Here is a 40,854-nt window from a genome sequence, read left to right as displayed (position 1 = left end):
GTTGCTGACCTGCGTTCCGACCTGGGTGCGGTACAGAACCGTTTCAACTCTACCATCACCAACCTGGGTAACACCGTCAACAACCTGTCTGAAGCCCGTAGCCGTATCGAAGATGCTGACTACGCGACCGAAGTGTCCAACATGTCTCGCGCAAACATTCTGCAACAGGCGGGTACTTCTGTTCTGGCGCAGGCAAACCAGACCACGCAGAACGTCCTGTCTCTGCTGCGTTAATTTACACTTATCGCACAAACCCCGCTCAGGCGGGGTTTTTTCGTTTAGAATAATACTTTTAGGATTAAATGGATGTTCTGGCAATGAATGATATTTCTTACGGTCGAGTAGCAGAGATGTGGCCGCGTGACTATTCAATGCTCGCTCGTCGGATACAGTATCTGCGTTTTAATGATTGCCTGGTAAAACTGGTTAGCTGCAATGGGCAATCGATCATTGGTTACATCTCAAAATTCAATCCGAATGAGAACTTAATTCTGGCGTCAGATATTCCCAAAGGAAGCAACAGGATCGAAGTAAAACTTGAGTCTCTTGCCTCTCTTGAGGAACTAAACGATAACTCTGATATTTGTACTGCGTTAGTGATGACCGGGACATTCAATACCCAGCCAAATGAACCAACAAAGCAGGATTTCTTTTCGATATGCAATAAGTGTTTCAAGCAAGGGGTAGGCATCAGGGTTTATATGCTTGATGGCAGAATTATTGTAGGTGATACCACGGGTGTTAATGCTTGCCATGTTGGAATTAAAATACCTGAAGGCAACCATATGCAAATCATGTTTGATTGGGTTAGTAGGATCACTTCATCAGATTATGTTGAATAGGGCTCAGGTAGTCACGCACAGTGGATCTTCACGACTGTAAATGCTTCACCATTGGGGTCTGAGGGCTAACGGTAACCTTTTGAATGTTCAGATAATAAAAAAATGAATTAATGGTGAAATAATCCTTTAACTTGTTGATTGCTATCGATAACACGCATGATTTAAAATCCCTCGGCGTTCGCGCTGTGTGGGTTCAAGTCCCACTCCGGGTACCATGGGAAAGAACAGAATAATCAAAGCAATAAGCAGTGTCGTGAAACCACCTACGGGTGGTTTTTTTGTGCCTGAAACGGACTGACAGCTTATAGCTTGCGTCGCAATACCCGGCAGTAAAGCAAAACCGCCAAAACGCCCAATTCACCAATATGATTTGCCCATTCGCTTATCGGCGAATAGGCGTGCTCAGCATAAACCCTCCGCGGGCCGGGTTGTTCATGAACCCATCACGGGCGGGGTTATCGTTGTGGTTCTGAAAACCGCTCATTATGAGGGGATCGTTAATGCCATCCTGAATCGTAAAGGGTCTGTGGAGCCGGCTACGGGCTCTGAGCGTAAACGCAAAATCATCCGCTCCGCCAATCACGATAACGCCATTACCGGCAGCTAACGCAGCACTCAACTCTTGCTCTCTTTGAGCCTGACTTTGCAATGTGCCTGCTGCAACTGATGAAGACGCCGACAGCAGTAGCGCAAGGACGGCGCATGAAAATACCCGTGGCAGTTTCATGATAAATACTCATAAATAATGTGGCTATTAAAGTATAGCGTTTGATGACGCTCTTATCCGGGCGGTAAACAACCATTTTCTGGCGGCTGAGGCGGTGATTCTGGGAGGCCTGGCCGTGTAATTAAGCACTATAATAAAAACAGCTCACAGGTGATTATGCCTGTTCGTAGCACAGGCAGGTGCCGCAGATTTTTCACCCCATAGGGGAGAGAAGGCGATGGCTGACTATCAGTTTTCCACAGTCTGGCGGGTTGAGGCTTCACTGCAGGATGTCTGGGATGTTTTCTCCCACCCGGCTCAGTGGCCAGAATGGTGGAGAAGCCTTGAGCGTGTTGTTGAGATTAAAAAAGGCGATATACAGGGAGTCGGAGCGTTGCATCGTTACACCTGGAAGGGTGTGCTTCCGTATCGTCTAACCTTTGATATCAGTGTATTAAATATTTTGCAGTACTCTCTTCTTGAAGGTGCTGCCAGCGGCGAGGTTGAAGGGCGCGGGGTATGGTCTTTTATTGATACCGGTAGGGAGACTATTGTCAGGTACGACTGGAATGTACGAACTACGATTCGCTGGATGAATATACTTGCCCCACTGGCGGCACCGGTATTTCGCTGGAACCACGATACGGTAATGCGCGAGGGGGCGAAGGGATTAGCCCGTAAACTTGGCACCCATGTGTATATATTTTGATTCAGAGCCTATCCCATTAGGGCTATTTTGCTTGCCATTTCGCCGCTGGCAGTGCTCAAACTGTTTGCGCCAATAACGCTTGCTGGGATAGGTTCTTCGTCCTCTGCTCTCAGGGGCCGTTTTGTCCCTGAAAGTTAAAAATCCCGCCGTTGCTAACCTTAATCGCCCTGGAATAGGCACACAGTGCTGGATCGTTCGCCACGATACCACCATCGACCAGGACATTCTTTTGCGGCAATGGGGGAAGTGAGTAAATACGCGCTGCTTCGAAATACATCGGTGCTGCGGAGGTACCTGCATTTAAATATAGACAGGTTTTTGGCGGTGTTTCCTTAATAAAGATGAGGGATCTTCATGCCGCCATTACTGTACTTTCGCGCCGGTAAGTGGCTTAATGGCGGCCACGTAGTTTCTTATTTCATTCACAGTTAACAGGTCTGTTATTGATGAATAACCTCCATCGACTCGCCTTTTTTTGTCAGCGTCTGTCTGCTGTGATGATCGCCTGCGGTTTTTTATTCAGCCGTCGCTCAACTCTCATAACATGGACAGACAGCAATGCAACGTCGACAATTTCTCAAAAATAGCGTTTTCCTTTCCGCCGCCGGTATAGTCGGCCCTTCGATTGTTAGCTGCACGGTCCAGGCTGCTGAGCCTGCAACCGTGCCGGTGGCACGTCGGCGCTTTGTGCTATCGCAAACGTATAAGCTCAACCCACCAAAGGGGTCGAGTGGCGTCGTGAAGTTGTGGATACCTTTGCCGGTCGATACCGCATTCCAGCAAATGACAAATCTTGCTTTTAGCGGCAATTACAAACAAGCGTACGTCACAACCAACAATGTCTATGGCGCGAAAACGTTGTTTGCCAGTTGGCCCGACTCGCAGGGAGAACTGCTGATTAAGGTTGATCTCGATATTGAGACAGCCGATTGGGAGCCCCTGCAGCATGACGCGTTAAAAAACTGGCAAGCACCGGAACAGATTACTTACCCGCTGGATGTAAAACCGTATCTGCTGCCAACAACGCACACTCCGATTGATGGGCTGGTCCTGGAAACGGCGCGTAAAATTACCGGTAATGAACAAGACCCGCTGAAAAAAGCTCGCCTGATTTACGAGTGGGTGAGCAGTCATATGGAGCGCGATAATGACGTTATCGGCTGCGGAACCGGGGATGTAGCGGAGATTTTGAAAAGCGGGAAGCTCAAGGGCAAATGCACCGACATGAGCTCTGTTTTTGTCGCCCTGGCCCGAGCCAGCGGCATTCCTGCACGTGAATTGTTCGGGATTCGTCTGGGGAAAGCAAACAAGCTGGAGCGCTACTCAACAAGTGCATTTGGTAAAGCCGACAGTGCAGGTGTTGCTGATGTTAGCGGGGGGCAGCACTGCCGTGCGGAGTTCTACCTGGCGGGTTACGGCTGGTTACCGTGCGATCCGGCCGATGTGACCAAAATGCGTCTTGCGGAGAAAAAAACGCATCAGGATGTGGACGTCCAGGCGGTGAATACCTATCTGTTTGGCAACTGGGAAATGAACTGGGTTGGCTTCAACTATGGTCGTGACTTTGAACTGTACCCGGCTACAGAGCAGGGCGCGATGAACAACTTTGGTTATCCTTATGCTGAAGTGGACGGTGACCCCATCAATTTCTATGACCCGAAAGCGTTCTCTTACCGCTATGTCGCAACAGAACAACGCTAAAGGGGCGGGATTGACCCTGCTGACGGCCGCCGCGGCTGCCGTCACGGCTGGCTTATGTTGCGTCGGACCACTGCTGTATCTGCTGTTTGGTATTTCGGCGGCGAGCTTTGCCGTGTTCACTCAGTTTGAGTTTCTGCGCATTCCCCTGATGTTGCTGTCCTTAGGGCTATTGTTGCGTGTTTTCTGGCGGCTCTACTTTTCTAAAAAACTATGGTGTTCCGGATGGCTGTCCCTGAAGCAAGCGCGCGTTCTTTACTGGTGTGCGTTGGCGCTGATTCTGCCGGTGTTGTTTTACCCCACGATCGTGGCCTGGTTTTATGAGGTGTTTGAGTGAAGATTATTACGTTAATCGCATGTTTACTGTTGCCATTGTGGACTCAGGCTGCCAATCAGAAAGTGGTGCTGGATATCCAAAATATGACCTGCTCGTTATGTGTCATTTCGGTCAACCAGGCGCTACGTGAAACGGATGGGGTGATTAAAGCCAAATCTTCGCTCAAAACCCGGCAGGCAGAAGCTATCGTCCCCGAGGGATTTTCTACCGATACGCTCCTTAACGCGGTGGCGAAAACGGGGTATACCGCAACGTTGAACCGTATTGAGCCACAATAAACCACCTTCGGGTGGTTTTGTTCTGTTTTCCGCGTATGATGCCCGGCGGCTGATGCTCCCTTTTGTGCGTTAACTACCGGAATTCCCCTCGTTTCCTGTTAACCTGAATTGACGGTACCTGTAAGCCGCTCATGCCCATTTGGATCTGATATCCCACCAGCTATGTAAGATAATCACAGGCAAGAATTTTTACTAAGGAAAAGCGTTATGAAAACGGGACCACTAAACGAGAGCGAACTGGAATGGCTGGATGATGTACTGACTAAGTACAATACGGACAAGTCTATTCTGGATGTGTCAGAGCTGGATGGCTTACTGACGGCGGTGCTCAGCTCACCGTATGAGATCGAGCCAGAGCAGTGGCTGGTCGCTATCTGGGGCGGTGCACAGTATGTTCCGCGCTGGTCCTCCGAAAAAGAAATGGCGCGTTTCATGAATCTTGCGTTCCAGCATATGGCGGATACGGCCGATCGTCTGGATGAGTTCCCGGAGCAGTTTGAACCGCTGTTCGGCCTGCGTGAAATTGAAGAGCATGAGCTGACTATCGTAGAAGAGTGGTGCTTTGGCTATATGCGAGGCGTCGCGTTGTCGGATTGGTCAACGCTACCTGATTCGCTGAAGCCCGCTCTCGATGCGATTGCGCTACACGGGACAGAAGAAAACTTCGAGGTGGTAGAGAAACTGACGCCAGAGGCATTTGAAGAGAGCGTGGATGCCATTCGTCTGGCGGCGCTGGATCTGCACGCTTATTGGATGGCGCATCCGCAGGAAGCACCGGTTAACGTCCCGGTAAAAGTTGATGCCAAAGTGGGGCGCAACGACCCATGCCCGTGCGGCAGTGGTAAAAAATATAAACAGTGCTGCCTGCATTAAGAGAGAGGGGCGTAAGCCCCTTTTACTTTACAGAGTCAATAGCAGGCCTGATAAGCGAAGCGCCATCAGGCAAAATCTCCGTTAACCCACTTCAGGCAGCAGCCCTGCGGCAATAGAAAACTGCACGGCTATCACCACGATGCCGCAAATAAAGACCAGCGCCAGCGCTGGCGTGCCACCTACTACACGGTAGTTTGCCTGCGGGTTGTGCTTTCTGCTCCGCCAGGCCAGCATGGAGGGGATCAACAGAGCCAAAACGGCCAGGGCAACGCCTGCATATCCCAGCGCCATGACAAAACCTCGCGGATAGAAAAGAGCAAATGCCAGCGGTGGCAGGAACGTCACGACGCCCGTTTGCATCCTGCCGGCCACAGTATTACGCCGCTGAAAGAGATCGGCCAGGTAATCAAATAACCCCAGTGCGACACCGAGGAAAGAGGTGGCCAGTGCGAGGTCGGCAAACAGATGCACGGCCAGTTCGACGTGCGGCGAAGCCACGACTTCACGTAATGCCTGTAACAAACCGTTTAAGCCAGCGTGATTGGCTAAGAGCCCCATAAACGTTGACGAGTTAATGCTACCGAGCGTGGCCAGTTGCCAGAAAATATAGGCCACTAACGGGATGGCGCTACCGCTGATAAACACCCAGCGCAGTTTACGGATGTTGCCGTTCATGTAGCTGACGATGCTGGGTACGCTACCGTGAAAACCAAATGAGGTAAAAATAACCGGGATCGCGGAGAGCGCCAGGCCTTGTTGAAGCGGCAGGGTAAGCAGGTTCACCTTATGAATATGCGGCATCAACAGCGCGAGCATTGCCACCAGGAAGATGATTTTGGCGCTGAACAACAGACGATTGAATAAATCAACCAGTGAGGTCCCGACGCATACCACGCCACCGGCAACAAAGGTGAACAGCAATACGCCTGTGGTGGGCGAGATGCTGGTTCCGGTCCAGTCGCTGATGCTGGAGGCCAATAGCTCGCCTGCACCACTGATGTAGGCGGCGGTCAGGGCATACATCAAGAACATCATGCTAAAGCCCGTTACCCACTGCCCGTATCGGCCAAGATAGCGTTTTGCCAGCGTGCCAAGCCCGGTGTCTGCCGGTACATGCTGGTACACCTCAAGCAGCAACAGCGCGGTGTAGCACATCAGGGCCCATAACCCAACCAACAACACCAGCGTGACGCTAAACCCCACGCCTGCCGCCGCCAGCGGCATTGCCAACATACCGGCACCAATCGTGGTTCCCGCCACGATAAAAATACTACCCAGGGTTCTGTTTTTCACGCTTTCCTCTGTCCCAGAGATAATCAACGGTTATATCTGCGGCGCAGGTTAAGGCATAACGCTATTTTCGTCAAATCACCGTTACAAGTGCTGTATATTAATGTTTACGGATGCTCGGAGATTAAGATGTATTGAAAATGATATTTATCTGCGCTCTGCCCGCATAAACCTGCGTTAGCGCAAAGCAGCGTTGTACGGTTCACATTAGGCTACGGGCTTTATTGAGGAGGTAGTATGGAATCTATTCACGGTCACGAAGTGCTCAACATGATGATTGAATCTGGTGAGCAGTATTCACATGCCAGCCTTGAGGCGGCGATTACCGCGCGGTTTGGTGAGCAGGCACGTTTTCACACCTGTTCAGCAGAAGGCATGACGGCGGGCGAGCTGGTCGCGTTTTTAGCGGCGAAGGGGAAGTTTATTGCCAAAGAAGACGGCTTCTCTACGCATGAAAGCAAGATCTGCCGCCACTAAGATTCTCGAATAACGGTGGCAAACTGCCACCGTTACCCAACAACATTAATTCTGTGTATCAAGGGTTGCCAGTTCTTTATCGATGAAATAAAGACCTTCGCCACTTTTACCGGCCAGCGATAACTTATCGATGACGGATTTAAATAATTTCTCTTCTTCGTGCTGCTCAGCAACATACCATTGCAGGAAATTAAAGGTCGGATAATCCTGGTGGGTCATTGCCGCATGCGCCAGTTCATTAATTTTCTGCGTGATCAATTGTTCGTGCTCATAGGTTACACGGAACAGTTCATCCAGGGACGCATATTCTGCAAATGGTGAAGAAACGGTATTAATACGCGGCAGGCTGCCGGTATCCGTCAGGTAATCGAACAGACGCTGCATATGCGTCATTTCTTCCTGGGCGTGGCGACGCAGAAACGCGGCGGCACCTTCGAAGCTGTGATAGCTGCACCACGCACTCATCTGTTGGTAGAGCAGGGACGAATATAATTCAAGATTCATTTGCTCATTCAGTTTGTCGATCATTTCTGTTTTCAGCATGGTTCTGCTCCACGAACGTTATTATATATTGACGTGGCGCCACTATAATTTGTTATTTAATTATTTGCAAAAGGTAAAATAATAAATTTATTTATTAAAAATGCGAATGGGAATAAAACGCATTAACGCTATTAAATTGATGATATAAATAAAAATAGAATAGATGACCAGCAGATGTGCTGGTCGGAATGATTAATAATAGAAAGTGGAATTTTGTGGTACGGCAACACCGTGGCACTGCCAGGACTGCGTGATTTTGGTATTCAAACACAAAGATCCGGCATAAACGCTGCAGGTCGCAACCGGCTGGCCAAATCCGACTGCACTGGCATAACCCATGCGCTGACATGCTTTTGTCGCCGTACCCTGGGCGACGTAGTCGTCGGTACGTGCTGTTTGTAGCATGGCCTGGTTGTAAGTCAGACGAACCACGCCGGTAATGTTGCTGGCTTCGCTGACCTGAGCCTGCTTAGTGATAGTGCATCCCGTCAGCATGAGCGGTAAGAGGGCAAGAATAAAGGTCTTCATGAAATCGCTCTGAAAAATCGGTGATACGCTATCCTGACATACATCACGGCTAATCAATGGCCTGAATAGCCAGAAGATCACCTGCGATTAATCACAACGACACCCTGTGTATGAGTCAATTCTGAAGGCTGGCGTAAAAACCGTGAGCATCTCGATATTTTATGAAACTTAATTTCATAAAATTTGAAAGCTGATTTGCTAAATAGTAATGTGACTGAAATGTCATGACTTACGGCGGGCCCCCCGCGGCGCATTCAGGAGAGTACACAATGAAAATTGCATTGATGATGGAAAACAGCCAGGCAAGCAAAAACGCGATCATTCACCATGAACTTAAGTCTGTCGCGGATGAAAAAGGTTTTCCTGTGTTCAACGTCGGGATGAGCGACGAAAACGATCACCATCTGACTTACATCCATTTGGGCATCATGGCCAGCATTCTGCTCAATTCAAAAGCAGTTGATTTCGTTGTAACGGGCTGCGGTACGGGTCAGGGAGCCATGATGTCACTGAATATTCACCCCGGTGTGGTGTGCGGCTACTGCCTTGATCCCGCGGATGCGTTCCTGTTTGCGCAGATCAACAACGGTAATGCGCTCTCGCTGGCCTTTGCGAAAGGGTTTGGCTGGGGGGCTGAACTGAACGTCCGGTATATGTTTGAAAAAGCGTTTACCGGTCGTAATGGTGAAGGTTATCCACCGGAGCGTAAAGACCCGCAGGTGCGTAATGCGGGGATTTTGAACCAGGTAAAAGCAGCAGTAGTAAAAGAAAATTATCTTGATACCCTGCGCGCTATCGATCCTGAACTGGTGAAAACCGCCGTTTCAGGTCCACGTTTCCAGCAGTGTTTCTTTGAAAACTGCCAGGACAAAGCGATCAAAGCCTTTGTCCGTGAAGTTATTGGCTAAAACCGGTTGGCCTGATAGCGTGAACTATCGGGCTTATCGACGCTTATTTGACACTGCGCTTCCCGCATCGCGGGTAAGTCGCAGGGTATCAACCATTCCTATCAGGCAAATCATGGCGATAGCGACGAATGCCAGCCGGAAACTGATGCCGGGTATTGCCCCCAGAGACAACCATTCACTCACTTGATCCCCGATACGGATCCCGATAGCCGCCAACGAAATCCCCAGTCCAACAGCCAGTTGCGTCGCGGTACTAAACAGCGTATTGGCATAGCTCATCTGCGATGCAGGAACATCCGCAAATGCCAACGTGCTGACACCGGTAAACTGAATTGAGCGAAAAACGCCGCCCAGATACAGCACCAGTAAAATTACCCATACGGGGGTTTGCGGCGTGATCAGCGCACAGGCCAATAGCGCCAGCACGTTAAGCGCGCCGTTTATCAGCAGCAGCTTTTTAAAGCCTAACCAGCGTATTAACGGCGTAGTCGCGGGTTTAATCGTCAGGTTGCCAACAAACACGGCCAACACCAGCGAACCAGCATGAAAAGCATTCATGCCAAATCCAACCTGAAACATCAGTGGCAACAGAAAGGGTACCGCGCTGATAGAGGCACGAAACAGCGAGCCTCCGTACATCGTGACACGAAATGTAGGCACGCGCATGGCATCCAGACGAATCATCGGCCACGCGGATTGGCGAAAATGGCGCAGGGCATACAGGAACGTGGCTATTCCAAGCGCCAGTAGTCCCGCGGTTAACCAGCCCTGTGGTTGTTGGGTTCCCAGCAGTTCCATCGCATATACCAGACTGACCATCGCGACCGATGTGGCAATAAAGCCGGGAAAATCGAATGGGCGACGCTCGTCATCATGAATATCCGGGATAAAACGCAGCGCCAGCGCTATCGCCAGCAACCCCAGCGGCACATTAATAAAGAAGATCCAGCGCCAGTTGGCATAACTGGTAATAAATCCGCCCAAGGGCGGGCCAATAATCGGGGCCACTAAGGCAGGCCAGGTCAGGGTGGCGATCGCGGTGATCAACTGATGTTTAGGCGTGGTACGCAGAACGGCGAGGCGGCCGACCGGCACCATCAGTGCCCCTCCGACACCCTGAAAAATGCGCATTGCTACAAAGCTATCAATGCTGGTGGCGAGCCCGCATAAGACTGAGGCGAAGGTAAAGATCGCCAGTGCCAGGGTAAACACTTTTCGGGCACCAAAACGATCGGCAATCCAGCCACTGGCAGGGATGAGAACCGCCAGCGTAATCAGATAAGCACTGATGCCGATGTTCAGATCAACGGCCTGCACGCCGAAACTTTTGCCATATCGGGCAGGGCCGTCGCAATCACCGTGCCATCGATGAACTCCATAAAGAAGGCCCCGGCGACCAGTAGTGCAGCCGGAGAAAGACCCCGTTTATTATCAACCGCTAAATGTTCACTCATGTTGTGCTTGCCATCTCAAACGAAATTAACTGGATCTGTTTTTTTATTTTCAGCGCGGCTGTACTGCTTTCGCCGCTACCGTTTCGAGCGCTGAATGGGTACTATGACGACCTTTCTATAAGGAGCTCACTATGTCCCAAACACTGAATGCCGATCAGGAACTGCTCTCGGACGTTGTTGCCTGCCAGTTGGTTATCAAGCAAATCCTGGATGTTATTGATGTTATTGCCCCGGTAGAGGTTCGGGAAAAAATGTCCAGTCAACTGAAAAGCATCGACTTTTCCAGCCATCCCGCGGGCGCTGATCCCGTTACGATGCGCGCAATTCAAAAAGCGGTTGCGTTAATCGAACTGAAATTCACCCCGCAGAATGAGTCTCACTAAAATAAACCGTTGTTTCAGGTTTTAGAAAGGTTTTTTTGCGCCTCTCAGAACGGGAGGCGCAGATGTGTTGCGATCGGATATCAGTGATGTTGGTAGTTTACGACGTTTAGCAGATGCTTATCCGTTTGCGCCATACACAGTCCAGCACGTTTAGCGCTACGAACTTCATCAAGAATCGTTTGTAACAACACGCCATCCTGCTGCTGTTCTTTTTCCAGATCATGAAGAAAATCAGCGGTTGAGGCGTCGTTCAACGCTTCTGCTTCATCCGTCAGACGCGACAGCGTACGGGAACGCTGCTGATAATCTTCCAGCGTTTTCTGAAACAGTTCTTCAAGGGATGTTAGGTCATCACCGGGAATATCGATGGCCTTGACGATGGGGTTAGCCCCTGCGCTTTTCATAAAATTAAACATACGCATCATTTGCGTCACGTTACCCTGCGCCTGAGTGCGCAGAAACGTCGCGGTGCCTGTCAGGCTGTGTTCATAGCACCATTCACTAAGGTGGAGGTAGAGATTCGATGCGTAAAACTCAAGGTTCATTTGCGTGTTGAGTTTGTGAACAATTCCAACTGCAGCCATATCAATATCCTTATTTCCAGAAAGGAGAAGTACGTCACCAACGCCAGTGCAACGGGCTGCCGTTGCACTTCACATCTACGTACGAGTAATACTGTTAGCAGAATAAATCCGTTCCGCCGGTCCTTTAGGTGATCACGAATTATATTCGCTTCCGATCGTGAATCAGCATAGCGCGTGCCAGGCATCAAGAAAATCCTTAAAACCATCTATTTATGTTTTTTTACATATTGACATAAAAATATGCTTAGTCATGCCATTTTGGTATATAAGTGAAGTGAATGTAATCAACTGATTTATAATGAATTTATACAAAATAAAGATAATGAAATGCAGTTTCAAGTCTCAAAATTAAATTTCATGGCGCGGTATTCTATGACGTCTGGTGATTATCACTGTTGGTTTTGATGGGAATTTCCCGGAGAAGTGATGTGTCCGGAAATTATCTAGAACCTAATTTCTTGCGCCAGAACATTTTTAAATAAATTTAACGGCATGATTTATTCGGCATTTGTTGTTGGATATCGGTGGATTAATCGAGGAGTTGTATATGAAAAAGGTGGCGGTGTTACTGGCACCCGGTTTTGAAGAGGCTGAAGCCATTGTGACTATTGATATTCTATGTCGCCTGCAAATTGAGGTTGAGACGCTGGCCTGCGCAGAGTCTCGTGCGGTGGTGAGCTATCATGACGTACCAATGGTGGCCGACAGTACGCTGGAGACCCGTCGGGATACCTTCTACGATGCGATCGTGTTGCCAGGGGGACCACAGGGTAGCGTAAATCTTGCCGCCAGTGCTGCAGTTGTCCAGTTTGTCTCTCGCCATGACGATGCAGGAAAACTGATTTGCCCGGTTTGTTCGGCAGCCGCACGAGTGCTGGCGGGTAATGGGTTGCTGAAAGGACGGCGCTACGTGTGTTCAGGTGAGCTGTGGCAAACCATCACCGACGGCGAGTATGTCGACGCGCCTGTTGTTGAAGATGGCAATCTTATCAGTGGCAAAGGACTGGGCCATATTTTTGATTTTGCGTTTACGCTTTCTGCACGTCTGTTAGAAGACGATATTCCTGTTCGCGATCACGCTGACCATATTTATTACCCCTGGTAATCACTGGACTCCCGGATGTTTCGATATTCGGGAACAAGGATTCACTGGCTGAGGTTATGGATTAATTTGCTATTTCTTATTTTTCCTATTCTGAAAATTGTGTTTTTTTATGTCATTTCCCGCTGAATTTATGTACGCAACTACTGTAATTCTAGGGTGTGATGCCGCTCTCTTATGGAGAATCAATTTCCCGCTAAAAATACTCTCAGCACTGGCATTGATCTTATCAATAAAAGGTAATGCCTTGTTTTATGTCCGAATTACAAAAAATCGTTTGATTTTACCCTACATAAAAGAACGTTAAAGCTGGAGTTAACCATGCACAAATTCACTAAAGCGCTGGCGGCCATCGGTCTGGCTGCCATTATGTCACAATCCGCTATCGCTGAATCCATGAAGCTCGGTTTCCTGGTTAAACAACCGGAAGAGCCCTGGTTCCAGACAGAGTGGAAGTTTGCTGATAAAGCCGGTAAAGACCTTGGGTTTGAAGTGATTAAAATTGCCGTTCCAGACGGCGAGAAAACCCTGAATGCTATCGACAGCCTGGCGGCAAGCGGTGCAAAAGGATTTGTAATTTGTACGCCGGACCCAAAACTCGGGCCTGCCATTATGGCAAAGGCGCGTGGCTATGACATGAAAGTCATCGCGGTTGACGATCAGTTCGCCAATGCGAAAGGTAAGCCAATGGATACCGTGCCATTGGTGATGATGGCAGCAACCAAAATTGGTGAACGCCAGGGCCAGGAACTGTACAAAGAGATGCAGAAACGTGGCTGGGATGTGAAATCTTCTGCTGTAATGGCGATTACCGCCAACGAACTGGATACCGCGCGCCGCCGTACCTCGGGTTCGATGGAAGCGCTTAAAGCTGCAGGCTTCCCGGAAAAACAGATCTACCAGGTCCCAACCAAATCTAATGATATCCCTGGCGCATTCGACGCCGCAAACTCCATGCTGGTTCAACATCCTGAAGTTAAACACTGGCTGATTGTCGGGATGAACGACAACACCGTGCTGGGTGGCGTGCGCGCTACCGAAGGACAGGGGTTTAAAGCAGCAAACGTGATTGGTATCGGTATTAACGGTGTTGATGCCATTAGCGAACTCTCCAAAGGGGAAGCCACCGGATTCTACGGTTCACTGCTGCCTAGCCCGGACGTTCACGGTTATAAATCCAGCGAAATGCTCTACAACTGGGTCACCAAAGGCGCAGAACCGCCGGCGTTTACTGAAGTTACCGATGTGGTGTTGATTACTCGCGACAACTTCAAAGAAGAACTGGCGAAAAAAGGCTTAGGCGGCAAATAACGCAACTGCCGTAAAACGATCTTATCCGGCCTACAAATAATGCCCTGAGTAGGCCGGATAAGGCTACGCCGCCATCCGGCAACCGTTTAGATCCACGGAGACGTTATGCAACAGTCTACCCCCTATCTCTCATTTCGCGGTATCGGCAAAACCTTCCCTGGCGTAAAAGCGCTAACGGATATTAGTTTCGACTGCTATGCCGGTCAGGTGCATGCACTGATGGGTGAAAATGGCGCCGGGAAATCAACATTATTAAAAATTCTCAGCGGTAACTACGCGCCAACCACGGGATCTATAGCGATCCGCGGACAGGAGGTTTCGTTTGCGGACACCACCACTGCGCTGAATGTCGGTGTCGCCATTATTTACCAGGAATTGCATTTGGTGCCGGAAATGACCGTCGCTGAGAACATTTATTTAGGTCAGCTTCCACATAAGGGTGGGGTTGTGAACCGCTCGTTGTTGAACTACGAGGCGGGGCTGCAGTTAAAGCATCTGGGAATGGATATCGATCCTGATATTCCGTTGAAATATCTCTCCATCGGTCAGTGGCAAATGGTGGAAATTGCTAAGGCGCTGGCGCGTAATGCCAAGATTATCGCTTTTGATGAACCCACCAGCTCTCTTTCTGCCAGGGAGATTGACAATCTGTTTCGCGTAATTCGTGAGCTACGCAATGAGGGCCGCATCATTCTGTACGTTTCGCACCGCATGGAGGAGATTTTCGCCCTCAGCGATGCCATAACGGTGTTTAAGGATGGCCAGTACGTCAAAACGTTTACGGACATGCAGCAGGTTGATCACGACGCACTGGTACAGGCGATGGTGGGGCGTGATCTTGGTGACATCTATGGCTGGAAAGCCAGACCTTATGGCGCGGAGCGTCTGCGTTTGCATGAGGTAAAAGCGCCAGGCGTGCGCACCCCGATCAGCTTATCGGTGCGTAGCGGCGAAATCGTCGGACTGTTCGGCCTGGTGGGTGCCGGACGTAGCGAACTAATGAAAGGTCTGTTCGGCGGAACGCGCATCACACAAGGCCAGGTGTTTATTGACGAACAAGCGATAGATATCCGCAAACCCAGTCACGCCATTGAAGCAGGCATGATGCTGTGTCCGGAGGATCGCAAAGCTGAAGGGATCATCCCGGTCCATTCGGTACGCAACAACATCAATATTAGTGCGCGCCGTAAACATGTCACGGGGGGATGTCTGATCAACAACGGCTGGGAAGAGACCAATGCTGACCATCATATCCGTTCACTCAACATTAAAACGCCGGGTGCAGAGCAACTGATCATGAACCTCTCTGGCGGTAATCAGCAAAAGGCCATTCTGGGGCGTTGGTTATCGGAAGAGATGAAAGTGATTTTGCTGGATGAGCCCACTCGCGGCATTGATGTTGGTGCGAAGCATGAAATTTATAACGTGATTTATGCCCTGGCTGCGCGCGGTGTTGCCGTGCTGTTTGCCTCCAGTGACCTGCCGGAAGTTCTTGGTGTCGCCGACCGCATTGTGGTGATGAGAGAAGGTGAGATCGCAGGTGAATTACTTCATGAACAGGCGGATGAACGCCAGGCGTTGAGCCTTGCTATGCCTAAAGTCAGCCAGGCTGTCGCCTGAATAAGGAGAGTATGATGTCTTCCGTTTCTACATCGGGTTCAGGCGCTGCGAAGTCGGCGCTAAATCTTGGCCGAATTTGGGATCAGTACGGGATGCTGGTGGTGTTTGCCGTGTTGTTCCTGGTTTGCGCTATTTTTGTGCCAAACTTTGCGACTTTCATCAACATGAAGGGGCTGGGACTGGCGGTATCGATGTCGGGTATGGTTGCGTGCGGGATGCTATTTTGCCTGGCATCCGGCGATTTTGACCTCTCGGTAGCGTCCGTTATTGCCTGCGCAGGGGTGACGACGGCAGTGGTCATTAATATGACCGAAAGCCTGTGGATTGGCGTGGCGGCAGGGTTGTTGCTCGGCGTACTGTGCGGTCTGGTGAATGGTTTCGTGATTGCACGCTTAAAAATTAACGCGTTGATCACGACGCTCGCCACCATGCAAATTGTTCGCGGTCTGGCCTACATTATCTCCGACGGTAAAGCGGTGGGTATCGAAGACGAGCGCTTCTTTACGCTTGGCTATGCCAACTGGTTAGGACTGCCGGCGCCGATCTGGTTAACCGTGGGCTGCTTTATTATTTTTGGCCTGCTGTTGAATAAAACCACGTTTGGTCGTAATACGCTGGCGATTGGGGGCAATGAAGAAGCGGCTCGTCTGGCTGGGGTGCCGGTCGTTCGCACTAAGATTATTATCTTCATTCTCTCCGGTCTGGTATCCGCCGTGGCGGGGATTATCCTGGCATCACGTATGACCAGCGGCCAGCCAATGACCTCTATCGGTTATGAGCTGATCGTGATTTCTGCCTGTGTGTTGGGCGGCGTTTCGCTCAAAGGCGGCATCGGAAAAATCTCATATGTCGTCGCAGGGGTGTTAATTCTGGGGACGGTCGAGAACGCGATGAACTTGCTGAATATCTCTCCATTCGCACAGTATGTGGTGCGAGGTTTGATCCTGCTGGCGGCGGTGATCTTCGACCGTTACAAACAAAAAGCTAAGCGTACTGTTTGATGATTTAAATCCCAACTTTTTAGTCTAGCTTCGACATATCGCCAGCCGCTACCCGGCTGGCGATTGTTTTTCTAAATGGCGAGCACGGTCACACTGTCTATACTTATACCCGTCATACATCCTATATACGGCGCGATCCGCGCGGCGTACAGACCATGACGAGGAGGAGAATCGGGTGACAGCATCGCGAACCTTACCCCCTGAGCATCCCACAAACTGTGCTTATTTTTTCGATCTCGACGGAACACTGGCTGAAATAAAACCGCATCCTGACCAGGTTGTTGTTCCACAGACAATTCTGCAGTTATTACATCGCCTGGCCACGCAAAATGCGGGTGCTCTGGCATTGATTTCAGGGCGCTCAATGGCCGAGCTTGACGCACTCACCACCCCTTATCGTTTCCCGCTCGCCGGGGTTCATGGGGCAGAACGCCGTGACATCAATGGTCAAACCCATATTGTGCATCTGCCTGCGGCGGTCGAGCGCGAAGCGGGGGCGTTATTGCATGCGGCGCTGGCGACGTTACCGGGGACCACGCTTGAAACAAAAGGCATGGCTTTCGCTCTGCACTACCGGCAGGCGCCTGAGCATGAGGCCGCGCTGCTGGCGCTGGCTGAACGTATTACCCACATCTGGCCACAATTGGCATTGCAGCCCGGGAAGTGTGTTGTGGAAATCAAATCACAGGACACCAATAAAGGAGACGCAATTGCGGCATTTATGCAGGAAGCGCCATTTGTCGGACGGACCCCTGTTTTTGTTGGTGATGACCTGACCGATGAAACAGGTTTTACCGTGGTCAATCGCGCTGGCGGTATCTCGGTAAAAGTGGGAAGCGGGGAGACTCAGGCGGCATGGCGTCTGGCTGCTGTCAGGGACGTCTGGCATTGGCTGGAACACATCAACTGTCCGCAGCAGGAACAAGACGCAACGAATGACAGGAGAGGTGGCTATGAGTCGTTTAGTCGTAGTATCTAACCGCATTGCCTCACCGGATGACAAAGGCAGCGCTGGCGGTCTTGCGGTAGGTGTGCTGGGCGCACTGAAGGCGGCTGGCGGCCTGTGGTTCGGCTGGAGCGGTGATACTGGTAATGAGGATCAACCGTTAAAAAAGGTTACCCGTGGCAACATCACCTGGGCATCGTTCAATCTGAGTGAACAGGATTACGAAGAGTATTACTGCCAGTTTTCCAATGCCGTGTTATGGCCTGCGTTCCATTATCGACTGGACCTGGTACAGTTTCAGCGTAGTGCCTGGGAAGGCTACCAGCGGGTGAATGCTTTACTGGTTGATAAGCTGCTGCCACTGCTTAGCGATGACGATATCATCTGGGTTCACGATTATCACTTGTTACCCTTTGCCTGCGAGCTACGCAAACGTGGTGTGAATAATCGCATCGGTTTTTTTCTGCATATTCCTTTTCCGACACCCGAAATTTTCAATGCGTTGCCGCCACATCAGGCGTTGCTTGAGCAACTGTGCGACTTTGATTTATTGGGTTTTCAAACAGACAACGATCGCCAGGCCTTTCTTGACTGTCTGACGGCGCAAACTCAGGTAACTACGCCCCGCGAGAAACAGCATCTGGCCTGGGGAAAAGCGTTCCGCACGGAGGTTTATCCTATTGGTATTGCACCTGAGGAGATTGCACGGCAAGCATCAGGACCGCTACCGCCGAAACTGGCGCAGTTAAAAGCAGAACTTAAAAATGTGAAAAATATCTTCTCTGTTGAGCGACTGGATTACTCCAAAGGCCTGCCGGAGCGCTTTCAGGCCTACGAGGCGCTGTTGGAACAGTTTCCTCAGCATCACGGTAAGATTCGTTATACGCAGATAGCACCGACCTCGCGTGAGGAGGTACAGGCTTATCAGGATATTCGTCACCAGTTAGAGACCGAGGCCGGGCGGATCAATGGTAAATACGGGCAACTGGGCTGGACGCCGCTGTACTACCTGAATCAGTATTTTGACCGTAAGTTACTGATGAAGGTCTTCCGTTACTCTGATGTTGGACTGGTGACGCCACTGCGCGATGGCATGAATCTGGTGGCAAAGGAGTTTGTCGCCGCACAGGACCCTGCCAACCCTGGCGTCCTGGTGCTCTCGCAGTTTGCCGGGGCTGCGAATGAGCTGACTTCTGCACTCATCGTAAACCCTTATGATCGGGATGCTGTCGCGGGCGCATTAAACCAGGCTCTGACGATGCCGCTTGCCGAGCGCATTTCCCGTCATGCGGCAATGCTGCAGACTATTGTTAAAAATGATATCAACAACTGGCAGGCGAGATTCATTTGCGATCTGAAGAACGTCGCATCGTGTCATACGGAAAACCTGTCGTCTGACCCGCAAACAGCCTGCAGCAAACTGGCGTGATTAATCGCCGGCAAGTGGCACCAGCAACACATCAACCTGGCTTGCGCTGACCACGCTTTTCGCTGAGCAGGAGGCTCGCGAAAAGAAACTGTGGTTATGGTTGCCATAAATCACCAGATCAACCGCGTGTTTGCGGCATACATCCAGAATGTGTTCGTTCAATGTCCCATAGGTAATAAACGTGTGCGCAATGGGGTACTGCGCTTCTTTGCTTAACTGATCGATAAAGTTATGGGTCTCTTCTTGCATGACTTCCCGCAGATCTTCCAGCATTGGGGCAGCAAACTGGTTATACAGTTCGGGATCTGAAACCAGGGTTATCAGACTAATGCGGGCGTTGACAGGGCGAGCGATGGAAACAGCCTTTGCTAACAGCTGGTGGCTTTCGGGGGTGGCGGCAACAGCGACAAGAATGTGCGCATAGCTCATAACTCGCTCCTTTTGTTCATGAATTATGAGAGAACTCTTCAGTTTTAACCGTATACCACCATACTGCTACGTTTCGTATGGTAATTGTGTGAATGTCATCATGATTATTCATTAATTATTCTTATAAATAGAATAATCACTTCATATAAGCTGTAAATCTGTTCGGATGATTTAAGTTAAACTCATCTCTAATAAAAACAATTTGTTAATAAAAAGTACACATCAATTAACATTTAAACGGTTATCACAGTCCGGTATTAATTAATCAGTCTTAATATTTAAGTCTTTGTTTATAAAGAGTTTAATTGAAATGTCATTTCTTATTAAATCTGTGATCCAGCTCGCTATTTCAGCGCGTGATATTAACGTGCGTAAACAGAATACTATTCGCTTTTATTGCAAGATTATTCGTATGGCTGGAATCGAAAAAGATAACGGCGGTTTAAAAAATAGCCAAAATAAAAGCTGTGCTGATGGATTTATGTTAAGTGTTTAGCTTGATTATGTGATCTGCGTCACATATTCTTTAAATTCGCAGCATGGCTACGTTGTATGTGTAACGGGTGGCGGGTAGAGTTGCGTCGAATTAGGAAAAATCTTAGACATTTGTAAGAAATGATGTGAGCTTGTAAGGGACGCGGCATTCTAAGAAAGGAATGTTTAGACAACGCGTAAGCACCATCACGTTGCTATGTATTTGACCTTTTGCTTTTTTTTTACCGGGCCTTCCCGGCGACATCACGGGGTGCGGTTCTGCCGCATGAAAATAATGTTGGTTATTATGGATGCAAATAATGCATACATCCGAGTTGCTGAAACACATTTATGACATCAATTTGTCGTATTTATTGCTAGCACAGCGTTTGATCGTTCAGGACAAAGCGTCTGCAATGTTCCGCTTGGGTATCAGCGAGGAAATGGCGGATACATTGGCAACATTAACACTTCCTCAAATGGTCAAATTGGCTGAAACCAATCAACTGGTATGCCATTTCCGTTTCGACGATCATCAGACTGTAACGCGTTTGACGCAAGATTCCCGCGTTGACGATCTTCAGCAAATTCATACCGGTATTATGCTTTCAACACGCCTGCTTAACGACATCGATGACGCAGCGCGTAAGAAAAGGGCTTGATGATGAGCGAAAAAAGCATTGTTCAGGAAGCGCGTGATATCCAGTTAGCGATGGAATTAATCACATTGGGCGCCCGTTTGCAAATGCTGGAAAGCGAAACGCAATTAAGCCGTGGCCGACTCATCAAGCTGTACAAAGAATTACGCGGTAGTCCTCCGCCAAAAGGGATGCTTCCGTTTTCCACCGACTGGTTTATGACGTGGGAACAAAATATTCATGCATCGATGTTTTGTAATGCATGGCAATTTCTGCTTAAAACCGGTTTGTGCAGCGGCGTGGATGCCGTGATTAAAGCGTATCGGTTATACCTTGAGCAGTGCCCGCAGCCAGAAGAAGGGCCATTGTTGGCGCTTACTCGTGCGTGGACCTTGGTCCGTTTTGTTGACAGTGGTTTGCTTGAATTGTCCGCCTGTAACTGCTGCGGCGGAAATTTTATTACCCACGCGCACCAACCCGCAGGCAGCTTTGCCTGCAGTTTATGTCAGCCGCCATCGCGAGCCGTAAAAAGACGTAAACTTTCCCAGAATGCTGCCGATATTATTCCACAACTGCTGGATGAACAGATCGAACAGGCTGTTTAACTGAAACGGTGTGGATAAACACTCCAGCAGCGGTAAGCGATTACCGCTGCTTTTTTTTGTCCTGACCGTGAGTTAACTGCCCGACTGCGCATCCTGTCATAGTCAATTGCGAAAGGATGATGTCGTGCTTATCTTATTAGGTTACCTGGTTGTTATTGGTACAGTTTTCGGCGGTTACATGATGACCGGCGGACACCTTGGGGCACTCTATCAACCGGCTGAGCTGGTGATTATCGGTGGCGCGGGTATTGGGGCATTCATCGTCGGCAATAACGGGAAAGCCATCAAAGGGACGATGAAAGCGATCCCGATGCTTTTTCGTCGTTCAAAATACACCAAAGCGATGTATATGGATCTGCTGGCGCTGCTGTATCGCCTGATGGCCAAGTCACGTCAGCAGGGCATGTTCTCGCTGGAACGCGATATCGAAAATCCAAAAGAGAGTGAAATTTTCGCCAGCTATCCGCGTATTCTTGCGGATGCGGTGATGCTTGATTTTATTGTCGATTATCTGCGTCTGATTATCAGCGGCAACATGAATACGTTTGAAATTGAAGCGCTGATGGACGAAGAGATTGAGACGCATGAAAGTGAGGCCGAAGTTCCGGCTAACAGCCTTGCGATGGTCGGTGATTCATTACCGGCGTTCGGCATTGTGGCGGCGGTCATGGGGGTTGTCCATGCGCTGGCTTCTGCCGATCGTCCGGCGGCTGAGCTGGGTTCGCTGATTGCGCATGCGATGGTAGGGACATTCCTCGGTATTTTACTGGCCTATGGATTTATTTCCCCACTCGCCAGCGTCCTGCGACAGAAAAGCGCTGAAACAACCAAGATGATGCAGTGCGTGAAGATAACTCTGCTCTCCAATCTGAATGGCTACGCGCCACCGATTGCGGTCGAGTTTGGTCGTAAGACGCTGTATTCCAGCGAGCGTCCTTCGTTTATCGAACTGGAAGAGCATGTTCGTGCGGTGAGGAATCCAGCAGCGCAGCAGACGACCGAGGACGCATGAAAAATCAGGCCCATCCCATTATCGTCGTAAAGCGACGCAAACATAAAAATCACGGTGGTGGGGCGCATGGTTCGTGGAAAATTGCCTACGCCGATTTTATGACCGCGATGATGGCCTTCTTTCTGGTGATGTGGCTTATTTCCATCTCCAGCCCTAAAGAACTGATTCAAATTGCCGAATATTTCCGTACTCCGCTGGCCACTGCGGTGACGGGCGGAAATCGGATCTCGAACAGCCAAAGCCCAATTCCTGGTGGGGGTGATGATTACACCCAGCAGCAGGGGGAAGTGAACAAGCAGCCCAACATAGATGATCTGAGAAAGCGTATGGAGCAAAGCCGCCTGAGCAAACTTCGCGGCGATCTCGATCAACTGATTGAATCCGATCCTAAGCTGCGTGCACTACGCCCACATCTGAAAATTGATTTGGTCCAGGAAGGGCTGCGGATACAGATTATCGACAGTCAGAACCGCCCGATGTTTAAAACCGGAAGCGCAGAGGTTGAACCTTACATGCGTGATATTTTGCGGGCGATTGCGCCGGTGCTGAACGGGATCCCAAACCGTATCAGTCTTTCTGGTCACACGGATGATTATCCCTATGCCAACGGCGAGAAGGGATATAGCAACTGGGAACTGTCTGCCGACCGCGCCAATGCATCGCGTCGCGAGCTGGTCAGCGGCGGACTGGATGATGGAAAAGTATTACGGGTGGTAGGTATGGCCGCCACGATGCGTCTGAGCGATCGCGGTCCCGAGGACGCCATCAACCGCCGTATAAGCCTGCTGGTTCTGAATAAGCAGGCCGAAGAGGCCATTTTGCATGAAAACGCTGAAAGCCAGAATGAGCCGGTAAGTGTCTTACAACAGCCGGTGGCGCTGCCGCCGGCAAGCGTTCCCACATCGCCACCAGCCAATCCGAGGTGATAGCGTGAGCATGGATATTAGCGATTTTTATCAGACATTTTTTGATGAAGCTGACGAACTGTTGGCTGACATGGAGCAACACCTGCTGGATTTGGTGCCTGAAGCCCCGGACTCCGAACAGCTGAATGCCATTTTTCGTGCAGCGCACTCGATTAAAGGCGGGGCGGGCACTTTCGGCTTTACCATTTTGCAGGAAACGACCCATCTGATGGAAAACCTGCTGGATGAAGCGCGGCGTGGCGAGATGCAGCTCAATGCCGACATTATCAACCTGTTTTTGGAAACGAAAGATATTATGCAGGAACAGCTCGACGCCTATAAAAACTCAGAGGAGCCGGATGCCGCCAGCTTTGAGTACATTTGTAATGCGTTACGACAGTTAGCGCTCGAAGCAAAAGGTGAAACCGCGCCCGCGGTGGTCAATAGCGCCAAACTGAGCGTTGTTGATAGCACGGCGATACCAGACGAGGTGGTTGCACAAGCCGCCCCTGTCGCTGAAGAGATCAAAAAGCGCATCATTCTCTCGCGTCTGAAAGCCAGTGAAGTCGATTTACTGGAAGAGGAACTGGGGAATCTGGCGACCTTAAGCGATGTGGTTAAAGGTGCCGATACGCTGTCGGCAACGATCGACGGTAGCCTCGCTGAAGATGACATTATTGCTGTGCTCTGTTTCGTCATTGAAGCGGATCAGATTGAGTTCGAAACCATCACTGCCGCGCCGACTGCTGCAGAAACGCCAGCCGTCGCAGATGTTGTCGAACCACAGCCGCTGCCGGTTGCTGCACCTGCGCCGGTGGCCAAAGCGACCGCCAACGAAGCGCCGCATGGACGAGCAGAGCGTGAGAAACCTGCCCGTGCCAGCGAATCAACCAGTATCCGCGTGGCGGTTGAGAAGGTCGATCAGCTGATTAACCTGGTGGGTGAACTGGTCATCACACAGTCAATGCTGGCTCAGCGTTCGAACGAACTGGATCCGGTAAATCATGGCGATCTCATCACCAGCATGGGGCAGTTACAACGTAACGCCCGCGATCTGCAGGAATCGGTGATGTCGATTCGTATGATGCCGATGGAATATGTTTTTAGCCGCTTCCCGCGTCTGGTGCGCGATCTGGCGGGTAAATTGGGTAAACAGGTTGAACTAACCCAGGTCGGTAGCTCCACCGAACTGGATAAGAGCCTGATCGAACGCATTATCGATCCGTTGACGCACCTGGTGCGTAACAGCCTCGATCACGGTATTGAATTGCCGGAAAAACGCATCGAATCCGGGAAAAGTCCAATTGGTAATCTGACACTTTCTGCCGAACACCAGGGCGGGAATATTTGTATCGAAGTGACCGACGATGGCGCGGGTCTGAACCGCGAGCGTATCCTGGCGAAGGCTATTTCCCAGGGGATGCCAATCCACGAAAACATGAGCGATGACGAAGTCGGCATGCTGATCTTCGCCCCGGGATTCTCGACCGCCGAGCAGGTGACGGATGTTTCCGGGCGTGGTGTCGGTATGGACGTGGTGAAGCGAAATATCCAGGAGATGGGCGGGCACGTTGAGATCCAGTCGAAACAGGGCCAGGGCACAACCATCCGTATCTTGCTGCCGCTGACGCTGGCTATCCTTGATGGCATGTCCGTTCGTGTAGCCGATGAAGTGTTTATTCTGCCGTTGAATGCGGTGATGGAATCTCTGCAACCTCGGGAAGAAGATCTCCATCCGCTGGCCGGGGGAGAGCGCGTTCTGGAAGTGCGTGGTGAGTATTTACCGTTGGTTGAGTTGTGGAAAGTCTTTGAAGTTGAAGGTGCAAAAACCGAAGCAACTCAGGGTATTGTCGTGATTTTACAAAGTGCAGGGCGTCGCTACGCGTTGCTGGTCGATCAGTTAATTGGTCAACATCAGGTGGTGGTAAAAAACCTGGAAAGCAACTACCGCAAAGTGCCAGGCATTTCCGCAGCAACGATCCTCGGCGACGGTAGCGTCGCGCTGATTGTCGATGTCTCTGCATTGCAGGGGTTAAACCGCGAACAACGTGTGGCAATCACAGCCGCCTGATTGAGTAAGAAAGGGAAGAATATGACCGGTATGAGTAATGTAACTAAACTGGCCGGCGAACCGTCAGGTCAGGAATTCCTCGTGTTTACGCTGGGGGATGAAGAGTACGGTATCGATATCCTGAAAGTGCAGGAAATCCGCGGCTACGATCAAGTTACGCGTATTGCCAATACGCCAGCCTTTATTAAAGGTGTGACTAACCTGCGCGGCGTGATTGTGCCGATTGTTGATCTGCGGGTGAAATTTAGCCAGAGCGATGTGGATTACAACGAAAACACCGTGGTGATTGTGCTGAATCTGGGTCAACGGGTGGTTGGGATTGTGGTGGATGGCGTATCTGACGTGCTGTCGCTGACGACCGATCAAATCCGACCGGCACCGGAATTCGCGGTTACGCTGTCAACGGAATATCTGACGGGACTGGGCGCGTTGGGAGACCGGATGCTGATTCTGGTTAATATTGAGAAATTGCTGAACAGCGAAGAGATGGCGCTGTTGGATATCGCGGCTTCGCATATGGCATAAAAGTAGTCAATATTATCATTCTTTGTAATATTTAGCTGGCAGTTATTAAACGCCCTCCACAATATGGAGGGCGTTTTGCTTTTAATTTTGCGCGTAGGGAAGTTAAGTAATAATAGCTGTTTGATTTCAATTTTGAATGTTTATTGTTATTTCATTCACTTAGTTTATTTATATTTTTTTCTTTAATTAAAATCAGCGAATCTTTATAGTATCCGTCGCATGCTGGCACATATAATATAATCCATCTGTGCAATATATAGATAATTTATTTTTTGAAGTAAATTATATTGCTCATGAATATATAATGAAATTGTGCCTCCTGATTTTTCTATTGGCGTAGAGGGAACTAAATATGAATGCTATATATAATATAGTCTGGAGTGCGGCGCGTAATATGTTTGTAGTTGCTGGTGAGTTTTCCCGCGGTAATAATGGAATGCGTAATAGCATCAAGGTAACAGGCCTCGCAACATTAATCTGTACTGCTGCTGTCAATGCTGCAGAGTTAGGCCCACAAAATGGTGCATCGATCATTCTGAATGATAATGATGTCGTTACGGCTAGCGGACAAACAAATACCACGGGTGTTGAGAGCATCACTACCGGCGGTGATGGCTTACAGATTCAAGGAAAAGCAATTATCAACGTATCTGGTGAAACCCAGTCTACCGGTGTTTCACTGGATAATGGCACCCAAAATGATTTAGGCACGAATACCGAAATCCATGTCACCGATACGGATGGCACACAAAATTCAAGTAAAAATACCAGCGGGATTTTGATTTCAGGTAATAACTCGGGTACAGAAGTAACAGCATCCGGTATTAATATTGATGTTTCGGGTAAAAATAATGTTTATGGGTTTAGAAATACAGGCAAAGACAGTAACGTCGATCTGGGTAGTGGAAGCTCTATTACAGCCATAACTGAAACGGATTATAGTATTGGTGGGATAGGTGATGCCCGCGGTGTCTATTTATTAGACGGGAGTGGTACTTTCACCATGGATAATGGTTCTATCCATGCTACGAGTAAAGACAACATCGCGTGGGGGATTCAAAGTACGGGTAATGCCAAAATTGATTTAGGTAAAAACAGCCAGGTGGTTGCAGAGGGCAATAATATTACAACCGGTATTGAGATAGGTACTGATGGCGTATTGGATGCCGACCAACTCACTGTCACGGCAACAGGACTGGCAACAGATTATGGTTCTGTGACAGGTTTGAAGCTGGGTAAAAATAATCATGTTGATTTGGGCGATAACAGCAGCGTAACCATCAATGGTACCTCCGATCTTGCCGAAGGCATCTCCGTTACGGGGCCTGATGCTACTTTCATCGCCAATAATATGGATATTAATATCAGTACGACTCTGGACTGCCGCACAGGAGGGTGTACCACGCGTGGCATCGCTATTAATGGGACCGGATCACGCATTGATTTGGGCAGCGGATCGACCATCTCAATCACCGGGTTCTATGATGGGGCTGGAATAACAATAAACCCCGCGGCAAAAGGTTCTGAATTTGTTGCAGATAATCTGACGATTGATGTGACTGGACCGCAGGTAAATGCAATATCAATGAGCACGGGTTTTATGGATTTAGGCCAAAACAGTGTCATAAGCGCAGCCGGAAAGGCGACGACCCTCTGGGTGATGGGGGGCGAATTCCACGCGGATGCGCTTACCGTCAATACCGCTCAGTCTGTGGGCATCATTGCGCAGGGGGGCGATGTGATGATTGGCGCAGGCAGCGTTGTTGACGGCAGAAGTTCTGCCATGTCGGGCGCTGCGACCAGCGGTATCGCTGCGACCTCCGGGAGTACTCTTGATTTTAAAGGGGATGCCGACAATCGAAATGTTATTTACGCGATCGATGGTTACGGCGTGTCATCCCAGTATTACGGTGCAACGGTTAATATCGCGAATACCGATATTATCATGAGTGGGCAGAATAACTCTTACGGGCTTTGGGCGATAGGAAGTAATGATTTAAGCCGTCCGGGAATAATTAATGGTGAAAACTTGACCATTGATGTGACAGCGAGTGGGGCAAATGGTTATGGGGCGGTGGTTCAGCAGGGCGGGGCAATATCGCTGACCGGTGACACCACCATTAAAACCCAGGATGGCGTCGCTATTTTTGTTCCGCTTGTTACCGACAGTGCGGGAAATCTCTTACCCGGCGGCACCGTGACCGGTTCAGGTGTAATGGATATTACGGGCGATATCATTAGCGCGGGTGAAGGCAGTATTTCACTGGATATGGTGTCTGGTTCGCAGTTTGTGGGGGCGACGTTTGTTAACACCGATCCGACGGTAGACTCCTCGCTGAATCTCTCACTGGCTGAACAGACGCAATGGACAATTACCGGTGATTCTTCTTTAACTCAATTAAATAATGCCGGAGATATTGTATTTGATACGCCTTCACAGAACGGACAATTCAAAACGCTGACGATTAATGGGAATTATCACGGTGGTGACGGTGATCTTTATCTGAACACGCAGTTAGGGGATGACAATTCACCGACGGATAAAGTGATTATCACTGGTGATACTTCCGGTAGTACGACGCTCTATGTCAATAACATCGGCGGGGAAGGGGCGTTAACTACAAAAGGTATTGAAGTGATTGATGTCGGCGGTCAGTCTGATGGCGTTTTTACTCAGGGTAATCAGGTGCAGACAGGTTTGTATGAATACCGATTGTATGAAGACGGTGGTGACTGGTATTTGCGTTCGCAGGCTGTCACGCCGGTAGATCCTGATGACGGCGACGATGTTACGCCGGTAGACCCGGACGATGGTGGTGATGTTACGCCGGTAGATCCGGATGACGGCGGTGATGTTACGCCGGTAGATCCGCAGTACCGGGCAGATATTGGCGCTTATCTGGGCAACCAGTGGATGGCGCGTAATCTGCAAATGCAGACCCTTTATGACCGCGAAGGGAGTCAATTACGTACCGATGACGGCAGTATGTGGATGCGCTTTAAAGCAGGTGAAGCGTCGTCAACCGCTGCAGACGGTCATGTGGATATTGACAACAACTATTCTCAGCTCCAGATCGGTGGCGATATACTGAGCTGGGATGATAGCGTGCAGAGCCTGAAAGCAGGGCTGATGGTGAGTTATATCAACGCCGATACGGACAGCACCGGTAACCGAGGGGCGGATGGGAGCCAGTTCTCTGCCAGTGGTAACGTAGCCGGTTACAATCTTGGGGCTTATGCCACCTGGTTTGCGGATGCGAAGGACCATAGCGGACTGTATGTGGATAGCTGGTACCAGTATGGGCTGTACAATAACAGCGTCGATAACGGTGATGTCGGGTCAACGGATTATGATTCAACGGCCAGCGCGGTCTCTGTGGAAACGGGTTATCGATACGACATCGGACTTGAGAACCTGAATACTGTCAGCCTGACGCCGCAGGCTCAGGTGACATGGCAGCAATATAAAGCGGACGCGGTTGTGCAGAATGGAACGCGTATTGACGGACAAAACGGTGACAGTTGGACCACGCGCCTCGGACTGCGGGTAGATGGCAAGCTGCACAAGAATACCACGTCGGTGATCCAGCCGTTTGCGGAGGTGAACTGGTTACACACCAGTGATGATGTTGCCGTAGCATTTGATGGTGCTGAGGTGAAGCAGGATCTTCCGGCAGATCGCGCCGAAGTGAAAGTGGGTATCCAGACGAATCTGAATAGCCAGTGGAGTATCACTGGACAAGTGGCGGGTCAAAAAGGACGTAATGACTATGGCGATCTCAGCGGTAGTTTGCTCGTACGCTACAGCTGGTAATTGATGTAAATTATCATCCAGCTGTTGTTGAAATACCCCAGTCTATGGCTGGGGTAATCTTTGTTGATGTGCTGCTCTTGTTTACTTAGCTCGCTCTTGTCTTAAAAAAGTTAAGCCTTAATTTGCTCTGTGACGTTTTCTGAAGACTCGCTTTCTTCCAGTAAACCTTCATCCTGTGCCAGCATCGCCGTTGCAATCCCGTTACCCAATACGTTGATCGCTGAGCGCCCCATATCGAGGAAATGGTCGATACCCATCAGTAACAAAATTCCTGCAACCGGAATATTAAAGCTTGGGATGGTTGCCGCCAGTACCACCAGCGCAGAACGCGGCACACCGGCAATCCCTTTGGACGCCAGCATCAGGGTCAACATCAGCACGGTAATTTCCGCGAAGGAGAGGTGAATATTATAGGCCTGTGCGATAAACATAGAGGCGAACGAGCAGTAGACCATGGAACCCACCAGGTTAAATGAATAACCGATAGGCAGTACAAATGACACAATATTGGGCGAGCAACCAAATTTGGTTAATTGCTCCAGCGTTTTCGGATAAGCGGCTTCGGAGCTACTGGTGGTGAAGGCGACCAGAACCGGGTCTTTCAGCATGCTGACCAGGCGGAACACCTCTTTTTTCAGCATCACATAACCCACGGCCAGCAGGACCAGACAGGTCAGCAAAATGGCTACATAATAACCACCAATGAACGACGCGTAGTTGAGCAGAATACCCAGGCCCTGGGTGGAGATAACGGAAGAGATGGCGGCAAAAATAGCCAGCGGCGCAACATACATCACGTAGCCGGTCACCTTCAGCATAATGTGGGAGACTACATCCAGTGCGGCAACCAGCGGGGCGTTAAATTTTTCGCCGAGCGAAGCACCACCGATTCCGAAGAACATTGAGAACACGACGATTTGCAGGATCTCATTATTCGCCATCGCTTCGGCGATGCTGGTAGGAATGGTATGCGTCAGAAAACCTTTCAGGCTCATACCACCGACGGCAAGGCCGGTATCAGTGGCTTCCAGCGGGATCGCCAGGTTCAGGCCGCTGCCGGGTTGTTCGAGAGAGACCACAAACAGACCGACCAGAATAGACAGAATAGAAGAGCTGATAAACCAGATCATCGCTTTGCCGCCCACGCGCCCGATAGTTGAGGTTTCGCCCAGGCGCATAATACCCACGGTCAGGGTACTGAATACTAAAGGCGCAATCACCATCTTAATCAGGCGCAAAAAGATGTCGGTGAGCAGCGTAATATTATCGGCCCAGGCGGTAACGACGCCGGGGGAGGCATAAGAGTGGATCACCGCACCCGACAGGATACCCGCCAGCATGAAGATCACGATAAAGAGCGTGAGTTTGTTTGCATTTGCCACTAAAAAGCCCTCAGTAAGGATTTAACATTTATTGTTCGGTTACTCATTTTTTGTACTTATTAAGTGGTAACGAAGTATTCATCATATAAATTGGATTAAAGCGTAAGCGGATACAACTTTTTTTAATTTTTTATCCATTTTGTTGTGGTATTTGGTGGGCGATTATGTGATCGGTATCACGCGAAAGAGGGGCAGGGGATACAAATAGCGGCAAAATCAGGCGAGTTGAAAATGTTATTTTCATGATAATTATGATGTTTTTATGTAAATACGGTGTGGTTTCTGTGCCCCCGGTTTTCCCTCCGCCCACCGGCCTTGCTTTCCTGCTGGATTTCCTTTTTGCAAACGTAAAGTTATCTCAGTGCATGCCGATAATGTTGATAACTCGTTTTCAGGAAGGTGCCTTATGTTTAACCGTATCCGCGTTGTCACAATGCTGATGATGGTGCTGGGGGTTTTCGCACTGCTACAGCTTGTTTCCGGTGGTCTGTTGTTTTCTTCATTGCAGCAGAATCAGCAAAGTTTTGTTATTTCTAACGATCTTCGACAGCAGCAAAGCGAACTCACCTCAACATGGGATCTGATGCTGCAAACACGCATCAATTTGAGTCGTTCCTCTGCGCGCATGATGATGGATGCGTCCAACCAGCAAAGCAGCGCGAAAAATGATCTGCTGAAGAATGCGAAAGCGTCGTTGGCGCAAGCCGAAGCGCATTACGCTAATTTCAAAAAAATCACGCCGTTGCCTGATATGACGGATGCCAGCGGTAACGTCGATGAAAAATATCAGCAGTACCATGCGGCCCTGGTGGAGCTCGTCCAGTTCCTTGAAAACGGCAACATGGATGCATATTTCGCACAGCCAACTCAGGGCATGCAAAATGCCCTCGGCGCAGCGTTAGGTAAATATGCCGATGTTAGCGAGAAACTCTACCGCCAGGCCTTTGATCAAAGCGCAAGCGATTACCATTTTGCCCAATGGCAACTCGGCATTCTGGCTGTCGTGCTGGTACTGATTCTGGTGGTGGTGTGGTATGGCATTCGTCATGCCTTGCTAAACCCTTTGTCTCGCGTCATTGCGCATATCCGTGAAATTGCCAGCGGTAACTTAACCGCAACTCTGGCGGTCAGCGGTCGTAATGAAATTGGCGAGCTGGCCAGCACGGTCGATCATATGCAGCGTTCGCTAACCGAAACGGTAACCCTGGTGCGCGAAGGTTCGGATGCGATTTATTCCGGTACCAGCGAAATTGCCAGCGGTAACACCGATCTTTCATCCCGTACTGAACAACAGGCTTCCGCACTGGAAGAAACAGCAGCCAGCATGGAACAGCTGACGGCTACCGTGAAGCAAAATGCGGACAATGCGCGTCAGGCTTCTCAACTGGCGAAAAGCGCCTCCGATACCGCGCAACATGGCGGCAAAGTGGTCGATAGCGTGGTGAATACCATGCACGAAATCGCCGATAGTTCGAAGAAAATTGCCGACATTATTAGCGTTATTGATGGCATTGCATTCCAGACAAACATTCTTGCGCTGAATGCGGCGGTAGAAGCTGCGCGTGCCGGTGAACAAGGCCGTGGTTTTGCCGTCGTTGCCGGCGAAGTGCGTAACCTGGCGAGCCGCAGTGCGCAGGCAGCAAAAGAGATTAAAGCGCTAATTGAAGATTCTGTATCGCGGGTTGATACCGGTTCTGTATTGGTAGAAAGCGCCGGGGAAACCATGCATGACATCGTTAATGCGGTCACGCGTGTGACCGACATCATGGGGGAAATCGCCTCGGCATCCGATGAGCAAAGTCGAGGGATAGATCAGGTTGCGCTCGCTGTGTCTGAAATGGACCGGGTTACGCAACAGAACGCCTCGCTGGTGCAGGAGTCGGCCGCTGCCGCTGCCGCACTCGAGGAGCAGGCCAGTCGCCTGACCCAGTCGGTATCGACATTCCGCCTCGCGTCACGTCCTTCATCATCAAAGACGCGAGATACGCGACTACCTGCAACAGCAACTCCGGCGTCACAACCGCGCCAGCTAGCCACCGAACAAGATACGCATTGGGAAACATTTTGACTGACAGCTAAACCGCGGCCTGCGCCGCCTGATGGGAGCGTTGATGTTTAATCGTATTCGAATTTCGACCACGCTGTTTTTGATTTTAATCCTCTGCGGTGTTTTGCAGATTGGCAGTAATGGCTTGTCCTTCTGGGCATTTCGGGATGGTTTTCAGAACCTGAACCAGGTCGAACAGAGTAATCAGCAACGCGCTGCGCTGGCGCAAACCCGCGCTGTGTTATTACAGGCCAGTACTGCACTTAATAAAGCAGGCACGCTGACGGCTCTGAGCTATCCGCCAGAGGATATCAAAGCGCTGATGACGATTGCACAGGACAGCCTGACCCAGTCCGAATCGATATTTAAACGCTTTATGGCGACGACGCAGACGGCAGAAGAGGGGAAGGCGCTGCAAAGCGCAACCGAGAAAAGTTTCAGTCAATGGCATAGCGACCTGGTTCACCAGGCAACCTGGCTGGAAAATAATCAGCTGTCAGATTTTTTGACTGCCCCGGTGCAGGCTTCACAGGATGCCTTTGATGCAAACTTTACGGCGTGGCAGAACAACATCAACCAGGTATTGCAAAAAGCAGAGGACCACAGCCAGCGTAGTTACCATATGTCCGGGGTGATTTTCGCTACCATGCTGGTACTGGCGGCGCTACTAACGACCGCAGCGCTGTACTGGTCGCGCAAAATGATTGTGCAGCCGCTGGCTATCATCGGTAGCCATTTCGACAGCATTGCGGCGGGTAATCTGGCGCGACCGATAGCGGTATATGGCCGTAATGAGATTTCAGCCATTTTTGCCAGCCTGCAAGCGATGCAACAAGCACTGCGTGAGACGGTCAGCGAGGTACGCCAGGGGAGCTCGGCAATGCATACCGGGATCTCGGAAATCGCGATGGGTAATAACGACCTGTCCTCGCGAACTGAACAGCAGGCGGCATCGCTGGCGCAAACGGCAGCCAGTATGGAACAGCTTACCGCCACCGTGGGGCAAAATGCGGATAACGCGCGACAAGCCTCAGGCATTGCCAAAAGTGCGGCCGACACGGCGCATAAAGGAGGGGAACAGACGGCTAAGGTTGCCAGCACTATGCATGAGATTTCTGCCAGCTCGCAGAAGATAGGTGACATCACCAGTGTGATTGACAGCATCGCTTTCCAGACCAACATCCTGGCGTTAAACGCTGCGGTAGAAGCGGCCCGTGCCGGTGAGCAGGGGCGCGGTTTCGCCGTGGTCGCCGGAGAGGTCCGCAATCTGGCAAGCCGTAGCGCGCAGGCAGCGAAAGAAATTAAAGGGCTGATCGAAGAGTCCGTCACCCGCGTTCACCAGGGATCGCAACTGGTGGATATGGCGGCGCGCACGATGACAGAGATTGTTAGCTCGGTTACCCGGGTTAACGACATCATGGGGGAGATTGCCTCGGCCTCCGATGAACAACGCAGAGGCATTGAGCAGGTGGCGCAAGCCGTCAGCCAGATGGATTCTGTCACACAGCAGAACGCCGGGCTGGTGGAAGAAGCGGCAGCCGCCACTGAGCAGTTAGCTACCCAGGCAGATAATCTTTCCGCCTGTGTCGCCTTTTTTAAGCTTGAAGAGCAAACCGTAACACAACAAGAATTGGCGCAGCCGCAGGTTGTGCCCGTTGTATCCTGAATGTGATTGAGAAGGCGCTATGACATCATCTCTGCCCTCCGGGCAAACGTCATTATTGTTACAGATGACACAGCGCCTCGCGCTGTCTGACGCGCATTTTCGTCGGATATGTCAATTAATCTACCAGCGCGCGGGGATCGTGCTGGCCGACCACAAGCGGGACATGGTCTATAACCGCCTGGTTCGCCGGTTGCGTACCCTGGGACTGGATGATTTTGGTCGCTATCTCAGCATGCTGGAAGCCAACCAGAACAGTGCTGAGTGGCAGGCTTTTATTAACTCCCTGACCACCAACCTGACCGCTTTTTTTCGCGAAGGGCATCACTTTCCGGTGCTGTCTGACCACGCCCGTCGACGCAGCGGTGAATATCGCGTCTGGAGCGCGGCAGCGTCTACCGGAGAAGAACCTTACAGTATTGCGATTACGCTGGCCGATACCCTGGGTATGGCGCCGGGTCGCTGGCGTGTTTTTGCCAGCGACATTGATACTGAGGTGTTGGAAAAGGCAAGAAGCGGTATTTACCGTCTTGACGAGCTAAAAACGTTGTCGCCACAACAGCTGCAACGTTATTTCATGCGCGGTACCGGGCCTCATGAAGGGCTGGTGCGCGTACGGCAGGAACTGGCAAGCCATGTTGAGTTTTCCAGCGTGAATTTACTGGACAAAAAATACAACGTGCCAGGCCCGTTCGACGCCATATTCTGTCGTAACGTCATGATCTATTTTGACAAAACGACTCAGCAGGACATTTTGCACCGTTTTGTTCCACTCCTTAAACCTGACGGACTGCTGTTTGCCGGTCATTCAGAAAACTTTAGCAACCTCGTGCGCGAGTTTAGCCTGCGCGGGCAGACGGTGTATGCGCTAGGTAAGGATAAAGCATGAGTAAAATCAGGGTATTGTCGGTTGATGATTCTGCATTGATGCGTCAAATCATGACCGAGATTATTAACAGCCACAGCGATATGGAGATGGTTGCCACAGCGCCTGATCCTTTGGTTGCGCGGGATCTTATCAAAAAATTTAATCCCGACGTTCTGACGCTGGATGTTGAAATGCCGCGCATGGACGGCCTCGATTTTCTTGAAAAGCTGATGCGTCTGCGTCCGATGCCCGTGGTGATGGTCTCTTCACTGACTGGCAAAGGTTCTGAGGTCACGCTGCGGGCCCTGGAACTGGGGGCGATTGACTTTGTCACCAAGCCTCAGTTGGGGATCCGCGAAGGAATGCTGGCATATAGCGAGATGATTGCGGAGAAAATCCGCACGGCATCGCGCGCAAAACTGGCTGCCCACAAACCTATGGCAGCGCCAGCGACCTTGAAGGCGGGGCCGTTACTCAGTTCGGAAAAACTGCTGGTCATCGGCGCATCAACCGGAGGAACAGAGGCAATTCGTCATGTACTCCAGCCATTGCCGCTTTCAAGTCCCGGTATTCTTATTACCCAGCATATGCCGCCAGGATTTACCCGTTCGTTCGCCGAACGTCTGAACAAACTGTGTCAGATAACCGTGAAAGAGGCAGAAGACGGAGAACGTGTGCTTCCAGGGCATGCGTATATCGCTCCTGGCGACAGGCATATGGAACTGGCGCGTAGCGGGGCGAACTACCAGATCAAAATTCATGATGGCCCGCCGGTTAACCGGCATCGGCCTTCAGTGGATGTGCTGTTCCATTCGGTGGCGAAACATGCGGGGCGCAATGCCGTCGGGGTGATCCTGACCGGTATGGGCAACGATGGGGCTGCCGGAATGTTAGCGATGAACCAGGCTGGCGCCTGGACCATTGCGCAAAACGAAGCAAGTTGTGTGGTGTTCGGCATGCCGCGCGAGGCCATCAATATGGGTGGCGTAAGCGAAGTGGTCGATCTTAGCCAGGTAAGCCAGCAAATGCTGGCGAAAATCAGTGCCGGACAGGCAATACGTATTTGAATCAGGAGTTTATTTTTATGGCGGATAAAGAGCTTAGGTTTTTGGTTGTGGATGACTTTTCCACCATGCGTCGCATTGTGCGCAACCTGCTGAAGGAACTGGGATTTAACAACGTTGAAGAAGCTGAAGATGGTGTGGACGCGTTGAACAAACTGCAGGCAGGGGGATTCGGATTTGTGATTTCCGACTGGAACATGCCTAACATGGACGGTCTTGAACTGCTGAAAACCATTCGTGCAGACGGCAGTATGTCTGCCCTGCCGGTGCTGATGGTGACGGCAGAAGCGAAGAAAGAAAACATTATTGCGGCAGCACAGGCGGGTGCCAGTGGTTATGTTGTAAAACCGTTCACCGCGGCGACGCTGGAAGAAAAACTCAATAAGATCTTTGAGAAACTGGGCATGTGAGGATGTGATGATGATGCAACCACAAATTAAACCTGTTGACGAACACTCGGCAGGGGACATCATTGCGCGCATCGGTAGTTTGACCCGAATGCTGCGCGACAGCCTGCGTGAACTGGGGCTGGATCAGGCCATTGCCGAAGCGGCGGAAGCCATTCCCGACGCGCGCGATCGCCTGGACTACGTTGTACAAATGACTGCACAGGCGGCAGAGCGTGCGCTGAACAGCGTAGAAGCTTCACAGCCGCACCAGGATGCCATGGAAAAAGGGGCAAAAGACCTGACCAAACGCTGGGATGAATGGTTCGAAAATCCGATTGAACTGTCCGATGCCCGTGAACTGGTCACTGATACCCGCCAGTTCCTTGGTGATGTCCCCGGTCATACCAGCTTTACCAATGCCCAATTACTGGACATCATGATGGCGCAGGATTTCCAGGATCTCACCGGTCAGGTTATCAAACGCATGATGGATGTTATCCAGGAGATTGAGCGTCAACTGCTGATGGTGCTGCTGGAAAACATTCCGGAGCAGGGCGCCCGACCAAAACGCGAGAACGAAAGTTTGCTGAATGGTCCGCAGGTTGACACCTCTAAAGCTGGCGTAGTGGCAAGCCAGGATCAGGTCGACGACCTGCTGGATAGCCTCGGTTTCTGATGACATAAGCCCCCAGATTTGGGGGCTTATTGTTTGACTGGATTACTGATTAAGCTTCGTGTCACGCCCATACCTGGAATCAAAGAGAGACGCTTTAAGGCGCTGCAGTTCGCCTTCGCTGAACGAGTGCTTCTGGTAGCTGTGATATTCGTACCGCCTTAGGGAATCACTGCTGTACGTCTGCAAGGCTTGTCGGAGGTATTCACAAATCTGTGGTCCAAGAATCTCGACGTGTTTGTTATAGATTGTGCGCAGGATCCTGATGACAGAACCCAACTCATTTGGCGTATCTTTCAACACCAGTTCCAGCCGACGGCGTTGCAGATCCTGTAAATAACGTTCAGTGCTGATGACCTTTTTTCGCTTTACGTCATAGAGAACGGAGTCCCAGGACATTAGCGTTGTTTTCAACAGACTGTCAGTATTTTCGTACTTCACTTTCTGGGTCTTGAATGCCCAAGTATCCTGGATGCACCAGATATCAAAATCCAGCCCATTGTAATGAAAGCGTATTCCGCCCATTTTGTTGACGGTGAATTGATGAATCGGCAAAGCATATAACGCATTCATCAGCTCCTGACGAGACCAGTCAATGACCAAATCTATATCGGATGTGAAGCCATCAGGCCCATAGAGCCCAATGTCACGAACCATACCACCGAAAATCCACGCCTGCGTCTGAACGACCAGAGCATCGATTAATGCTCTGGCTTTTTTGCGCTCATCACTGGAGTCGAAAAAATCTTCGACTCCAGTGATGAGCGTTGATGAGTGTGTACGACTTTCGTATTCATAGAGCGATTTTAGCTCATCGTGAAGACGCATTAAATAGCTATCCGTCATTCCCGCAATGGCGTCAGTAAGAAGCTGAGCTTCTTTGTAGAGAACAGGAAGGTTGTTATCTGGATCTTCGAAAACACGGCGATAGTTTTCAGAGATTCGCCCATACGCGTAGCGCCCAAATGGCGAATCTGATTTGTGTTCATCGCGAGGATCTACGGCGCTGGTTTTTTCTTCTTCTCGTTCCCGTTTGGTTTTATGACCATGAATACCGACCCACAACATATCCATCAGGTTTTGGATATAGTTTGAACCCTTAAGCTCAAGTTCAAGAACGGTGCGATGACGATAACCGCGTGTTCTGTCGAACTCTTTTAACGCATCGCAGAGTTGGCATCCCTTACTGTGGGACATTAGATCTTTAAAATGACAATCCTCTGACAGCAATGTCAGTTGGTTTTCGCAGAAGGCCAGTACGATGCCATTAATCAGCTCGCTTGTCGCAAAAACTCTAAACATTTGCATGCTTAAATCATTGACTTCATAAGGAGATAGTGCATTTCGTTTAGATTCCCAATCTTTGTTTTTCTTTTCCGTTGCCGCAATGACTTTTGCTGTGATCTCGTCAGCCCCATTTCTGGACTTTAGGAAGTCGATAAGATCCTGATAGGAGGCGAAGCCCTTTTTAACAGTATCTTCGGCATCCAGCACGGAGTATGCAATGTCATCACACGCCTCCATAAGATAAGTGAAAGGATGGCGACAGCCCTCGTCGGAATTTGTCGGGTTTAATCCGGTTTTATCCCAGATATCACGTATAACTTCTTTTTCGGAAAAAAAGTAACCGTGTTTTTTCCATTTATCGGAAGATCCATATGACGCACGAGGATATTTAATCAGAGCCGCTAAAGCCGCGTACGTTAGATTCAAACCAAAACTGTCGTTAATAATTTGTAGCTTGGTAACCAGACGAAGAGTCTGAGAATTACCATCAAACTCCATGAAATCAGAGAAGATTTCTTTGTTTTCCTCACTTTCTGCTAATTTAGTTAGATTCCGGGTAAACCACGTGCGGATCGCTGCTTCACCCTGATGGCCGAATGGGGGGTTGCCTAAATCATGTGCTAGCCCTATTGCCGCTAGCAGCGCGGGAACATCCCGTTCGACACATATCCCTTTAGGTAACTCACCAAAGATTTCTTTTTTCATATCAAATGCCAGTCTCATGCCAATTCCTCTGGCAAAATTAGCCACCTCATGGGAGTGGGTGAGGCGAGTACGAATACTGTCATTTTCTTCGAGGGGAAAAACCTGCGTTTTGTCGGCGAGACGGCGAGTAGGTGCTGCGAAAAGTAAGCGATCGTAATCACGCTCGATTTCTTGCCTACCCTGAGCGAGAGATGATGAACAAGAATGCTGTGGTTTTGGTTTTCGTCGTTTATCGTTAAGCAATGATTGCCATTCCATGCGTAAATCCTCTTTGACTAAAATTGAATGTTTAGCAAACTAGCAAATTGCCGAAAGTGATTCTATGGGTCAAAAGGCTATATTTAAGGATTGGAAACAGCCTCGTAGAAAAAGTGCAATCACTCCCCTTATTTTCCTTAAAGCCATAAATCCCGTCTTTTTTACCCCTTACTCTCCCCATTGTTGCATGGCTGTTCTGGCATCATTCACGCCTATATCTCTATCCAGGGTCTGATGCGTGGCAGAAGAAAGCGACGACGACAAAACAGAAGCCCCCACACCCCACCGACTTGAAAAAGCACGGGAAGAAGGGCAGATACCCCGATCCAAGGAGCTAACCTCACTGCTTATTTTGTTGGTGGGCGTGTGCATTATCTGGATTGGTGGGGAGTCGCTCGCCCGTAGGTTAGCAGGCATGCTGTCAACCGGATTACGCTTTGACCACAGTATGGTCAATGACCCTAACCTGATCCTGAGTCAAATCATTCTGTTGATTAAAGACGCCATGATTGCGTTGTTGCCGCTGATTACCGGGGTTGTGCTGGTGGCATTGATCTCCCCGGTGATGCTTGGCGGCTTGATCTTCAGCGGTAAATCGCTGCAACCCAAATTCTCAAAGCTGAATCCGTTACCGGGTATTAAGCGTATGTTCTCGGCGCAAACCGGGGCGGAACTGCTCAAAGCCATATTGAAATCCACATTGGTGGGTAGCGTGGCGGGCTTCTACCTCTGGCATAACTGGCCGGAGATGATGCGCCTGATGGCCGAATCCCCGATTACGGCGATGGGTAATGCGCTGGATTTAGTCGGTATGTGCGCATTACTGGTGGTGCTTGGCGTCATTCCGATGGTGGGGTTTGACGTCTTTTTCCAGATTTATAGCCACGTAAAAAAACTGCGGATGTCGCGTCAGGATATCCGTGACGAATTTAAACAAAGCGAAGGTGATCCGCACGTTAAGGGCAAAATTCGCCAGATGCAGCGTGCGGCCGCACAGCGCCGCATGATGGCAGATGTGCCGAAGGC

The 40,854-nt window shown here is 50.2% G+C and carries 39 protein-coding genes and 1 pseudogene (1 of these 40 running past the window's edge); 30 read left to right on the top strand and 10 right to left on the bottom strand.

From position 1 onward, the window contains the following. Both RYZ59_RS20005 and RYZ59_RS20000 read left to right on the top strand, forming a co-directional pair. Positions 1–234: flagellin (locus RYZ59_RS20005; protein ID WP_318050243.1), on the top strand; the 234-nt coding region annotated here is incomplete at its 5' end. A gap of 83 nt (positions 235–317) precedes the next feature. Continuing rightward, on the top strand, positions 318–842 hold the full coding sequence (locus RYZ59_RS20000) for a phase 1 flagellin transcriptional repressor (RefSeq protein ID WP_167736280.1): 525 nt from the start codon (positions 318–320) through the stop codon (positions 840–842). A 382-nt stretch (positions 843–1,224) separates the two neighbouring features. Here the strand turns inward: RYZ59_RS20000 and RYZ59_RS19995 are convergent, their stop codons facing one another. Continuing rightward, positions 1,225–1,569: a hypothetical protein gene (locus RYZ59_RS19995; RefSeq protein WP_318050248.1), complete on the bottom strand. Its 345-nt coding sequence runs from the start codon at positions 1,567–1,569 to the stop codon at positions 1,225–1,227. Positions 1,570–1,786: 217 nt separating this feature from the next. On the opposite strand from RYZ59_RS19995, the gene RYZ59_RS19990 reads away from it, so the two are divergent. Then, the gene (locus RYZ59_RS19990; protein WP_318050251.1) at positions 1,787–2,257 is read left to right on the top strand and encodes an SRPBCC family protein; all 471 of its coding nucleotides are present in this window, start codon (positions 1,787–1,789) and stop codon (positions 2,255–2,257) included. 109 nt (positions 2,258–2,366) lie between these two features. Here the strand turns inward: RYZ59_RS19990 and RYZ59_RS19985 are convergent, their stop codons facing one another. Then, positions 2,367–2,534, bottom strand: a complete 168-nt coding sequence (locus RYZ59_RS19985) for a hypothetical protein (RefSeq protein WP_318050253.1) — start codon at positions 2,532–2,534, stop codon at positions 2,367–2,369. A gap of 281 nt (positions 2,535–2,815) precedes the next feature. Between RYZ59_RS19985 and RYZ59_RS19980 the strand changes: the two genes are divergently transcribed. The 4 genes from RYZ59_RS19980 to RYZ59_RS19965 all read left to right on the top strand — a co-directional run bounded on the left by RYZ59_RS19980 (position 2,816) and on the right by RYZ59_RS19965 (position 5,443). Continuing rightward, the gene (locus tag RYZ59_RS19980; protein WP_318050255.1) at positions 2,816–3,958 is read left to right on the top strand and encodes a transglutaminase family protein; all 1,143 of its coding nucleotides are present in this window, start codon (positions 2,816–2,818) and stop codon (positions 3,956–3,958) included. Further along, a complete protein-coding gene (locus tag RYZ59_RS19975; RefSeq protein WP_202038371.1) occupies positions 3,936–4,292 on the top strand; it encodes a mercuric transporter MerT family protein in 357 nt (118 codons plus the stop codon). Before RYZ59_RS19980 ends, RYZ59_RS19975 begins: the two co-directional genes overlap by 23 nt. After that, the gene (locus RYZ59_RS19970) at positions 4,289–4,570 is read left to right on the top strand and encodes a heavy-metal-associated domain-containing protein (RefSeq protein WP_048211334.1); all 282 of its coding nucleotides are present in this window, start codon (positions 4,289–4,291) and stop codon (positions 4,568–4,570) included. The genes RYZ59_RS19975 and RYZ59_RS19970 overlap by 4 nt, the downstream gene beginning before the upstream one ends. Before the next feature lie 207 nt (positions 4,571–4,777). Continuing rightward, on the top strand, positions 4,778–5,443 hold the full coding sequence (locus RYZ59_RS19965) for a YecA family protein (RefSeq protein ID WP_137381539.1): 666 nt from the start codon (positions 4,778–4,780) through the stop codon (positions 5,441–5,443). Between the two features lie 81 nt (positions 5,444–5,524). On the opposite strand, the gene tyrP is transcribed toward RYZ59_RS19965, so the two are convergent. Then, positions 5,525–6,736 carry a tyrosine transporter TyrP gene (gene tyrP, locus RYZ59_RS19960; protein ID WP_005127721.1) on the bottom strand — a complete coding sequence of 404 codons (1,212 nt, stop codon included), beginning with the start codon at positions 6,734–6,736 and terminating at the stop codon, positions 5,525–5,527. Between the two features lie 234 nt (positions 6,737–6,970). Here tyrP and RYZ59_RS19955 point away from each other — a divergent pair, with 234 nt between their 5' ends. After that, positions 6,971–7,210, top strand: a complete 240-nt coding sequence (locus RYZ59_RS19955; protein ID WP_005127720.1) for a YecH family metal-binding protein — start codon at positions 6,971–6,973, stop codon at positions 7,208–7,210. Positions 7,211–7,255: 45 nt separating this feature from the next. On the opposite strand, the gene ftnA is transcribed toward RYZ59_RS19955, so the two are convergent. Both ftnA and yecR read right to left on the bottom strand, forming a co-directional pair. Continuing rightward, positions 7,256–7,753, bottom strand: a complete 498-nt coding sequence (gene ftnA, locus RYZ59_RS19950; protein WP_005127719.1) for a non-heme ferritin — start codon at positions 7,751–7,753, stop codon at positions 7,256–7,258. Positions 7,754–7,945: 192 nt separating this feature from the next. Next, positions 7,946–8,281: a YecR family lipoprotein gene (gene yecR, locus RYZ59_RS19945; protein ID WP_318050261.1), complete on the bottom strand. Its 336-nt coding sequence runs from the start codon at positions 8,279–8,281 to the stop codon at positions 7,946–7,948. 269 nt (positions 8,282–8,550) lie between these two features. Between yecR and RYZ59_RS19940 the strand changes: the two genes are divergently transcribed. After that, a complete protein-coding gene (locus RYZ59_RS19940; RefSeq protein WP_318050263.1) occupies positions 8,551–9,189 on the top strand; it encodes an RpiB/LacA/LacB family sugar-phosphate isomerase in 639 nt (212 codons plus the stop codon). A gap of 33 nt (positions 9,190–9,222) precedes the next feature. Here RYZ59_RS19940 and RYZ59_RS19935 read toward each other — a convergent pair. After that, positions 9,223–10,643 (bottom strand): annotated as a pseudogene (locus RYZ59_RS19935) (MFS transporter). A 131-nt stretch (positions 10,644–10,774) separates the two neighbouring features. On the opposite strand from RYZ59_RS19935, the gene RYZ59_RS19930 reads away from it, so the two are divergent. Then, complete coding sequence (locus RYZ59_RS19930; RefSeq protein ID WP_005127709.1) at positions 10,775–11,026, top strand: DUF2766 family protein; 252 nt, start codon at positions 10,775–10,777, stop codon at positions 11,024–11,026. A gap of 80 nt (positions 11,027–11,106) precedes the next feature. Here the strand turns inward: RYZ59_RS19930 and RYZ59_RS19925 are convergent, their stop codons facing one another. After that, the gene (locus tag RYZ59_RS19925; protein ID WP_137381544.1) at positions 11,107–11,610 is read right to left on the bottom strand and encodes a non-heme ferritin-like protein; all 504 of its coding nucleotides are present in this window, start codon (positions 11,608–11,610) and stop codon (positions 11,107–11,109) included. 547 nt (positions 11,611–12,157) lie between these two features. Between RYZ59_RS19925 and RYZ59_RS19920 the strand changes: the two genes are divergently transcribed. The 6 genes from RYZ59_RS19920 to otsA all read left to right on the top strand — a co-directional run bounded on the left by RYZ59_RS19920 (position 12,158) and on the right by otsA (position 19,019). Continuing rightward, on the top strand, positions 12,158–12,715 hold the full coding sequence (locus RYZ59_RS19920; protein ID WP_318050265.1) for a DJ-1/PfpI family protein: 558 nt from the start codon (positions 12,158–12,160) through the stop codon (positions 12,713–12,715). A gap of 318 nt (positions 12,716–13,033) precedes the next feature. Further along, positions 13,034–14,023, top strand: coding sequence for an arabinose ABC transporter substrate-binding protein (locus tag RYZ59_RS19915; protein ID WP_202038375.1), 990 nt, complete (start codon positions 13,034–13,036; stop codon positions 14,021–14,023). A 105-nt stretch (positions 14,024–14,128) separates the two neighbouring features. Then, positions 14,129–15,643, top strand: a complete 1,515-nt coding sequence (gene araG, locus RYZ59_RS19910) for an L-arabinose ABC transporter ATP-binding protein AraG (RefSeq protein ID WP_318050266.1) — start codon at positions 14,129–14,131, stop codon at positions 15,641–15,643. 14 nt (positions 15,644–15,657) lie between these two features. Next, complete coding sequence (araH, locus tag RYZ59_RS19905; protein WP_048211343.1) at positions 15,658–16,644, top strand: arabinose ABC transporter permease AraH; 987 nt, start codon at positions 15,658–15,660, stop codon at positions 16,642–16,644. 175 nt (positions 16,645–16,819) lie between these two features. Continuing rightward, positions 16,820–17,623, top strand: a complete 804-nt coding sequence (gene otsB / locus RYZ59_RS19900; protein WP_318050267.1) for a trehalose-phosphatase — start codon at positions 16,820–16,822, stop codon at positions 17,621–17,623. Beyond that, positions 17,598–19,019: an alpha,alpha-trehalose-phosphate synthase gene (gene otsA, locus RYZ59_RS19895; protein WP_318050268.1), complete on the top strand. Its 1,422-nt coding sequence runs from the start codon at positions 17,598–17,600 to the stop codon at positions 19,017–19,019. Before otsB ends, otsA begins: the two co-directional genes overlap by 26 nt. Here the strand turns inward: otsA and uspC are convergent, their stop codons facing one another. Continuing rightward, entirely contained in the window at positions 19,020–19,448 is a 429-nt protein-coding gene (gene uspC, locus RYZ59_RS19890) for a universal stress protein UspC (RefSeq protein ID WP_137381549.1), read from the bottom strand. It abuts the gene before it with no gap. 794 nt (positions 19,449–20,242) lie between these two features. Between uspC and flhD the strand changes: the two genes are divergently transcribed. From flhD to RYZ59_RS19855, 7 genes are all read left to right on the top strand, one after another. Next, positions 20,243–20,584, top strand: a complete 342-nt coding sequence (gene flhD, locus RYZ59_RS19885) for a flagellar transcriptional regulator FlhD (protein ID WP_040232414.1) — start codon at positions 20,243–20,245, stop codon at positions 20,582–20,584. Positions 20,585–20,586: 2 nt separating this feature from the next. Continuing rightward, entirely contained in the window at positions 20,587–21,165 is a 579-nt protein-coding gene (flhC, locus tag RYZ59_RS19880) for a flagellar transcriptional regulator FlhC (protein ID WP_005127694.1), read from the top strand. A 124-nt stretch (positions 21,166–21,289) separates the two neighbouring features. Next, complete coding sequence (gene motA, locus RYZ59_RS19875; RefSeq protein ID WP_032939611.1) at positions 21,290–22,177, top strand: flagellar motor stator protein MotA; 888 nt, start codon at positions 21,290–21,292, stop codon at positions 22,175–22,177. Further along, positions 22,174–23,103, top strand: a complete 930-nt coding sequence (gene motB, locus RYZ59_RS19870) for a flagellar motor protein MotB (protein WP_005127690.1) — start codon at positions 22,174–22,176, stop codon at positions 23,101–23,103. Before motA ends, motB begins: the two co-directional genes overlap by 4 nt. A 4-nt stretch (positions 23,104–23,107) precedes the next feature. Then, positions 23,108–25,153 carry a chemotaxis protein CheA gene (cheA, locus tag RYZ59_RS19865; protein ID WP_202038378.1) on the top strand — a complete coding sequence of 682 codons (2,046 nt, stop codon included), beginning with the start codon at positions 23,108–23,110 and terminating at the stop codon, positions 25,151–25,153. Positions 25,154–25,174: 21 nt separating this feature from the next. After that, positions 25,175–25,678, top strand: a complete 504-nt coding sequence (gene cheW, locus RYZ59_RS19860) for a chemotaxis protein CheW (protein WP_003839146.1) — start codon at positions 25,175–25,177, stop codon at positions 25,676–25,678. Positions 25,679–26,030: 352 nt separating this feature from the next. Then, entirely contained in the window at positions 26,031–29,492 is a 3,462-nt protein-coding gene (locus RYZ59_RS19855) for an autotransporter outer membrane beta-barrel domain-containing protein (protein ID WP_318050269.1), read from the top strand. A gap of 110 nt (positions 29,493–29,602) precedes the next feature. Here the strand turns inward: RYZ59_RS19855 and RYZ59_RS19850 are convergent, their stop codons facing one another. Next, positions 29,603–30,874, bottom strand: coding sequence for a dicarboxylate/amino acid:cation symporter (locus tag RYZ59_RS19850; protein ID WP_137381552.1), 1,272 nt, complete (start codon positions 30,872–30,874; stop codon positions 29,603–29,605). Between the two features lie 406 nt (positions 30,875–31,280). Here RYZ59_RS19850 and tar point away from each other — a divergent pair, with 406 nt between their 5' ends. The 6 genes from tar to cheZ are packed head-to-tail and all read left to right on the top strand — an operon-like array spanning position 31,281 to position 37,581. Beyond that, complete coding sequence (gene tar / locus RYZ59_RS19845) at positions 31,281–32,942, top strand: methyl-accepting chemotaxis protein II (RefSeq protein WP_048211352.1); 1,662 nt, start codon at positions 31,281–31,283, stop codon at positions 32,940–32,942. A gap of 43 nt (positions 32,943–32,985) precedes the next feature. Further along, the gene (gene tap, locus RYZ59_RS19840) at positions 32,986–34,587 is read left to right on the top strand and encodes a methyl-accepting chemotaxis protein IV (RefSeq protein ID WP_202038380.1); all 1,602 of its coding nucleotides are present in this window, start codon (positions 32,986–32,988) and stop codon (positions 34,585–34,587) included. Between the two features lie 19 nt (positions 34,588–34,606). After that, complete coding sequence (gene cheR, locus RYZ59_RS19835; RefSeq protein WP_271441777.1) at positions 34,607–35,473, top strand: protein-glutamate O-methyltransferase CheR; 867 nt, start codon at positions 34,607–34,609, stop codon at positions 35,471–35,473. Then, positions 35,470–36,519 carry a protein-glutamate methylesterase/protein glutamine deamidase gene (cheB, locus tag RYZ59_RS19830; RefSeq protein ID WP_318050270.1) on the top strand — a complete coding sequence of 350 codons (1,050 nt, stop codon included), beginning with the start codon at positions 35,470–35,472 and terminating at the stop codon, positions 36,517–36,519. The genes cheR and cheB overlap by 4 nt, the downstream gene beginning before the upstream one ends. A 17-nt stretch (positions 36,520–36,536) precedes the next feature. After that, positions 36,537–36,926: a chemotaxis response regulator CheY gene (cheY, locus tag RYZ59_RS19825; protein WP_005127682.1), complete on the top strand. Its 390-nt coding sequence runs from the start codon at positions 36,537–36,539 to the stop codon at positions 36,924–36,926. 10 nt (positions 36,927–36,936) lie between these two features. Further along, the gene (gene cheZ / locus RYZ59_RS19820) at positions 36,937–37,581 is read left to right on the top strand and encodes a protein phosphatase CheZ (protein WP_040232409.1); all 645 of its coding nucleotides are present in this window, start codon (positions 36,937–36,939) and stop codon (positions 37,579–37,581) included. 42 nt (positions 37,582–37,623) lie between these two features. Here cheZ and dgt read toward each other — a convergent pair whose 3' ends face one another. Then, on the bottom strand, positions 37,624–39,828 hold the full coding sequence (gene dgt / locus RYZ59_RS19815) for a dGTP triphosphohydrolase (protein WP_318050271.1): 2,205 nt from the start codon (positions 39,826–39,828) through the stop codon (positions 37,624–37,626). A gap of 238 nt (positions 39,829–40,066) precedes the next feature. Here dgt and flhB point away from each other — a divergent pair, with 238 nt between their 5' ends. Next, positions 40,067–40,854 carry the 5' portion of a flagellar biosynthesis protein FlhB gene (gene flhB / locus RYZ59_RS19810; RefSeq protein ID WP_271441778.1) on the top strand. The gene runs 364 nt beyond the window's last position, so the window shows 788 of its 1,152 coding nt (coding positions 1–788); the start codon lies at positions 40,067–40,069; its stop codon lies beyond the right edge, outside the window.

The organism is Citrobacter sp. HN-141, from assembly GCF_033341895.1.
Taxonomy (GTDB): domain Bacteria; phylum Pseudomonadota; class Gammaproteobacteria; order Enterobacterales; family Enterobacteriaceae; genus Citrobacter.
This window is presented reverse-complemented; position numbering and strand designations above follow the sequence as displayed.

Bases quoted from the DNA above. Each gene is read 5' to 3' on its own strand.
- cheB (WP_318050270.1), top strand. From the start codon at position 35,470: ATGAGTAAAATCAGGGTATTGTCGGTTGATGATTCTGCATTGATGCGT.
- cheR (WP_271441777.1), top strand. From the start codon at position 34,607: ATGACATCATCTCTGCCCTCCGGGCAAACGTCATTATTGTTACAGATG.
- otsA (WP_318050268.1), top strand. From the start codon at position 17,598: ATGAGTCGTTTAGTCGTAGTATCTAACCGCATTGCCTCACCGGATGAC.
- flhD (WP_040232414.1), top strand. From the start codon at position 20,243: ATGCATACATCCGAGTTGCTGAAACACATTTATGACATCAATTTGTCG.
- RYZ59_RS19940 (WP_318050263.1), top strand. From the start codon at position 8,551: ATGAAAATTGCATTGATGATGGAAAACAGCCAGGCAAGCAAAAACGCG.
- RYZ59_RS19990 (WP_318050251.1), top strand. From the start codon at position 1,787: ATGGCTGACTATCAGTTTTCCACAGTCTGGCGGGTTGAGGCTTCACTG.
- RYZ59_RS19975 (WP_202038371.1), top strand. From the start codon at position 3,936: ATGTCGCAACAGAACAACGCTAAAGGGGCGGGATTGACCCTGCTGACG.
- araG (WP_318050266.1), top strand. From the start codon at position 14,129: ATGCAACAGTCTACCCCCTATCTCTCATTTCGCGGTATCGGCAAAACC.
- flhC (WP_005127694.1), top strand. From the start codon at position 20,587: ATGAGCGAAAAAAGCATTGTTCAGGAAGCGCGTGATATCCAGTTAGCG.
- RYZ59_RS19965 (WP_137381539.1), top strand. From the start codon at position 4,778: ATGAAAACGGGACCACTAAACGAGAGCGAACTGGAATGGCTGGATGAT.
- RYZ59_RS19985 (WP_318050253.1), bottom strand. From the start codon at position 2,534: ATGTATTTCGAAGCAGCGCGTATTTACTCACTTCCCCCATTGCCGCAA.
- motB (WP_005127690.1), top strand. From the start codon at position 22,174: ATGAAAAATCAGGCCCATCCCATTATCGTCGTAAAGCGACGCAAACAT.
- ftnA (WP_005127719.1), bottom strand. From the start codon at position 7,753: ATGCTGAAAACAGAAATGATCGACAAACTGAATGAGCAAATGAATCTT.
- RYZ59_RS19915 (WP_202038375.1), top strand. From the start codon at position 13,034: ATGCACAAATTCACTAAAGCGCTGGCGGCCATCGGTCTGGCTGCCATT.
- RYZ59_RS19955 (WP_005127720.1), top strand. From the start codon at position 6,971: ATGGAATCTATTCACGGTCACGAAGTGCTCAACATGATGATTGAATCT.
- dgt (WP_318050271.1), bottom strand. From the start codon at position 39,828: ATGGAATGGCAATCATTGCTTAACGATAAACGACGAAAACCAAAACCA.
- cheZ (WP_040232409.1), top strand. From the start codon at position 36,937: ATGATGCAACCACAAATTAAACCTGTTGACGAACACTCGGCAGGGGAC.
- tap (WP_202038380.1), top strand. From the start codon at position 32,986: ATGTTTAATCGTATTCGAATTTCGACCACGCTGTTTTTGATTTTAATC.
- RYZ59_RS19980 (WP_318050255.1), top strand. From the start codon at position 2,816: ATGCAACGTCGACAATTTCTCAAAAATAGCGTTTTCCTTTCCGCCGCC.
- RYZ59_RS19995 (WP_318050248.1), bottom strand. From the start codon at position 1,569: ATGAAACTGCCACGGGTATTTTCATGCGCCGTCCTTGCGCTACTGCTG.
- RYZ59_RS19855 (WP_318050269.1), top strand. From the start codon at position 26,031: ATGAATGCTATATATAATATAGTCTGGAGTGCGGCGCGTAATATGTTT.
- uspC (WP_137381549.1), bottom strand. From the start codon at position 19,448: ATGAGCTATGCGCACATTCTTGTCGCTGTTGCCGCCACCCCCGAAAGC.
- araH (WP_048211343.1), top strand. From the start codon at position 15,658: ATGTCTTCCGTTTCTACATCGGGTTCAGGCGCTGCGAAGTCGGCGCTA.
- tar (WP_048211352.1), top strand. From the start codon at position 31,281: ATGTTTAACCGTATCCGCGTTGTCACAATGCTGATGATGGTGCTGGGG.
- cheY (WP_005127682.1), top strand. From the start codon at position 36,537: ATGGCGGATAAAGAGCTTAGGTTTTTGGTTGTGGATGACTTTTCCACC.
- RYZ59_RS19920 (WP_318050265.1), top strand. From the start codon at position 12,158: ATGAAAAAGGTGGCGGTGTTACTGGCACCCGGTTTTGAAGAGGCTGAA.
- RYZ59_RS19925 (WP_137381544.1), bottom strand. From the start codon at position 11,610: ATGGCTGCAGTTGGAATTGTTCACAAACTCAACACGCAAATGAACCTT.
- RYZ59_RS19930 (WP_005127709.1), top strand. From the start codon at position 10,775: ATGTCCCAAACACTGAATGCCGATCAGGAACTGCTCTCGGACGTTGTT.
- cheW (WP_003839146.1), top strand. From the start codon at position 25,175: ATGACCGGTATGAGTAATGTAACTAAACTGGCCGGCGAACCGTCAGGT.
- yecR (WP_318050261.1), bottom strand. From the start codon at position 8,281: ATGAAGACCTTTATTCTTGCCCTCTTACCGCTCATGCTGACGGGATGC.
- RYZ59_RS20000 (WP_167736280.1), top strand. From the start codon at position 318: ATGAATGATATTTCTTACGGTCGAGTAGCAGAGATGTGGCCGCGTGAC.